The following is a 56286-nucleotide window of genomic DNA, read 5'->3' as shown; positions in this document are numbered from 1 at the left end:
GCGACAAGGACAGGCTGGCCCAGAAGATCTCGCCCGACTTCTTTCGGCGGCGCACCTCCATCAGGCGCCCTCCCTGCTCCAGGAAGGCGTCGTGGAAACCCGTGTCTTCGTCGTCGTACAGGAACAGGATGTTGCGCCCCACGGCTTCCACCGAGGTGTAGCCGAACAGGCGCTCGGCGCCCTTGTTCCAGCTGGTGATGTAGCCAGTCAAGTCCATCGTCAGCACGGATTCGTGCAACTGATCGAGGATTTGCGTCTGCTGCGCCAGCAAGGCTTCGACTTGCGCGTAAGCATGGGTCGAGCGTTGCGCCAGCGAATGCACTTGCAAGACGCCGGCCGTCAACGATGCCAGGCTGGCCAGGTGGCGGCGGTCGGCGTCGTTATACAGCGGGCGTCCCGCCACGCTGTAATGGCCGAAGCAGTGGCCGTCGAAACTGATTTCCTGCAGCAAGGCGGGCGTATCGTCGGGAAACAGCGCGACCGGCGCAGCGGCGTCCATGTTGGCCGCAGGCAGGAAGCGGCCATGCGGGCTGGCCATCACGGCGCTGGCGATACGGCCCAGCTCGGCCACCAGCGCAGGGCCGCGCAAACGCACGACGGCGTCGCACAGGGCGGCGCTGTCACCGAGGAAATCCGACACCGGAAACAGGGTCATGCTAGAGGTTCCGGCTGACCTGGATGGCCCATTGGTAGGCCTGCAGCAGGCTGCGCCAATAGGTTTCTCCATCGATGCCGGCGCGGCGCAGGCCCTCGGGCGGCGGCGCGGCGCTTTCGACCAGCGCCAGCAAGGTGCCCAGTTCGCCATTGCGTTCGAGCAAGGCGGTGCTCACTTCCGGCGCCAGATTCAGGGTGGCGATGATTTCCTGCATCGGCATGCCCAGCAGGACGTCGAGCAGCGAAAACACGCCCGCCATGAAGGCCAGGTCCTGCGCGTCGCGGTCGCCGCCGCGCAGCTGGCACAGCGCTTCCATCTGCGCCGCGCGCACGGCCGCCAGCGGCAGCAGCGCGTGGATCTTGCCATCGTCCTGTTGCCGCGCATACAGCAGCAGTTGCAGCCAGCGCTGCAGCTGGCGCCGGCCCAGCAGGGTGATGGCCTGGCTGAAGCTGGTAATCGGCGCCGTGAAGCCGAAGGCGGCTGAGTTGACCAGTTTCAATAAATGATAGCTGAGCGACGGATCTTGCTTGAGCGGCACTTCCAGCTCGTGCGCGTCGGCATCGCGGGCCAGTAAACCCAGCAGCGCCAGCAGGCGGCGCCGCGACGTGGCGTCTTCCGGCTCGCTTTGCTGGCGCGCATGGTGCAGGGCGTAGTCGCCGGCAAACCAGCTCACGCCGAGTTCTTGCAAGGCAGCAAACTGCTCCGCGTCGGCGATGTTGTACGCCAGGTGCGGCCCCGCCAAGGGCAGCAACTGGTGCAGGGCCGGGCGCGCACCGGACGCGTCAAAGCTCAGCGCGCGCGCGTCGACTTGCGCCGCCGCCACGGGACCGGCATCGGCGCCATCGAGGATGAGGCGGTAGCCGGCGTCGCGCCATTGCTGGCATTTTTTCTGGATCTGCTTGTCGCCGGCAAGATGGGCCGGCAAACGGAAGATGGTGCGTTGCGGCGCCAGTTGCGCCAGCACGGCCTCGTCCACGCCATGCGGATCGGCCAGGGGAATGATGCAGTCGAGCGGCGCCAGGAAGGCATACGCATCGGCGGCGGCCAGCGCCGCCAGCAGCGGCGCCGTCGAGGCCTGCGGTACATGCAAGGTGACAGCGACCCACTCGTTATGAGCATTGGCAACTGCTTGTAATCCCACCAACGGAAACAGGTTTGATTCAGACGCTGACATCGGTATCTCAGTGTGGGTAGGGCGCCATAGTAAATAAACTGACCAGCATTGGCAACCCTGGCCCGACAGGGATGCCATTTCGACAGCGAGAATCATTCTATCCGAATCTCACCCATGAAACAGTTTAATTTTGGCAATAAATATTCAAAAAGAACATTCCCCCGCGAGACCCGCCTGCCATGCGGGTTTGACAAAAACACGGCACGGCGCGCGCATTCTCAGGCGCTGCCGCCATGCGCGTGCTCGACCGCATATTTGATCAATTCGGCCTGCCCTTCGATGCCCAGCTTGCGCTTGATGTTCAGCCGGTGCGTCTCCACCGTGCGCACGCTCAGGTCCAGGTCGCGGGCGATCTGCTTGTTCGACTGGCCCGCCGCGATGTGCTGCAGCACTTGCTGCTCGCGCGTGGTGAGGAAGGAATCGTGAACTTGCGGGCGCGACAGTTGCCGCGCCAGGGCCGCGCTGTAATAAATGCCGCCGGACATCACCGTCTCGATGGCGAAGACGATATCTTTCCCAGGAGCATCTTTGAGCACATAGCCGCGCGCCCCGGCGGCGATGGCTTGCGACACATATTCGAGCTTGTCGTGCATGGACAGGATCAACACGGCAATCTGCGGAAACGCCTGCTTGAACAGCGCCGTCGCTTCGATGCCGTTGATGCCGCGCATATTGATATCCATCAACACGAGGTCCACCTGGTGCGCGCGCGCCTGGCTCAACGCCTCGTCGGCGCCGCCCGCCTCGGCCACCACGTCGAAATGCGCCACCGCCTCCAGGCGCGCGCGCAAGCCGTCGCGTACGAGGGGGTGGTCGTCCACCAGCAGGATGTTGATCTTCTCGGTCATGTGTATCTATCAGTGTGAGGGTGGAAGGGCGAGCCGCGCCAGCACCAGGGTACCGGCCGCAGACGAGGTGATGTGCAGGCTGCCGCCGATGGCTTCCATGCGTTCCGTCATGTTGCGCAGACCGATGCCGCGCTGCGGATGCAGGGCGATGCCATCGAAATCGAAGCCGCCGCCATTATCCTGGATGCGCAATTCCACGGCCTTGCCCGCCTCGTGCAAGCTCACTTCCACGCCGCGGGCGTGGGCATGGCGCTCGCAATTGGTCAGCGCTTCCTGGGCGATGCGGAACAATACGGTATTGACCATGTCGGGCAAGCCCTCGCCCGCCGCCGCCGGGCTGGCCGTGAAACTGGCTTGCGCGCTGCTGCTGTCGTTAAATTCATGCACGAGGTGGTCGAGCGCGGCGGCCAGGCCCAGGTCGTCGAGGATGGCCGGGCGCAGGTTGTGCGAAATGCGCCGCACTTCGCCCAGCACCTTGTTGAGTTGCTCGGCGGCCCGCTCGAAGGTGGCGGGCGCCTTTTCTTTTTGCTCGGTATTGCCGGCCAGGCGCGCGATGCCCGCCTCGATCTGCAGCTTGATGGACACCAGCCACTGGCTGATGCCGTCATGCAAGTCGCGCGACAGCCGCGCCCGCTCTTCTTCCTGCGATTCCACCACGCGCTGCGCCAGCACTTTCAGCTTGGCGTCGGCCACCCGCAATTCGCGCAGGTTCAGCACGAGGCCGCAGGCGGCCACCAGCAGGGAGCCGAGGATGGCGATGGCGGCGATCAGCTCCATGGTCGAGCGGATATTGCGCGACTGCTGGGCGTCAACCTTGGCCAGCGCCTGGTCCACGTCATCCATATAAATGCCGGTACCCATCATCCAGCCCCATTCCGGCATCAGGATCACATAGCCGAGCTTGGGGGCGGACTTGTTCGTCGATGGCTTGATCCAGTTGTAGCGCTCAAAGCCGCCGCCGCTCTTCGCCCGCTGCATCAGGCGCTGGATGGTCAGATTGCCCTCGGCGTCGCGCAATTGCCACAGATTCTGCCCCACCAGTTCGGGCTGGCGCGGATGCATCAGCGACTTGCCCTGCAAATCATAGATGAAGAAATAGCCGTCGTCGCCATAGCTGAGGGCGGACAGGATGCGCTTGGCCTCCTCTTGCGTGGCCTCATCCTTGCGCCCCGACTGGTACAGGGAAGCGATGGAATGGCTGGCCAGGGTCACGTAATGCTTGAGTTCAGCTTCCTTGCTGGCCAAATACGCCTGCTGGATGGTGGCGCGCTGCTGCTCTGCCAGGGTGATGGCCTGGTGCCGCACGGCAAATGCGATGGCGCACAGGGCGAGGATCAGCGGCGTGATGGCCAGGAAGATGACTTTCTGTCTGAGTTTCATGGCCTGGCGCTCCGGCGGCGTCGATGCTGGTGGGAATGCGTGATTTTACGTCGCGGCACGGCGATCGGCCTGCGTAGTAATACTGAGCGTTACTGCGTAGTCGTGCGCTTGCGGCAATTATACGATTCCTGAATACTCGCCATAAGCTGCAAATACACCAAAAGTAACATCAAACTGGCGACGACCAGGCTCGGCAGCACACATCATCGCACGGCACAGCGCCCGTCAAATCTCTGGAGGAAGCATGAACCGCATTTTCAAACAACTGGGCTGGGCAGCGCTTGCGCTGGCAGGCGCCGGGTCCCTGGGCGTCGTCGCCCTGCAACGTGGCGAACCGATCAGCGCGATCTGGATCGTCATCGCCGCCGTCTGCGTGTATCTGATCGCCTACCGTTTCTACAGCCTGTTCATCGCCGACAAGGTACTGGGCCTGGACGCGCGCCGCATGACGCCGGCCTTCAAGCACAACGATGGCCTCGATCACGTGCCGACGAATAAATATGTGCTGTTCGGCCACCATTTTGCGGCGATCGCCGGCGCCGGTCCCCTGGTCGGCCCCGTGCTGGCCGCGCAGATGGGCTATCTGCCCGGCATGCTATGGATCCTGGCGGGCGTGGTGTTTGCGGGCGCCGTGCAGGATTTCATCGTGCTGTTCATTTCCATGCGCCGCGATGGCCGCTCGCTGGGCGACCTGATCAAGGCTGAACTGGGCGAAATTCCCGGCATGATTGCGCTCCTGGGCTGCTTCATGATCATGGTCATCATCCTGGCCGTACTGGCATTGATCGTCGTCAAGGCGCTGACCGGTTCCCCATGGGGCAGCTTCACCGTGATGGCAACGATCCCCATCGCGCTGTTCATGGGCGTGTATTCGCGCTTCATCCGCGTGGGCCGCATCGGCGAAATTTCCATCATCGGTTTTGTCTTGCTGATGCTGGCCATCATCGGCGGCCAGTACGTGCAGGAACACGCCGTGCTGGGCCCGATGTTCACGTTCACGGGCACGGAACTGACGTGGATGCTGATCGGCTACGGCTTCATCGCTTCCGTGCTGCCCGTGTGGCTGCTGCTGGCGCCGCGCGACTACCTGTCTACTTTTCTCAAAATCGGCACCATCCTGGGCCTGGCCATCGGCATCATCGTCGTTGCGCCGTACCTGAAAATGCCGGCCATGACCAAGTTCATCGACGGCTCCGGCCCCGTCTGGTCGGGCAATCTGTTCCCCTTCCTGTTCATCACCATCGCCTGCGGCGCCGTCTCCGGCTTCCACGCGCTGATTTCCTCGGGCACCACGCCGAAGATGATTGAAAACGAAAGCCACGCCCGCTTCATCGGCTATGGCGCCATGCTGATGGAATCGTTCGTTGCCATCATGGCCCTGGTGGCCGCCTCGACCATCGAGCCGGGCATCTATTTCGCCATGAACAGCCCGGCCGCCCTGATCGGCACGACAGCCGAGTCCGCCGCACAGGCCATCTCGCAATGGGGCTTCTATGTCACGCCGGAAATGCTGACGCAGACGGCCAAGGACGTTGGCGAGCACAGCATCATTTCGCGCGCCGGCGGCGCACCGACCCTGGCCGTCGGCATGGCGCAGATTCTGTCCGGCGCCATCGGCGGCAAGGCCATGATGGCCTTCTGGTACCACTTCGCCATCCTGTTCGAAGCGCTGTTCATCCTGACGGCCGTCGATGCGGGCACGCGTGCCGGCCGCTTCATGCTGCAAGACTTGCTGGGCAGCTTCGTGCCAGCTTTGAAACAGACGGAAAACCTCATCGCCAACCTGCTGGCCACGGGCCTGTGCGTGGCGGCCTGGGGCTACTTCCTGTACCAGGGCGTGGTCGATCCGCTGGGCGGCATCAACACCCTGTGGCCGCTGTTCGGCATCGCCAACCAGATGCTGGCGGCCATCGCGCTGATCCTCGGCACCTGCGTGCTGTTCAAGATGAAGCGTGGCCAGTATGCGTGGGTCACCATCACGCCGACGATCTGGCTGCTGCTGTGCACCCTGACGGCGGGCTGGCAAAAGATTTTCGACGCCAACCCGCGCGTCGGCTTCCTCGCGCACGCCAAGAAATACTCGGCGGCACTCGATGAAGGCACCCTGCTGGCGCCGGCCAAGTCGGTGGCGCAGATGCAACAGATCATCTTCAACGATTACCTGGACGCCGGCCTGGCCGCCTTCTTCGTCATCGTCGTCGTCAGCGTGCTGTTCTTCGGCATCCGCACCATCATGAAGGCGCGCGCCGACAGCCGTCCGAGCACCAAGGAAACGCCGTTCCAGGCCATGCCCACGGTGCAATGATGATAGACGAAATCATCAAGGCTGGACGGTATCTGGGGCAAAGCATGCGGCTCATGTGCGGCTTGCCCGAGTACGACACCTACGTGGCCCACCGGGAAGTCACCCATCCCGGCGAGCCGATGATGACGTATGAAGAGTTCTTCCGCGAACGGCAGGAAGCCCGCTATGGTGGCGCGGGCAAACGTGGCGGCTGCTGTTAGCGGACACCTGACCCAGCCTACTGCGCGTCGGTATAGGCGGCTTGCGATGCTCACCGTACTAAAGTACGGTTGCGCTTCTCGGCCACCTCTCCCTTCCGCTCGCTACGGCTGAGTCAGGTGTTGTTGCTCAGCAATAATTTGAGGGCGGTCTTGTGAGACCGCCCCATTCATTTCCTCTCGTATAAGTTCCCCTCCCCTCTCTTCCCTTAGACCCACATCAACATCTGGGTGTGTCTTCGCGTCTATATTTTTCCAATAGGAATTAAATAACAGTCAACGGGCGACCGGGGAAGCAGCGACTCATGTTCAATTTCCAACGCTCCAGCATCAGCCAGAAGCTGACCATGATTTCGGTACTGTCATCGGGCTGCGCGCTGCTGCTGGTGTTCGTGGCGTTTGCGCTGACGTCCGTGCTCAGCCACAAGAACGATGAAGGCAAGCAATTGCTGTCGCTGGCGGGCGTGATCGGTGCGGCCGGCGCGGTGCCTTTGCTGGCGGGAAAATCGGCGCAGGGGCAGGCGGAACAGGTGTTGGCGGCCTTGTCCGCGCGCGACGAGGTGGCCCAGGCGGCCCTGTTCGACAAGGGCGGGCGCCTGTTCGCTCTATACCGCGCGCCGCAGCATGCGGACGGCCTGCCGGCGCCGGAAGACATGGACCCGGCCTTGCTGGCCGACATGGCCGTGCAGCCCGTCACGCAAGGCTCGGGCACGACCCTGGCGCCCGGCATGCGTTTGTACCGCCCCGTCTACCGGCCAGGCGAGCCGCAACAGATCATCGGCGCCGTGCTGATCGAGGCGGACCTGAACCACATGTGGCGCGACATCGGCCGCCACGTAGGCGCCATCGGCGGCGCCACCGTGCTGTCCTTCCTGATCGCCGTGTTCCTCGCGCGGCGCTTCAAGAGCGTGATTGCCGAACCCATCACCAAACTGATCGATACAGCGCAAAAAGTGTCGAGCAGCCAGACCTACAGCCACCGCATCGCGCACCAGCGCAGCGACGAGCTGGGCGTGCTGATCGACAGTTTCAACGACATGCTGGCGCAGATCGACAGCCGCGACAGCACCCTGGCCAATTACCGCGACCAGCTCGAACGCCAGGTGGGCGTGCGCACGGCGCAGCTGGAAAAGGCCAAGGATGCGGCCGAGGCGGCCAGTCACGCGAAAAGCGCCTTCCTCGCCACCATGAGCCATGAAATCCGCACCCCGATGAATGGCGTGCTGGGCATGACGGAACTGCTGCTGGCCAGCCCTTTGAGCCCGCAGCAGCGCCACTACACGAGCATGGTGCAGCGCTCGGGACAGAATTTGCTGGTGATCATCAACGACATCCTCGACTTTTCCAAGATCGAGGCGGGCAAGCTGAGCGTGGAATACATCCGCTTCAATTTCCGCGAATTGCTCGACGACATAGAACACGTGTTCGCGCCGCAGGCGGAAGCGAAAAACATCAGCCTGGAATTCGATATCGCCTACGACATCCCCATCGCCATCTGCGGCGACCCGAACCGTTTGCGCCAGATCATCGTCAATCTGCTGGGCAATGCCATCAAGTTCACGGAAACGGGCAAGGTCACGGTGAAAGTGACCGTGTGCAGCGAAGACGCACCCAGCGTGGGCTTGCGTTTCGAGGTGCACGACACGGGCATCGGCGTGTCGAACGAGGCGCAGACGCGCATCTTCGAATCGTTCTCGCAGGCGGACGGCTCGACCACGCGCAAGCACGGCGGCACGGGCCTGGGGCTGACGATCTCGAAACAGCTGGTGGAGCTGATGGGCGGCACTATCGGCGTTGATAATGCTTTAACGCAAGGCTCGATCTTCTGGTTCGAAGTAAATTTCGATAAGCGGCGGGTCGACAGCGACGACCCGTCCTTCAACCTGAAAACCACGCGAGGGTTACGCGCCTTGATCGTCGACCACACACCCGCCACGCGCGCCGTGCTGGAGCGGCAACTGGCCAGCTGGCACATCGTCAGCGACAGCGCCGGCACGGCCAGCGACTGCCTGGGCAAGCTGCGCGCGGCGGCCCAGGCCGGCACGCCGTATGCCGTGGCCCTGCTGGACATGGAATTGCCGCGCACCAGCGGCCTGGCCCTGGCCGCCAACATCAAGAGCGATCCGCTGCTGGCCGACCTCAAATTACTGCTGCTGAGCACGGAACAGGCGGCGGCCGATCCCGTACAGCGGCGCGAGGCGGGCGTGGCCTTTCAGCTGATCAAGCCGGCCCGCGAATGCGACCTGTTCGACTGCATCGTCACGCCGCCACGCGCCAGCGACAGCCTGCGCATCCATCCGCCGCACACGGCGCGCCAGGTGGGCCGGCGCCAGCGCCGCCGCGTACTGCTGGCCGAGGACAATGCCGTCAACGTGGAAGTGGCGCTGGCCATGCTCGACAGCCTGGGCCTGGACGTCGTCTGCGCGCGCAACGGCGAAGAAGCCTTGCAGGCGGCGCAGGCCGAGGATTTCGATTTGATCTTGATGGATTGCCAGATGCCGGTGATGGATGGCTTTGCCGCCACGGCGGAAATCCGCCGCCACGAACAGCAGTGCGGCCACGCGCGCGTGCTGCCCATCGTCGCCATCACGGCCAATGCGCTGCAGGGCGACCGCGAAGCATGCCTGGCGGCCGGCATGGACGATTACCTGAGCAAACCGTTCACGCAGCAAGACCTGGGCCACACGATCGCCCGCTGGATCACCCTGCCGCGCGCGGCCACCGTGCACCACAGCGAAGCGCCGCAGTCACACACGCCGCAGGAGGCGCCGCCCGAAGTGCCGCCGCCTGCGCCTGCCTCCCCGACATCGGCCCAGCCGCTGAACCGGCAGGCGCTGGAAAACATCCGCGCCCTGTCCGGCACGGATGGCGATGCGCTGCTCGAACGGGTCATCCTCGCCTTTACCGGCGAGACGCCGCGCCAATTGAGCGCCATGCGCGAGGCGATTGCCGGCGCGGATGCGGAAGCGCTGCGCAAGGTGGCGCACAGCCTCAAGTCGGGCAGCGCCAACGTGGGCGCCGATGGCCTGGCGCAGCTGTGCAAGGAGATGGAAAAACTGGGCCGCGCCGGCAGCACCGAGGGCGCGGCTCCCCTGCTGCAAGAAATGCAGCAGGCCTTCCTGGCCGTACGCGAATCGCTGAACGCCATCCTCGTGAAGGAACACTGACATGACAGCGCCCCTCTCCCCTCCCCGCGGCCTGGTGCTGGTGGCCGACGACGATCCCGTGATGCGCTTGCTGATGCGGCAAATGCTCACGCAGGTGGGCCTGGACGTGATCGAGGCCGAAGACGGCGTGCAGGCCCTGGCCAGCTACAAGCACAGCGGGCCGGATCTGGTCATGCTCGACGTCGACATGCCGGCCATGGACGGCTTTGCCGTGTGCCGCGAAATCCGCCACCAGGAAGTGGGCGGCACGGTGCCCATCATCATGGTCACGGGCGGCGACGAACTGGAAGCCGTCACGCGCGCCTACGAGGTGGGCGCCACCGACTTCATTTCCAAACCCATCAACTGGCCCATCCTCGGCCACCGCGTGCTGTACGTGCTGCGCGCCAGCGACGCCATCGCCCGCCTGCGCATCGCCGACGCGCACAACCGCGCCGTGCTGGCCGCCATCCCCGACACCTTCTTCCGCCTGAACCGCGAAGGCTTTTATCTCGACTACGAACAGGGGCACGACGCCAGCGCCGGCTTTTCCCTCAGCGACTGCGTGGGCAGCCATATCCGCGACGTGCTGCCGCCCGAAATCGCCGCGCGCCTGCTGGACCAGGCGCACGCCGTGCTGGCCACGCAGCATATCGGCTCGGTCGACTACACGCTCACGCACGAAGACAGCACGCGCCATTTCGAGGCGCGCCTGGTGGCAACGGGGGCCGATGAAGTGCTGGGCCTGGTACGCGACATCAGCGAGCGCAAGCGCACGGAAGAGCAGATCCGCCGCCTCGCCTATTGCGACAGCCTGACGGGCATCCCCAACCGCCAAGCGTTCCTGGAAACGCTGGAGCGCGAACTGGTGCGCTCGAAGGAACACGACAAGAAATTCGCCGTGCTGTTCATGGACCTCGACGCTTTCAAGCGCATCAACGACACCCTGGGCCACGACGTGGGCGACCATTTGCTCAAGGTGGTGTCCGAACGCCTGCGCGAAACCATCCGCCCCAGCGACCTGGTGCTGCGCGCAGAGTATGAACTCGACGGCATCTCCGGCGGCAGCAACCTGGCGCGCCTGGGCGGCGACGAATTCACGATCCTGATTCCCGACCTGGAGCGGGTGGAGGACGCGCTCAACGTGGCGCATCGCGTGAAAGAAGCCATGCGCCGGCCCTTCATGATCGAAGGACACGAGATTTTCGTCACGGCCAGCATCGGCATCTCGCTGTATCCGGAAGATGGCGAGGATTGCAACTCGCTGCTCAAATATGCGGACACGGCCATGTACCACGCGAAGAACTGCGGCAAGAACAACGCCAAGCTGTACAGCTCATCGCTGACGATGGAAATCATGAGCCACGTCAAGATGGAAGTGGGCCTGCGCAAAGCCTTGCAGAACAACGAGCTGTATCTGCTGTACCAGCCGCAGATCGACGTGCCCAGCACGCAGATCGTCGGCGTGGAAGCGCTGGTCCGCTGGCGCCATCCCGAGCGGGGCATCATCTCGCCCACGGAATTCATCCCGCTGGCCGAAGAGACGGGACTCATCGTGCCGATCGGCGAATGGGTGCTGCGCACGGCGTGCAACCAGGCAAAGGCCTGGCAAAGCGATGGCGGGCGCGCCATCCGCATGGCCGTCAACCTGTCGGCCAAGCAATTCAAGGATGAAAACCTGATGCAGATCGTGCTCTCGGCCCTGGCCGACACGGGCCTCGACGCGCGCCTGCTGGAACTGGAATTGACGGAAGGCACCTTGATGGACGATGCGCGCGCCACCATGGTGACCCTGGAGCAATTGCGCGGCATCGGCGTGTACCTGTCGATCGACGACTTCGGCACGGGATATTCTTCAATGAATTACCTGAAACGCTTCGACGTGCGGGCCTTGAAGATCGACAAGAGTTTTATCGCCGGATTGCCGCAGGATACGGAAAACGCGGCCATCACGCGCGCCATCATCGCCATGGCGCATGGCTTGAAGATGGTGGTGGTGGCCGAGGGCGTGGAAACGGACGAGCAACTGCTGATGCTGGAAGAATACGGCTGCGACATGGCGCAGGGATACTTCCTGGGCCACCCGTCGCCACACGACACGATCACGGCCATGCTGGCCAGGCAGAGGGGCCAGCTGGCCAGCGTGGAAACTAGAGCACTTCGAAGGCAAGGATTTGCGTGACTTGCAGGGCGTTGAAATTATCGTCGGAAATCATCACCAGGCTGCGGCGGCCGTTTTCCAGACGCGGCCCCCAGCTGATGCCTTCGATATTGTCGACTCTTTCAAGGCCGGTCTTTTCCAGGTCCAGCAGCAATCGCTTGCGCGCCGGCACATAGCTGGCGCCCGCCAGCGCCGGAATGGCCTGGATATCGGTGGCGCCCTGCGTTTCCATCTCGTAGATGCGCACGTGATTCGTGTACAGGCCGTCGGCGTGTTCCACGCCGGCCCGCTCCACCACCAGCAGCTGGTGATCGTTGACGGCGAGGATTTCCGACACGCCATTGTCCGCTTCCTTCCCCGGCGCGGGCCGCGATGCCACGGGCTCAATCGGATACGCGTACTGGCCCAGCACGCTGCCCGCGCGGTCCAGGCGCGTGATGCGCACCACGGAGCCGTGGTCCGGCGTGGCCAGCGGAGCATCCTGGTACAGGGCCGCTTCCATGCCCAGCCACAGGCTCTTGCCATCCGAAGAAAACGACAGCGCTTCAAAGCTCATGTTGTTGCGCGAGCCGATTTCATCCTTCGCAACCTTGAACATGGCGGGCGTGGGCAAGGTGGCCAGGTAGTGGCCGCCACTATCGGCATGGCGCACGAACGGGTCCAAGCCCACCTTGCGGTTGCCTTCACTGCCGTACCACAGACTGCCGTCCTGGGGATCGACGCGGATGGTTTCGATGTCGGGCACCTGGTCGCCCTGCTCCAGCTTTGCATGCGCCAGGTTCGGATAGCGGCTGCCGTCGGGCTGCGTGAAGAAATGCACGCTGGCCAGAGTCACGCCCGTAAACGCCTTGCTGTCGTAGGCCAAGGTGGCGCGGTAAAAGCGAGCCGGATTGATTGCCGAGCGATCATCGCTTTCCATCACCCAGCTCTTGTTGGCCGCATCGTAATCGATGCCGGACAAGCCGCCCACCGTGGTGCCCTCGAACGGGTATTTCAAGGCGATGCGCTGCTCGCCGATCAGGCGCAAGCCCGTGACCGGTGCGTCGTGGGGGAAGCTGGCGCAGGCGGAAAAGAGGATGGAGATGGCCAGCGCGGGGATCAGACGCGCACGGGGGGCGCGGAGGGACGACTGCTTCACGATATTCCTTAATAAAACCCAAAGGACAGAATCCGGGGTCGGACCCTGAGGGTCCGACCCCAGCCCTTGCCTGGGGTCAAGATGATTTACCAAGCTAAACCTACACCACCCCATCCGCCTTGAGCCGCGCAATGGCGGCCGCGTCAAACCCCAGCGACGCCAGCACCTCGTCGTTGTGCTGGCCCAGGGTCGGCCCCAGCCACTGGGTCTTGCCCGGCGTGGCGGACAGTTTCGGGCTGATCGCCGGCAATTTCACGGGCGTGCCGTCGGCGAAATGGTGTTGTTCGAACATGTCGCGGGCGAGAAACTGCGGGTCGCTCAGCATGTCACGCACCGAGTAGATTTTACCGGCCGGTACGTCGGCTGCCTTCAGCACGGCCAGCGCGCTGTCTATCGTGTGCGTGGCGCACCAGGCGCCGATGGCGTCGTCGATTTCCTGCGTGCGCGCCACCCGGCCGTCGTTGCGCGCCAGTTGCGGATCGCCCGCCATGTCGATGCGGCCCATGGCCAGCATCAAGCGCTTGAAGATGGCGTCGCCATTGCCAGCAATCACGATATTTTCGCCGTCGCCCGTCGTGTAGGTATTCGAGGGCACGATGCCGGGCAGCGAGCCGCCCGTGCGCTCGCGCACCACGCCCGCCTGGTCGTATTCGGGCACCAGCGATTCCATCAGGTTGAACACGGATTCGTACAGGGCCACGTCGACCATCTGTCCTTCGCCGCCATCCCGGCCACCCGTCACGTCGCGGTGACGCAAGGCCATCATGGCGCCGATCACGCCGTGCAGGGCCGCCACGGAGTCGCCGATGGACACGCCCACGCGCACGGGCGGGCGGTCGGCAAAGCCGGACACGTAGCGCAAGCCGCCCATCGATTCGCCGATGGCGCCGAAACCGGGCAAGTCCTTCATCGGCCCCGTCTGGCCAAAGCCGGACAGGCGCACCATGATGAGCGACGGTTTCTCTTTCTTGAGCTGCTCGTAGCCGAGATCCCACTTTTCCAGCACGCCGGGGCGGTAATTCTCGATGATGATGTCCGCTTCCAGGGCCAGCTGGCGCGCGATGGCGCGGCCCTCGGGCGACTTCAGGTTCAAGGTGATGCTTTTCTTGTTGCGTGCCTGCACCGACCACCACAGGGAGGTGCCATCCTTCAGCACCCGCCAGGTACGGATGGGGTCGCCGCCATCGGGCGACTCGATCTTGATCACGTCGGCGCCGAATTCGGCCAGCATGCGGGCGCAGAAGGGCCCCGCGATCAGGGTGCCCAGTTCCAGCACTTTAATGCCTTGCAATGGACCAGTGGTCGCGGAGGATGTTGTCATGTTGTGTTCAGGTTGCCCTGCGGTCGAGCATCGCGCGGGCAATCGTGCCCGCGTCGACGTATTCCAGTTCGCCGCCCACGGGCACGCCGCGGGCCAGGCGGCTCACGCGCAAGCCCCGCGCCTTCAGCATTTCACTGATGTAGTGGGCGGTCGCTTCGCCTTCATTCGTGAAATTGGTGGCCAGCACCACTTCGCCGACCACGCCATCGTTGGCGCGGTTCAACAATTTTTCGAGGTGGATATCTTTCGGGCCAATGCCGTCCAGCGGAGACAGCCGCCCCATGAGGACGAAATACAGGCCCTTGTAGGTGAGCGTCTGCTCGATCATCAGCTGGTCGGCGGGCGTTTCCACCACGCACAGCAAGCGCTTGTCGCGCTCTTCGTCGAGACAGGTCTCGCACACTTCGTGTTCGGTAAAGGTGTTGCACAGGCCGCAGTGATGCACGGCATCGACGGCCTGGAACAGGGCGCGCGACAGCATGGCCGCGCCTTCCCTATCGTGCTGCAACAAATGAAAAGCCATCCGCTGCGCCGACTTGGGGCCGACGCCGGGCAGGCGCCGCAGCGCCTCGGTCAGGAATTCAAGCGACTTGGACATGGATCAACCCTGCCCCGTGCCATGGATCGAGCGCATGCGGCAGTGCATCAGAATGGCATTTTGAAGCCGGCTGGCAAGTTCATGCCACCAGTCAAGCCTGCCATTTTTTCAGCGGACGTCGCTTCCGCCTTGCGCACGGCATCGTTGAAGGCGGCAGCCACCAGGTCTTCCAGCATGTCCTTGTCGTCGGCCAGCAGCGATGGGTCGATGGAAACGCGCTTGACGTCGTTCTTGCACGTCATGACGATTTTGACGAGGCCGGCGCCGGACTGGCCTTCCACTTCCACCAGCGCCAGTTGTTCCTGGGCCTTTTTCATGTTGTCTTGCATTGCTTGCGCCTGCTTCATCAGGCCAGCCAGTTGATTTTTCATCATGAGAATGCTCCGTTCAATTCAGTTTGTGAGTGTGTTAATCATCAATGCAGGGTCGGCGCGGCGGAGCCGGCCGGTGCAGGGGTAATCGTTCCCGGCACAACAAAAGCGTCGAATGCACGCTTCATGTCGAGCACGAAGGGATCGCTGGCGATGGTTTCTTCCGCTTGCAGCTGGCACGCCTCGCGGTGGGCCTGCGCTTCCGCGCTGGCCGTATACCAGACAGCGCCCAGTTCCGTATCGACATTGACCTTGCGGCCAAAGCGCTCGCTCAGCACGGCAGCCAGTTTTTCCACGTTGGCCGGACTGCGCCACGTGTCGATCGGCACGCGCAGGCGGAACGTGGTGCTGTGACCGTCGTGCAGGCATTCGATCAGCTCGGCCTGCACGGCCAATTGCTGGGCTATGCCGCGCAGGGGCAGCACGGCGGCGACGGCCGGCCAGTTGCCATCCCAGTCCAGGCCAGGCACGGGCGTGATCACATACGGTCCGCTGGGAGCGGCTTGCTTGGCGGCACGCTGCGGCATGATGACGGCCGGCTGCTCGCTGCTTGGCGCGGCGGGCGCCGACACGGCCGCGGAGGCGCTGTCGTCGGAAAATTCGGTGACCCACGGCGGCAAGTCGTCGTCGGCGGGCGCCTGCTGCTGTGGCGGCGCCTGGCGTACCGGTGCCGCCGCCGGTACGGATACCGGTGCTTCCATCACGGCCACGGGTGGCGCGTCGTCCCACGGCGCCGGCGCTTTCGCGGCGGCGGGCGGTGGCGGTGGAGCTGCCTGGACCGGCGCGGCCGGGGCAGCGGCGGCAGGCGCCACTACAGGTACCGGTGCGGCTGGCTTGGGCGCCGACGATGGCGCCGACGGCGCGCTGCCCGGACGGCCTTTCGAGGCGGCGCGGGCCGCTTCCAGCGCCGCATTGATGGCGGCGCGGGCGGAACTGATCGGGGCGCCCGATGCTGCCGGGGCAGCCGCAGCAGGAGCAGGAGCAGCCGATGGCGGCGTAGCGGGCGGCGGCGCCATTGGTGCCGGCGCCGGTGCAGCGGCTGGCGCCGGCGCAGCCGCGCGTGGCGGCGGCGCTTCGCTGCGCGCCATGCTGGCGGCCGCGGCGGCGACCACGGCGGGCGGTGTCACGGCGGCGTGGCTGGCCACGCTGTTCGTGGCGGCGCGGGCGGCGGGAGCCGAAGCCCCAGCCGCGGCGCGCGCGGCGGCCACGGCGGCCGGACGGTTGCCCGTGGCAGCGGCCGGTGCAGCCGGCACGCCATCGGCGCCGCCTATGCCGGGCCGAAAGGCCAGCATGCGCAGCAGGGTCATGGTAAAGCCCGCGTATTCATCGGGCGCCAGGCCCAGCTCATTGCGGCCATGCACGGCGATCTGGTAAAACAGCTGCACTTCTTCCGCGTCAAACGCGGAAGCCAGGCGCACGATGTCCGCGTATTCGGGCAAATCCTGCGGCAAGGCGGCGGGCACGGTTTGCGCCAGCGCAATGCGGTGCAACAAGGTGCCCAGATCTTGCAAGGCGCCGTTGTAGGACAGGCTGCGCGAAGCCATCTCGTCGGCCACGGCCAGGAGATCGGCGCCATCCTGCTGCGCCAGCGCGTCGAGCAGGCGCACCAGATATGACTGGTCGAGCGCACCCAGCATGCCTTGCACGGCGTCCAGCGTGACTTCGCCAGCCGCATACGCGATGGCCTGGTCCGTCAGGGACAGCGCATCGCGCATGGAACCGTGGGCGCCCTGGGCCAGCAGGCGCAAGGCTGGCTGTTCGAAGGCGATGCCTTCCTGTCCCAGGATATTGTCCAGGTGGCTGATGATGTGGCCGGGCGGCATCTGCTTGAGGTTGAACTGCAGGCAGCGCGACAGCACGGTCACGGGAATCTTTTGCGGGTCCGTCGTGGCCAGGATGAACTTCACGTGCTCGGGCGGCTCTTCCAGCGTCTTCAGCATGGAATTGAACGCGTGGTTCGTCAGCATGTGCACCTCATCGATCATATAGACCTTGAAGCGCGCATTGCTTGGCGCATACACGGCTTGCTCGAGCAGCTGCGCCATTTCATCGACGCCACGGTTCGATGCCGCATCCATCTCTATATAGTCGACAAAGCGTCCCGCATCGATCGCCGTGCACGCTTCGCACACGCCGCAAGGCTGGGCCGTGATGCCGCCCGTGCCATCGGGGCCGATGCAATTGAGCGACTTGGCCAGGATGCGCGACAGGGTCGTCTTGCCGACGCCGCGCGTGCCCGTGAACAGGTAGGCGTGATGCAATCGGCCGCTGTGCAAGGCATGCGTGAGCGCGCGCACGACGTGCTCCTGGCCGACGAGCGTCTCGAAATTCTTGGGGCGGTATTTACGGGCGAGGACTTGATAGGACATGCTGAGATTTTACCATGCGATTTTGCGGGTGATCCTGCGCGGCGGGCGCAAGCCTCATGGCCGGGCCATTCAAAATGGCAAACGCGGCAAAGCAGCAATTGTATAACATGGCCAGCTGGAAATATGGAAAACACGGCAAGCCCGGCAATGCAGCAGCTCGGCAAGAAAAAGGGACCGTAAAAGCAAAAAAGCTGCCCATGGCAGCTTGATTGTTGATCCTGATAAAACATTCCCGAAGGAGGCGAGCCTGATCTGCGGCACTCATGGTTAATAGCCGTGGCTGCTTCGTTCCCGACCTGACCAGGTTAGCCATGCCACGATGCGCAGGGGCCCGCCAAGGACAATTATAACCGACCTGCGCAAGATTGGGAAATTGCCGTGTCAATGCTGTGTGCGTCGGCGTAGGTCGGCGTGGGTCTGCGTAGGTCGGCTTAGGCCGCAGGCCGTAAGCCGACACTGCTGAGTACGCGGCCGACACTGCCGAGCCGCAACGTCGGGTTACGCGCAAGCGCTAACCCGACCTACTTAGCACCTACAAACCCAGCTCTTGCCAGATGCCATCCACCCTCGCCTTCACTTCCGGCGTCATGGTGATCACCGTGCCCCACTCGCGCGTCGTTTCGCCCGGCCATTTATTCGTCGCGTCGATCCCCATCTTGCTGCCCAGGCCGCTGACCGGCGAGGCGAAGTCCAGGTAATCGATGGGCGTGTTGTCGACCAGCGTGGTGTCGCGGATGGGGTCGACCCGCGTCGTGATGGCCCAAATGACTTCTTTCCAGTCGCGGATATTCACGTCTTCATCGACCACCACGATGAACTTGGTATACATGAACTGGCGCAAGAAACTCCACACGCCGAACATCACGCGCTTGGCGTGGCCCGCGTACTGTTTCTTGATCTGCACCACGGCCATGCGGTAGCTGCAGCCTTCGGGCGGCAGATAGAAGTCCGTGATTTCGCTGAACTGCTTTTGCAGCAGCGGCACGAACACTTCGTTCAGGGCCAGGCCCAGCACGGCCGGCTCGTCCGGCGGCTTGCCTGTATACGTGGAGTGGTAGATCGGGTCGCGGCGCATGGTGATGCGGTCGATGGTAAACACGGGGAAACTGTCCTGCTCATTATAGTAGCCCGTGTGGTCGCCATACGGCCCTTCCAGCGCGTGCTCGTAGCCGCTCGGATGGTTTTCATCCGGGTAGATATGGCCTTCGAGCACGATTTCGGCGGAAGCGGGCACGCGCAGCTCGCTGCCGATGGCTTTCACCAGCTCCGTGCGGCTGCCGCGCAGCAAGCCGGCGAACTGGTATTCGGACAGGCTGTCCGGCACCGGCGTGACGGCCCCTAATATAGTAGCGGGATCGGCGCCCAGCGCGACGGCGATCGGATACGGCTTGCCCTTGCTCTGGATCGCGTGCTCGCGGAAGTCCAGCGCGCCGCCCCGGTGCGCCAGCCAGCGCATGATGACCTTGTTACGCCCCAGCACCTGCTGGCGGTAGATGCCCAGGTTTTGCCGCTTCTTATTCGGGCCCTTGGTGATCACCAGGCCCCAGGTGATCAGGGGCGCGACATCGCCAGGCCAGCAATGCTGGATGGGCAGGCGCGCCAGGTCGACGTCATTGCCTTCCCAGACGATTTCCTGGCATTTGGCGCCGCGCAACTCTTTCGGCGACATGTCCCACACGGATTTCACCAGGGAACCGAGACCCAGCAGATCCTTGAAATCCTTCGGCGGTTCCGGTTCCTTCAGCCGCGCCAGCACATGGCCGATCTTGCGCAACTCGCTCACATCTTCCGCGCCCATGCCCAGCGCCACGCGGCGCGTGGTGCCGAACAGATTGCCCAGCACCGGCATGTCGTATCCCGTCGGATTGTTGAACAGCAAGGCCGGTCCGCCTGCGCGCAAGGTGCGGTCGCAGACTTCCGTCATCTCCAAAATCGGTGAAATGGGGGTCGAAATGGGCTTAAGTTCACCCATTTGTTGCAGTTGAGAAATAAAATCTCGCAAATCTGAATATTTCATGTGTTTTTAATTTTTTTTGACGTCGGACGCCATTGCTGAAGGATCTATGCCAAGTAATTGATTTTATTGGCTTTTGGCACAATGCAAGACAAAAAGTAAGACATAAAAGTAATAAAGAAACGATTCGTTAGTATTGACTTGATATAAAACGGCTTCTACAATTCGCCCAACTTGAAAGAGCACGCCGGCCCAGAGCTTGATTTTAGCGTTTCTCTTTCATTCACGGAGTCGGGGCTCCACATGACATTTTAAGGAGTGTTTTCAAAAGGCGTCTGCCTTACCCCCGGTAAAAGTTGTATTGCGACTGATCCAATACCAAAAACGGGACCGATCAGCTCAAGCAAGCAATGACGGCGTTTCTCGCACGCATCCATACGCGGCGGAAACGATGATATTTCTGATGCACGGCATTGGCAGTACCCACAACACCGCGAGACCGCGGAGGGACTGCCTGTTGACGCGACATTTCGGGGAACTCTATGACTCATCGTAGCACTGAAGCAGCTTTGCCTGCTTCAACCGTGGCTGGCCAGCCAGCGTTGGCGCGTTTGCGCGCCCGCGCACAAGCCATTTCGGCACGTGGCGTATTGACCACGGCACAACACACACTGACAGTCTTCGGCATTTCCGCCCTGGCACTGATCGCCCTGCTGATGTTCCGCCCTGACCTGGGCAAGCAACTGACGCACAGCCTGTTCCCGCTGCCGATGGCAGAGGCGCAAGCCGTTGAAGCACCTGCCCTGTCGGCACTGATGGAAGCGCCTGCTTCCGTGCAAACGGCCGCCAACGACGCACCGCTGAGCAAGGAAGAAAAAGCCTTGCTGGGCACGCAAAAGCAGCAGCAATGGGTCACCAACTGGCTTTCCAAGCGCTACCGCGTAGCCAACGATGCGACCAATATGCTCGTCTCGACGGCCTACCTGACAGCCCGTGAAATCAAGCTGGACCCGCTGCTGATCCTGGCCGTGATGGCCATCGAATCGGGCTTGAACCCGTTCGCGGAAAGCCCGGTCGGCGCGCAAGGCTTGATGCAGGTCATGTCGAAAGTGCACCATGAGCGCTTCCAGGAAATGGGCGGCGTGCAGGCAGCCCTGAATCCCGTCGCCAACATCCGTGTCGGCTCCCTGATCCTGAAAGACTACGTCACGCGTGGCGGTTCCGTCGAAGCGGGCCTCAAAACCTACGTCGGCGCCGCCAACTTCGCCACCGACTCGGGCTACGGCTCGCGCGTGCTGGCTGAATACCGCCGCCTGAAACAAGTGTCCGCCGGCCAGCGCGTGCCGACCACGACGCCGGTGATGGCATCGAACACGCCAGCGCCAGCCAAGGCCCCGGCAGCGGAAAGCGGCATCACCATCAAAGTATTGCCCCACAACGAGATCGCCGGCCTGTGACCCTTTAAAAGCCCTCACAGGGGCATCCAAAAAGCGGCACCCAGTAAAAAAGCCACCGCACGCAAGTGCCGGTGGCTTTTTTATTGCCCTGCAGCATCAGCCGCAGGAACTGCTCTCTATATTACTTGCGCTTGTTGGCGCCCACTTCTTCCTCGCGGAATTTCACTGCCAGCTTGTCGAGCACGCCGTTCACATACTTGTGGCCATCGATACCGCCAAACGACTTGGCCAGCTCGACCGCTTCGTTGATGACGACGCGGTACGGGATTTCCATGTTGTTCTTCAGCTCGAATGCGCCGATCAGCAGGATGCCGTGTTCGATCGGCGACAGTTCAGCGATATTGCGGTCGATCAAGGGTGCCATGCTTTCGCGCAGCGCCAGCGAATCCTTGATGGCGCCGTACAGCAGCACCGTGAAATGATCGCCATCGGCCTTGTCGAAACCATGCGCGGCGCGAATATTATTCACGACGGTGGTCGCGTCTTCATTGTTCAGCAGCCACTGGTACAAGCCCTGCAGCGCAAACTCGCGCGCGCGGTGACGCGGCGTGCGGTTTTTGCTGGGATTGGCGAGCAAATTTTTCTCAGTCATGATTGTTACCTGTTCTTAAATACGTGTTCACTACAAATTCCGGCGAGACACTGCGGCGCGCTTTTAGGTAGCGCAGCCGCAATTCAAGCGCGCGTGAGAAGGATGTCAGGGCAAGGCGCGGGGCCGAAGGCAGTACGATAGTACGGCGAGGCCTTGCAACGCAGCCATGGCATTCTTATCACACGCGCTTAGTCTTCGTCGGTGTCTTGCAACTCTTCCAGCGCTTGCGCCAGATTGGCCATTTCCACTGCCACGCGCGCCGCTTCGGCTCCCTTGACCAGCATGCGCACTTCCGCCTGCTCGTCGTTTTCGGTCGTCAACACTGCGTTGGCGATGGGGATGCCGTAATCGAGACCGACGCGCGTGATGCCCGCGCCCGATTCGTTCGATACCAGCTCGAAGTGGTAGGTTTCACCGCGAATCACGGCGCCCAGTGCGATCAGGGCATCGAATTGCTCGGTTTCCGCCATTTTTTGCAGAATCAGTGGGATTTCCAGGGCGCCCGGCACGGTCACGTGCAGGATATCTTCATCGGCCACGCCCAGCTTGCTCAACTCTTCCAGGCATGCCGACAGCAAGCCACCACCGACGATTTCATTGAATCGTGCCTGGACGATACCGACGCGCAAACCTTCGCCGGCAAAATTGGTTTCGTATGCTCCTACGGTCATCATATGCCTCTTTATAAGTGATCAGCGGCGGCGCCATGCGCCAGGCCGCCAAATAGTGTTAATTAATTACTGCTGGCCTGGATGGCACTGAAAACCCGTGACTTCCAGGTCGAAACCGACCATCGACGGCATCTTGCGGGGGCTGGCCAGCAATTGCATCTTGCTCACGCCCAGGTCGCGCAGGATTTGCGCGCCGATGCCGTAACTGCGCAAGTCCATGCTGGCGGCGCGGCCTTTCGGCTTGGCTTGCGGCGTATCGAGCGCGGCGAACTGGGCAAACAGCTCGCTGGACGTCTCGCCGCAGTTCAGCAAGACCATCACGCCCCGCTCGGATTGCTTGATGGCGGCCATCGAGGCGGCCACCGTCCACGAGTGGGTGGTCGCTTCGCTTTCCAGCACGTCCAGCAGGGAAACGGGCTGGTGCACGCGCACCAGCGCTTCCAGGCCAGGCGCCAGGTCGCCATGCACGAGGGCCAGATGGGCCGACGCGCTGGGCTTGTCGCGGAAGGCGATCAAGCGGAATTCGCCGTGCGCCGTGTGCAAGGTGCGCTCGGCAACGCGCTCGACCAGCGATTCCGTCTGGCTGCGGTAATGGATCAAGTCGGCAATCGTGCCGATTTTCAAGCCATGTTGTTCGGCAAAGACCAGCAAGTCCGGCAGGCGCGCCATGGTGCCGTCGTCCTTCATGATTTCGCAAATCACGGAGGCGGGCGTCAGGCCGGCCATGGCCGTCAAGTCGCAACCGGCTTCCGTATGGCCTGCGCGCATCAGCACGCCGCCTTTTTGCGCTTTCAGCGGGAAGATGTGGCCAGGCTGGACGATATCGCTGGGCTGCGTGCCCTTGGCAACAGCTACCTGGATGGTCTTGGCGCGGTCGGCGGCGGAAATGCCCGTCGTCACGCCTTCGGCCGCTTCGATCGACACGGTGAAATTGGTGCCGTAGGCGGTGCCGTTGCGCGACGTCATCATCGACAGGTTCAGCTCGTCGCAACGCTCTTCCGTCAGGGTCAGGCAAACCAGGCCGCGCGCATGCGTGATCATGAAATTGATGGCTTCAGGCGTCACGAAATCGGCGGCAAGCACCAGATCGCCCTCATTTTCCCGGTCTTCTTCATCGACCAGTATCACCATGCGGCCGGCGCGCAATTCGGCGACGATCTCTTCGGTGCTGGATATAGACATCATGGATCCTCTTAGTGAGACTAAAAACTGAAACATCGCGTGCGAATATTCCGCGAATTTCCGGGAATTTTCTTATAACCCGCTATTTTAAAGGATTTAGCGCTTGCAGACCTGAAATAAGACAGGTTTGCGGCATGGGCGCCGCAGCTGGCCCCACAAAGCGCCGATTCCCCGAGCCTGCGCACGGCGGCGGCAAGGCGCGCGCCGCCAGCCTTGCAAAGAGCATAAGATCAGCCAGTCACCGCCACGGCGCTTGACACTCCATTCGCAGCGACACCCTACACAGGAGCGGCAACATGAAAACCAACGGATCGGCCATCTGGTCAGGCGGCATCAAGGACGGCAAGGGCGCCATCAGCACGCGCAGCGGCGCCTTGCAGGAATATCCCTACGGCTTTGCCAGCCGCTTCGAAGGCAAGCCCGGCACGAATCCCGAGGAATTGATCGGCGCCGCGCACGCGGGCTGCTTCACCATGGCCCTGTCGCTGATCCTTGGCGAAGCGGGCCTGACGGCGGAAAAGATGGAGACGACGGCCGAAGTCACCCTCGACAAGGTCGACGACGGTTTTGCCATCACGGCCGTCCATTTGATCCTGAAAGCAAAGATCCCCGGCGCCAGCCAGGCTCAATTCGAGGAATTGACGGGCAAGGCCAAGGCCGGCTGCCCCGTGTCGAAGCTGCTTAAAGCCAACATTACCCTGGACGCTACCCTGCAGCCCTAGATTTTCGTCACGGGCTTGACGGGTTCCACGGGGGCTACCGGCGCCACCAGCGGCAGGCGCGAATCGCTGGCCGGCAATGGCCGGTTCATCAAACCGGGATTCAGGGCTGCATTGTTCAGGTTATAGGCGGCGATGGCCGCCGCCACGGACGGGTCTTGCGATGAAGGCGGCGGCACGGCACGGCCCGCGTTTTGCGCGGCCAGCTCTTGCGCCTGCGCATTTTGCTGGGCCAGCCGGGCTTGCGCCGTCGCCAGGCCGGCATCGGCCTGGCCCTGCGCCGCGCGCGCCAGCGACTGCGCCCGGTCGGATGCCGCCTGGGCCGCCATCTGCGCGTCGCTGGCGGCCAGCTGCGCCCGCGCCGCATCGTCCGCCGCTGCTTGCGCCTGCTGCTGCAATCCCTGCTGCTGCACTTGCCCCTGCCGCAGCTCGTCCACCCGCGCCGCTTCCTGCTGCTGCGCCTGCTGATCGGTATTGATGCGTTCGCCGTCCAGGCGTTCGGCGTCAAGGCGCTGGGCATCGACGCGCTGGTTGTCGGTGCGCTGCGTCTGCAGCAATTGCGCTGCATCGGCGGCTGCTTGCGCCTGCGGCTGGGGCCGCAGTTCCTGCAAGTCCAGGTTCAGCTCCTCCGCTTCCAGTTGCTGCTGCAGTTCCAGCTGCCGCTGCGCAATAGCGGCCGTCTGCGACGGCGCTTCGTCGACGGCCTGCATCAGCTCGGCCTGCGGAGCCTGCGCGGGGCTGGACGGCAGTGCTTCGCCCGTCAAATCCGCTTCGACCACGGCAGACAGCGGCGCGCCCCGCTGCTGGGCCAGCACGGCGCCCACCTGCGCCAGCACGTCCGTTCCCTGTTGCAAGGCATCCAGGGTGGCATTGCTGTCGGCCGCATACGCGGCCTGCAAAATGACCGCATCGACATCTTCATTGCGCAAGTCGATGCCGATGCGGGCCAGCTGCGCTTGCGTGAGCAAGCTGCCGTCCTGCGCCAGCGCGGCGGCCGCATCCGTCGTGCCGTCGCCCGACAGCAAATCGTAGCGCTGCGCCAGGCTGCCCGGCGCATCGCCGGCCGTCGCCAGCTGGCTGGCATCGATGCCGCTCGTTTGCAGCTGGGCGAACGATTCCGTCAACTGCCGCGCCAGCGCCAGCAAGTCGTCATTGACATTCACTGGAGTATTTGCCGCCCTGGCCTCTTCCGTGGCGCCCTGCAAAGCCAGCAATTGCCGGCGCGACAAGGCCACGCCGGACAGGAACTGGCCCAGCGGGGAGATGTCGACCTGGGTCGATGACAGGATGGCAAGAACAGCCGCCGCGCTGGAAGGCGGCACGGGCAGTGCAGGCGGCAGCGGCGCCGTTGCGCCCACGCGGGACGTGGCCGGGATGGTGTTGGGCACGGTTGCGCGCGAAATCGGGTCCATGGCTAGCCTCCACTGCGGAAAGCTTCATAGTATGCGCGTCTGCAAGAAAAGCAACACACGCTTGGCAAGGCGAGAATGTGTTGCGGTGTTCTTGTATCAGGCGGCAGCCTTGTCCAGCGACAACATGCGTTCGACGTAGCGGGCGATCAGGTCGATTTCCAGGTTGACCTTGCCATCGACCGTCAAGTGTTTCAGGGTCGTCATGGCGATCGTGTGCGGAATCAGGTTGATCGAGAAGCGGCAGCCGTTGACGGCGCCCGCGCCCAGGTCTTCCACGCGGTTGACGGTCAGGGACACGCCATTGACGACGACGGAACCCTTGAAGGCCAGGTATTTCGCCAGCTCGTGCGGCGCCTCGATCACCAGTTCCCACGATTCGCCCACGGCTTCGAACTTGCGCACGATGCCCAGGCCGTCGACGTGGCCGGACACCAAGTGGCCGCCCAGGCGCTCGGCCAGGGTCAGGGCTTTTTCCAGGTTCACTTCCGTGGTGGTATCGAGGCCCACGGTGCAATTGAGGCTTTCGCGCGAGACATCGACTGCAAAACCCGTGTCCGACTTTTCCACCACCGTCATGCAGGCGCCATTGATGGCGATCGAATCGCCCAGGGCCACGTCAGCCAGCGGCAAGCCGCCCGCGTGGATGTTCAGGCGCACGCCTGCATCGAGGCCGCCTTCGAGTGCTTGCACGGTTTCAATCTTGCCGATGGCGGCAACAATTCCTGTAAACATGAACTAACCCTATAAAAGTGTAAAAGTATTAAAAACGCCTATCAAAACCTACTGCGCGTCGTAATTTGCGGCCGACGATGCTCACTGTACCATCGTACAGCTGCGCTTCTCGGCCACAACTTCCTTCCGCTCGCTACGGTTTTGTTAGGCGTTTTAATTGCGCTGGGCGAATCTTGCAAGGATACGCAAATCTTCGCCCACTTGCTGAACCTGGTGAAATTGCAAAGTGCGCTGCTGCTTGATATCCGTCAATGCGGGCAAGGCAAACATGCCTTGCGCATCGCCCAGCAAGGTGGGCGCCAGGTAGACCAGCAGCTCGTCGACGCAGCCTTCGCGGATCAGGGAGCCATTCAGTTTGGAGCCGGCCTCGACGTGGACTTCATTGCATTGCCGGCGTCCCAGTTCCAGCATCAGCGCGGCCAGGTCGACCTTGCCGGCCGCGTTCGGCAACAGGATGACTTCGGCACCCAGCGCCTGCAGTTGCGCCTGTTTCTCCGGGTTGGCGACGGCCGCCACGATCCACGTGCCGCCCCCTTGCAGGATGCGCGCGTCGGGGCTGATGTCGAGCCGGCTGTCGACGACGATGCGGCGCGGCTGGCGCGGCGTCTCGACGGCGCGCACGTTCAATTGCGGGTCGTCCGCCTTGACGGTGCCGATGCCCGTCAGGATAGCGCAGGCGCGCGCGCGCCAGGCGTGGCCGTCGGCGCGCGCTTGCGGCCCGGTGATCCACTGGCTTTGCCCGTTGTGCAAGGCTGTCATGCCGTCCAGGCTGGCCGCCGTTTTCATGCGCACCCACGGCTTGCCGCGCTGCATGCGCGAAAAGAAGCCGATATTCAATTCATATGCCTCGTCGGCCAGCACGCCCGTGGTGACGGCGATGCCGGCCGCCTCCAGCTTGGCCAGTCCCTGCCCCGCCACCAGCGGGTTCGGGTCCGTCATGGCGGCCACGACGCGCCCCAGTCCCGCGCGCACGAGCGCATCGGAGCATGGCGGCGTGCGGCCGTGGTGGTTGCACGGTTCCAGGGTGACATAGGCGGTGGCGCCGCGCACATCGTTGCCGCGCGCCGCCGCATTGGCCAGCGCTTGTACTTCGGCATGATCCTGCCCGGCCGCCTGCGTCACGCCGGCGCCGATCACCTGGCCATCCCTGACGATCACGCAGCCGATGCGGGGATTGGGCGAAGTCGTGTACAAACCGCGCGCCGCCCATTCCAGCGCCAGGCGCATGCCATCGATATCGTTGAGTATTTCCACGGGCTTCTTTGCTAGTGAGTGATAGGTGAGTCGGGTTACGAACTGTCGGCCACGCCGCTGCAATTGGCCGCCTGCTGCTGCGGGTCGCACACGCGCACCCTGCCCAGCATATTGATTTTAATATGCCGTACCTGCTTTCCCAAAGCCAGGGACAAGGTACCCCAGCGCGCCGCCAGGCTATTGGTCGCGCTGCAACTGCGTCCTGCGCCATTGTAGGCGATATAAAACGGCGCCGTGGCCGACGAAAACGCGAACTGGGCCGTGATGCCCGCCGGCAGCGGCCCCTGGCGGAACAGCAATTCGTCATCGCCATCGAACGCCAGGTTGGTATTGCGGTCGATGAACATCAGCCAGCCCGTACGCCAATCCACGCCACCGGCTCCGGCCGGCATCAACAGCACGCGCTGTCCCCGCGCCATCGCCTGTGCCCGCGTCAATTCGATGGCCGAAAACAAGTCCGTGGCCGCCGCGCGTACCTGCTGGCGCGCCAGCACCTGCTGCAGGCTGGGCATGGCAGCGGCAGCCAGCAACGCGGCAATCGCCAGCACGGCCAGCAATTCGGGCAGGGTATGCCCGACGGTGTCCCCGACGGTGTGCCCAATCCGCGGTGAGCGCTTGTGCATGGCCATGGCCTAGGGCCAGCAGTGGCTGGACGGGCCACTGCTGCCGCGCTGGCCCGTGCTGCTCAAGGACAACACGCCGCAATCGGCATCCTGGAAGTGCGCATCGACCTTGGACGTGCCCGGCATCGCGCGCAACAGCACGCATTGCCCGATCGCCAGGCCGGGACAAGCCAGCGCCTCGATTTCATACGCGCTGCCGGCCGCGCCCCCGTCGCCAGACCACCATGGAAACTGCTGCACTTGCGACGACGGCGACGCGGAGGAAAATGCCAGATAGCGGTTGTTTTGCGAATAATAGCGTTCCTGCTGCTGCATCAGCCGCAGCAGGGCCGCCTGTCCCTGCACCCGCTTGGCGCGCACGACATGACCGTGATAGGCGGGCACGGCCAGCGCCAGCAACAGGCTCAGGATCGCCAGCGCGGACAGCAGTTCGATCAGGCTGAAGCCCCGTGTGGCAGCAGGAGCACCACCGTTTGCAGCGGGACCGTTCCGGCTTGCCACCACGCCCATATGACCTCCCGTCTTTCCTGAAATCGCCGCCGATGCGATGCGCCAGCCTCCCTGGGCCTATTTTTTCTTGGCCGCCTCGTGCAATTCGCGCCAGTTCGCCACTTCGCGCCAACTGAGGCGCCGGGCCGGCAGCGGTGCGCTGACGACCTTGAGTGCCGTTCCGCTGGCTGCGCCAGGCAAGCCAGGCTGCAGCACCGCCAGTTCCTTGCGCCCCTCGGCCCGCCCTGCCGCCGTCGCGGCACCCACCGTGCTGTTCAATTCCAGCGCCAGCGGCGGCGCGCGCGCCAGGCCGTCGAACAAGCGCCCCGTCTGCGCACCCGCCTGTACGACCCCGGCGCCATCGGCGGCAAAGCCGCTCAGCACATCAAGCACGTACAGGCGCGTGGCCGGCTTGGCGCAAGGGTCGCGCCCCGGCAGCACAGTGTTGAACAGCACCTTGCCGGCGGCCAGTACGGGACTGTTGATGCTGCGTTCGCCCGTTTGCCCGGTATTGAGAAAATCGAGGTACCAGCCGCGCATGGCGTCGCTGCCTGTATAGCGCAGCTCGGCGCCATCGACGCGCACGCCGCCCACCGCTTCGCCCAGGCTGCGCTGTTCCAGGTCGGTCCGGCTGCGCGTGGGAGACGACTCCCGCAAATCGTCGTGCACGGCATAAAACGATTGCGACAAAAAGGCGGAAGGTGAGGTATCGGCCGCTTCGACCAGTTTGCCCGTGCCAAACAGCAGCAGATAGCCGCCACCGGGCGCGTAGGCCACGTTCAACTGCTGCGTCACGGGCTGGCGCCTGGCCTGCGCATCGCGCGCGACAAAGACGAGCTTGCGTCCCGCCCCCTCTTTCCACGGCGGCCCGCCAGCCATGTCGAGGCGCCAGATATTGCCCTGCAGATCGCCCGCATATAGATAAGCCAGCGCGCCGTCGCCGCCCGGCACCACGACGGGCGGACCCAGCGCGTGGGGCATGGCGTCGGCGCCCGCGTTCGCGCCCGCATCAGTGTCATGGCCGCCATCGCCACCACCACCGCTGGCCACCGGCACCTTGAGGCGGAAGTAATTACTTCCCAACACCCAGGGCGTGCCGGGCGCCTTGTCCAGCGCCAGCAGGAAAATGGCGGCGGCCGATGCGGGCGCCGTCGTGTCCTTGCCATCATCCACATGGTTGTTGTAGCCGCTGGCGACGATGGCGAAATCGCGGTAGGCTGGCGCGCCCTCCTTGCCGCCCATGTTGATGCGCGCAAAGCTGGGCGGCCCGCGCACGTTGCCCATGAGCCTGTCGTCACGGTCCGTAAACTCCCACAGCGCTCCGTCTTGCGCGAAGCGGGCCGGATCCGTGATGTCGAGCGCAAACACGCCTTGCGCCCCGCCGCCCATGCCCGATACCAGTACCGTCTTCCAATGCCCCAGCGCCAGCACTTCCGCCGTGGCCGCCGCGCCATCGAGCAGCGGGCCGGGGCTGTAGTGAGTACTCGCAGCGGCTGGCGCAAGGTGCAGCAGCACTTGCGGCAGATAGGCAAACAATTCGCTGCCCGTGCGCGCATCGAAGGCATGCAGCAAGCCATCGTTGGCGCCCAGGTACAGCATTTTGCGCCGCTGCAACAGCGCCTTGCGGTGCAAGCCATAGCCTGCCCCCGGCATGCCCAGCCCCGGCGCGCCCACGTACAGCAAATTGCCATGCGGCGCGGCGCCCAGGCTGCCTGTGCGGCGGCGCAGGAAGCCGCCCGGCTGGCCCACCTCATGCGTGCGCTGGCCCAGCAGATACGCCAGGCGCGCTTCCCCTCGTCCATCGCCACCGCCGAATGCGCCGCGCTGCTCCGTATCGAGCCGCTTCCAGGCCAGCGGCACCAGGGTGCCCTTGGCGTCGAGCGTGTAGACGGGACGCAAAACCGCTGGCGTTCCATCTGGCGCGACCTGCTCCTGCCCACCCGTGCGCCACCATGGCTTGCCGGGAAGCAGTGCGCCATCGGCCCCCAGGGCAAATGCGGTGCGCGACAAGGTCATGCTGCCATCGGCCAGGCGTATCTGCGTCTGGAACCAGTATGCCTCTTCCGTGCCGCTGGCCAGCGCCATCAGGGCCGGCCCGGCGAGCGTCGCCGGCAAGCTACCCTTGTCGGCAGCAGCAAAGGCTGCGCGCAGTCCCCCGATCAGGGCGGCCGGGTCGCTGCCGGGCAGGTAATGGGCGGGCCAGCGGCCATCCAGGCTCCACTCGCTCAGCGCGCTGCCAGTCGCGCTCTTGAAGGGGTTGGCATCGCCATTGGCATCGAGAAAGCCGCCATACTTGGCCGCCAATAACAAGGGCGTAGCGGCGGGAATGGCGGCCGATTCGCCGGCCGGGTCGCCCTGGCGCAAGTCGCCCGCATAGTGCTCGACCTTCGCCATGCCGTCGCTCTTGCCGCCGGGACGCAGGGCCTGCACATGCGACCAGTAGGCCAGTCCTGCCGCATGGTAGCTGGCGCCGCCCGCCCCCTCGGCCAGCATTTCCAGTGCCGCCAGTTCGGGCCGTGGCGCGGGATTGCCTTGCGCCCCACCGCTTTCCAGGCTGCCCACCGCATGCGTCCAGGCCATGACATCGAACGGGGGCGGCGCAAAACTGTCCGGCGCGCGGGCGCGATCGCCGTTTGATGCGGGAGTCGCCGGAACGTTGCCGGGCACGTAGCGGTCACCCGCCATGCCCGCATCGCCGAGACTGACGACGATGTGACGCTGGCAACTGGCCGTTTGCGGGTCGCTCCATTGCGTCACGACCGGCAAGCCGTCGTCGATGGCAGGCGGTGTCGTAGCGGGTGACACGATGGCGCTCGCTTGCCGCCCCTGCAGATAGCGCAGCGATTCGTACAGCAATTCAGCCAGCGGCGCCGCGCTGACGTACGCGCCGGGATGCCCGGCGTTGCCGCGGCCCAGGCCATTGATGTAAGTGGTCACCCCGCCGCCAGGGCTCGCGCCTTGGGCCGCAGCTTGAACCGCATACACGCCAGTGGCGGGATGCCACTCGGCGCCAGCATTGTCTTGCGGCATAAAGTCGGGCGCCATCCAGCGCTGCTGTCCCACGTGGGCCAGCGGCGCGCGCAGCACGCCGCCATACACGGCGCCGGCGCTTGCAGGCAGGCCATTCAAATGGCCAAACACGCCCACGCGCACCCTGCCGCCATGGCGCTGCACGGCGCCCACCGGCTTGTAGTTCTTGCCATACGCCAGGCACAAGTCGTCGCGCAGCGGCCCCTCATCAGCGTCGCACACGCGCACGCGCGCGAGGAACACGCCGTGCGTGGCGGCGGCCCCAGGCGCGTCGCAATTGCCGCCCGGAGGCAAACTGGCGTCGCCGAACAACAGGCGATTACGGCAAGAAACGATGGCCAGTTGCGACAACGCAAACGGCGTCGCCGCCGCCACGCCAGTCTGCAAGACCTTGCGCGGGAAAAAAACGGGGTGGGCAAAAAAGTCGATGGGGCTGCCAGCATCGGGCAAATAGGCGCGCTGCAGCACCGTCTTGCGCACCTCGTCGATGACGCGGTCGCCGCCCGTCAGGGCATAGCGCACGATGTCGAGCATGCTGGCACTGGCCCAGTTGAGAAAGTTGCCGCTGAAACTGTCTCCGCCGCAGCCGTGCAGCGCATCGGCCGGTTTCAGCACGGAGAAGTAAGCGGTCGCTACGCGCAAGTCCGGCAGCATGACGCCGTCCTTGCTGCGATACGGATAGCTGTAGCACATGCGGGCGTGGAAGTAACCGAGGTACTCGCGCTGCGGCGCATAGTTGCCTCCATGCGCGGCAGCGGCGGCAGCGTGGGTGAGGGACAGGTTGAGCAGCAGATTCGGCGGCACCCTGGTGCCGTGCAAGCCCGCGTCGGCCCGCGCCAGCGCCACCGGGGGAGCGGCGGCAAGGACACTACGGCAAATCAGGCCAGCCACCAGCAGCCAGGCCCAGCCGGAGCAACGCAGCGCGGACGAGAAAGCGGACGGCAAAGCCCTCATGGCCCCGCTCCAGCCGCCGGCTTGCGGTAATAGCTTTGCAGCACGACTTGCGTGCTTTCCTGCGCGCCAAAACCGATGGCCGTGATGCGGTACACATAGCTTTCCGTGGCCAGACCACTGGCCACTGCAGTGGCCTGCGCGCCGGGCGGGTGAAACGGCAGCAGTTCGATAAGGTAGCGGGGCCGGCGCGACGGCAGGAAACCCTGCCCCGTCTGCATGGCGGCGCCCGTAAACTGGCCATACGGCACGGTGCGGCTGCCCCCTGCGGCACCATCGAGGTCCGTGCTCAGCCAGAGTGCCGGCGCACCCGGGGCTGCCGGCAGGCACAGGCCCAGTGTTCCCCCTTCGCCGCAGCCGTCCGCAAACCCTGCCGCACTGCCTGGTGCGAAGAGGCTGCTGCGCCCCGGTGCGCCAGGCAAGCCTTCGATATCGTTCTGCGCATCCACCAATGCCTCCTCCGCCGCCTGAAACGCGATCTGCCTGTCGCGCTCGCCCCGTGCCGCCTTTTCGCCCTGCAAGGCCATCTGCGCCGCCGATATGCCCAGCAACAAGATGATCACCAGCAGACACAGCACATACACGAGGGTAGCGCCGCTGCGGTGCCCACGAAGTGCGCGACAAGGTACGCAACAGCGGACGCCCGCGCCAGCCATCGCGCCGCCCGCCTAGGCCGGCCCGTTGCGCAGCATGATGCTCGTCTGCACCAGTTGCCGCAGCCGGGAGCGCGTTGCGGCGGGCAAGGACGCGCGCGCGATGCGCACGCCCGTGTCCCCGGCGCCGTGCGCCTCGGCATACACCTTGCCGAACAGATCGAACTGCGCCGGCCCCAGTTCCGCCATCTTGTCCGCCTGGCCCGCCTCGCCATGCAATAGCAGCGCCACGCGCACGCTGGCCACGCGCTTCCAGTGCGTGCGCCGGTGAAAATCGCGCTGACGCGCGGCCGCGTCCGCGCCAACCAGCACCAGCGCCGCATCGTAGGCGTCGAGCGCGCTGGCGTTGACATAGCGGTTCGCCACGCCGTCGGCCGGCGTATCCGTGTCGAGGCCGTACAGCACCTGGAAAGCATCGACGCCGCGGATGATGGCATCCGCGCCCCAGCCGTTCGCGCCACGGTATTTGCAGCGCAGCTCGCCCTCGCCATCGGCGCCCTGCGCTACATAGAAAATGCTCCAGCCCCGCTGCGCCTGCGTTTGCGCGGCGCCCACGCCAAAACCCGCGCAATTGAGCACGGAACCGTCGCCGCCCTCTTCCTTGCCGGCGCCGTAATAGCGCAAGGCCAGCACATCGCTGCCATGCAGGACGCCGGGCAGCGCGCCGCTGATGCCTTCGCTGTTCTTGCCCAGGCTGCGCGCGTCGAGCCCGGCCACATTGGCGCTGTCGTCATCGGCATGGGCGACGGGCGCGGCGCTGCTATCCCAGTTCACGTACGCCGTCTGGCGCACGGCGCGGGCGATGGTATCGAGCGCATAGCGGCCGTTGTCATCCAGCCGCGCGCTGGAGGACTGGTCGCCATAGCTGCCGCTGACGGCCAGCAACACGCTACTGGCCGCCAGCATCAGCAACGCGCCGAGCGACAGGGCCACCAGCAATTCGACCAGGCTCATGCCCCGATGCCGGCGCCACGCGGCAGGCACGCGGTTCATGCGCCGCCCCCGCCCAGCTGGATTGCCAGCCTGGGCAGCGACTCGCCTGCCGCATTCTCGGCGGACGAGCCATCGGGCAGGCGGGCGCGCCAGCCCAGCTTGATGACGATGGGCGCCCCTTTGCCGCCGCTGCAAGCCCAGTGCAAACCCTGGGCAGCGGCGTCCCACGCGGCGAGGTCGCGGCAAATGTGCAGACGTGCGCCGGGCAAGGCCGCATGCAGCCGTTGCTTCCATTCGGCGATATCGAATTGCGCCAGTTCAGCCGCACCGCAGGCGGCGGCACCGAAGCAGTCCGGCGCACCGCCGCCAGCGTCGGCGCCGTCCGCCGCCGCGTACGCCACGTTCAGGTAGGGATTGCCCGCATCGGGTCCATTCATGAGCACGCTGTTTGCGCGCATGCGCTCGGCCATGCCGGCGGCCAGTTGCACGCCCGCCGACAACAACGCCGACTCATGGCGCGCGCGCAGGGAGTTCAGTTGCAGGATGCTGGCACCGAGCAGGCCCAGCGCCAACAGCAGCAGCGACACGAGCACCTCGACGAGGCTGCTGCCACCCGCAGGAAACATAGTGCGACCGCCATTGCGCATGCGCTACTCCCTTCCGCAGAAAGAGTCGCAAGAACAGGCGGCCCAGCTACAAGATAGGCGCGCGCAAAAAACCGGATCTGCGCTAGCGCAAACAGGACAGCGATAAGGTGAGAAGAACAGCGTTGAATTGATCAGGCCGCTTGCCAGGCGAACGCTGGCGTAATGAAAACGGGGCGCATGAGTAGCCCCGTTGGCGGCGAAGTGAACGTCAGGGCTTGCGTGCCTGTCCCACTTCGGCAATCGCATCCTGGAACTCGGCCAGGTCTTCGAAGTTCTTGTAAACGGAGGCGAAGCGGATGTAGGCGATCTTGTCCAGGCGCTTCAATTCTTGCATGACGAGTTCGCCGATATAGCCGGAATCGACTTCGCGCAAGCCGCTGGTCAACAGTTTTTCCTGGATGGACGCGATGGCCGTATCCACGGAGGCGGCCGCGACGGGACGCTTGCGCAAGGCCAGCATCAAACTGCCGCGCAACTTATCCGCAGCGAACTCCGTCCGGCTGCCATTCTTTTTGACGACGGCCGGCATGATAAGTTCAATGCGCTCATACGTGGTAAAACGCTTGTCGCATTTGCCGCAGCGGCGGCGGCGCCGAATGGCATCCCCTTCCTCCGATACGCGCGTATCGAGAACCTGGGTGTCGCCGTGCTGGCAAAATGGACATTTCATGGGCTGGCTACAACTTTATAGTAATAATTACGGGAAATCGCCGCCCTTGTACAAAGGGCGCCCGAATCACTCCGGGCGCCCTTGGGCACGACTGGAATGTGTCATACAGAATCTTACTCCGTATGACACATTCTGGACAAATAATTAGCGACTATTCCGGTAAGGAGCGTCTGCAGCAGATTGCTCATCGGTCGCGCGGACAAGGCGCGAGGAGGACGCATGGCTAGCCATGCTACGACGAGCAACGCAGTACCCGCTTCCGAGGGGCTGTCTGCTGTAGATGTATTCCTTCACCGGAACAGGCTCTTAAGCTGCGTACACCGGGTGCGCGTCGGCCAGCACTTTCACGGCCGCTTTCACGCGCTCGATGGTGGCGGCGTCATGCGGATTGTCCAGCACGTCGGCGATCAGGTTGCCCACTTCTTCCGCTTGCGCTTCCTTGAAACCGCGCGTCGTCATCGCTGGGCTGCCCAGGCGGATGCCCGAGGTGACGAATGGCTTTTGCGGGTCGTTCGGTATGCCGTTCTTGTTGCAGGTGATGTGCGCGGAACCGAGGATGGCTTCGGCTTCCTTGCCCGTCAGGTTCTTGGCGCGCAGGTCGACCAGCATGACGTGCGATTCGGTGCCGCCGGACACGATGCGCAGGCCGCGCTTGATCAGGGTTTTCGCCAGCACGTCGGCGTTCTTGATCACTTGCTTCTGGTATTCGACGAATTCAGGGCTCAGCGCTTCCTTGAAGGCGACGGCCTTGCCGGCGATCACGTGCATCAGCGGGCCGCCCTGGATGCCAGGGAAGATGGCCGAGTTGATGGCTTTTTCGTGTTCGGCCTTCATCAGGATGATGCCGCCACGGGGGCCGCGCAGGGATTTGTGCGTGGTCGAGGTGACGAAGTCAGCGAACGGCACCGGGTTCGGGTACAGGCCGGCGGCGATCAGGCCGGCATAGTGGGCCATGTCGACCATGAAATACGCGCCAACTTCCTTGGCGATCTTGCTGAAGCGTTCGAAGTCGATCTTTTTCGAGAACGCCGACGCGCCAGCGATGATCAGTTTCGGCTTGCGTTCGCGGGCCAGGCGCTCCATTGCCTCGTAGTCGATGTCTTCTTCCGCCGTCAAGCCGTAGGAGACGACGTCAAACCATTTGCCGGACATGTTCAGCGGCATGCCGTGGGTCAGGTGGCCGCCTTCGGCCAGCGACATACCCATGATCAGGTCGCCTGGTTTCAGCATGGCGAAGAACACGCCCTGGTTCGCCTGCGAGCCGGAATTCGGCTGCACGTTCGCGCATTCGGCGCCGAACAGCTGTTTCACGCGGTCGATGGCCAGTTGCTCGGCCACGTCGACGTATTCGCAGCCACCGTAGTAGCGCTTGCCTGGGTAGCCTTCGGCATATTTATTCGTCAGCTGCGAGCCTTGCGCTTCCATTACGGCTGGCGACGTGTAGTTCTCCGACGCGATCAGTTCGATGTGGTCGTGCTGGCGCGTATTCTCTTTTTGGATGACGGCGAACAATTCAGGATCGACGTTGGCGAGGTTGTGATCTTTTGCAAACATGTAAAAACTCCAAGTATGAGGGTGCTTGTACTGGCAGGTTGGATCGAATGAGGGGAGCCGGCGTTAAGTGAATAACAACATTGGACAGGCAGCCTCTTCGTGCTTTTCCATAGTGGCTACCCAGGCGAACGGCTGATGAAAAATCTCACGTTTCCCGGTGGATGCCCACCTTTCGCCGGTTTGCCGATCGCCATTCATGGAGATCGCCCGACTTTTCGCCAGTCACGTGAGACGTAATGGAAGCCAAATTGTAAGTTAAGTGCCCAAATTGAGCAAGGAATGCAACCGTGCGGCTATAATCGCCGCGCGCCACTCCAGCCAGGGTGCGGCCACAAGCTGCCCCGGGGCATGACTGCGGCTTTTAAGCTGAACTTAAACCTGGCCATGGCATGTAAGCGTATGTTACGAAGCTTGCCATTGCACACGCCGGATTTACAATGCTGCGGTGCAACTTATATGCAGCTTTTGCATGGCTTTCCAGCAAGCGCCCACAGTCACAAGAAGAAAAATCGCGTAAAATGTTGCTCAATCTCACTACTGGCGCAATAAACATGCCTTCAGTCTTTACCTGGAACGTACGTGTCTACTATGAAGACACCGACGCCGGCGGCATCGTCTATTACGCAAATTACCTGAAATTCTTCGAACGCGCGCGTACCGAATGGCTGCGCGCCATCGACGTGGGCCAGCAGGAATTGCTGGAGCAGCACGATGCAATGTTCGTTGTCAAAAGCGTCAACGCCGACTATCATGCGCCAGCCAGGCTCGATGACACGGTAAGATTAACCTTAAGCATAGAAAAAATGGGGCGCGCCTCCATCGTTTTCCTGCAACAAGCCTGGTGCGGCGACCGCCTGCTCAATACGGCCCGCGTCAAGATCGGCTGCGTCGATTCGGCACTGCGCCCGCGCGCCGTGCCTGATGCAGTCGCGGCCCGCATGCGCGCCGCCTGAGCCCTACCCGCCACTCCCGGACAATTCACCCAACAGACTGCCAGCCAATGAACGTTACACAAGATCTTTCTTTCCTCGCGCTCATCTCCAATGCCCATTTGATCGTGCAACTGATCATGGCCCTGCTGCTGCTGATTTCCCTGACCAGCTGGACCTACATTTTCCGCAAGATGTTTGCCGTGCGCCAGGCGCGCAAGCAAACCATCGAATTCGAACGCAGCTTCTGGGCCGGCGGCAACCTGCATGCGCTGCACCAGAACGCCAGCGGCAACCGCGACCAGAGCGGCGCGCTGGCCCGCATCTTCGATGCCGGCATGGGCGAATTCATCAAGGGCAAGGCTTCCTACGGTTCGCGCGAAGCGCTGGACGTGGGCGCCGTGCTCGACGGCGCCCGCCGCGCCATGCGCGCCGCGTTTCAGCGTGAAATGGACGTGCTCGAATCGCACCTGGCCTTCCTCGCTTCCGTCGGCTCCGTCTCGCCGTACATCGGCCTGCTCGGCACCGTCTGGGGCATCATGAACGCCTTCCGCGGCCTGGCCAACGTACAGCAAGCCACGCTGGCCGCCGTCGCGCCCGGCATCGCCGAAGCGCTGATCGCCACCGCCATCGGCCTGTTCGCGGCCATTCCCGCTGTCGTCGCCTACAACCGTTTTTCGCATGACATCGACCGTCTGGCGATCCGCTTCGAAAGCTTCGTCGAGGAATTCTCCAACATCCTGCAGCGCCAGTCGCGCTAAGAGGGAGCAGCGTCCATGGGTTCCTCATTCAATAGCGGCGGCATGCGCGGCGGCCGTGGCCGCAAGTTCAAGTCCGAGATCAACGTCGTGCCGTATATCGACGTGATGCTGGTACTGCTGATCATTTTCATGGTGATGCCGTCGTCGAACAATCCCAGCGTGGTGAACTTGCCCAACGCGGAAAAGTCGGCCAAACCGCCCGATGACTATATTCAGATCGTGCTGAAACCGAATGGTTCACTGTCGATCGGCGTCATCGGCAAGGAACAGCTGTCGCCGGAGACGGAACCGAACCGCGACGCCCTGCTGCGCAAGCTGCGCGGTTTGCATGAAAGTAATCCCGACTATCCCGTGATGATCGCGGGCGACAAGGAAAGCAAGTACGACGATGTGATCCAGCTCATTTCGGAAGCGAAAAAGATGGGCATTACCCGCGTCGGCCTGGCCACCAAGTAAGCGCAGCACCCTGTTTCCAGACTTGACCGTTTTTAGATAGACTAGACTTTGCAGAACAAACAAATCGACCATGTACTCGGCAAGCCCTACAGCGTGCCGCGCGAACGCAGCCGCTGGCCCTCGCTGGGCCTGGCGCTAGCGATGCACCTTGGGCTGCTGTTTTTCCTGTGGGTGGGCGTACACTGGCAAAATACGGAACCTGTCGCCGTCGAAGCGGAAGTGTGGGATATGAAAGTGCAGACGGCCGCGCCGCCGCCTGACGTGGCGACGGAACCGGAGCCGACACCGGCGCCGCCGCCGGAACCGCAAGTGGAACAGCCGGCCCCGCCGCCACCGCCGCCCGTGGCAGCGCCCGAGCCGAAGGTCGACCTGCGCGAGGCGGAGATCGCCCTCGAGCGCAAGAAGGCCAAGCTGAAGGAAGAAAAAGACAAAGCGGCAGCGGAAGAACGCCGCAAGCAGGAATTGAAGGAGCGCGAGGAAGAAAAGCGCGAACTGGAAAAACAGAAGCAGAAAGAAAAAGACAAGGCTGAAAAGCTGGAAAAAGAAAAGGCCGACAAGCTGGAGAAAGCCAAGGAAGCCAAAGAGAAAGAAAAAGCGGCGGAAGAAAAAGCCGAGAAAGAACTGTCCGAGAAAAAAGCGGCGGCAGAAAAGGCCGCCAAGGCGAAAAAAGCGGCGGAAGAGAAAAAAGCCGCCGACAAGGCGCGCGCCGCGGAAATGAGCCGCATCACGGGTGCGGCGGGCGCCGGCACGACGGGTACGGCCGCGAAAGCGACCGCGCCACGCAAGGACAGCGGCTATGTCGCTGCCCTGACGAGCAAGATCAAGAGCAATATCGCATACAGCGGTAGCACGGACGTGCCGGGCAACCCGCGCGCCGTGTTCAAGATCGAGCAACTGCCAACTGGGGAAATTATTTCGGTCCGAAAGATTAAAAGTAGCGGCCTGCCGGCGTATGACAGCTCGGTGGAAAACGCCATTAATAAATCGTCGCCACTGCCGAAGAAAAAAGACGGCACCGTGGAACGCGAGATTGAACTCATATTCGAGATGAAGGATTTGCCTAAATGATGACCATGAAAAAAATGAGCTATGTCGTGCTCTGCGCCAGCCTGGTGCTGGGAGCGTCAAGCGCCCAGGCGCAGCTGCGCGTGGAGATTACGGGGATCGGCAGCAACCAGATCCCGGTGGCTGTCGCCAGCTTCGTCAATGAATCGGCGGCGCCGCAATCGCTGTCGGGCATTATCAAGGCCGACCTGGCGCGCAGCGGCGTGTTCAAGCTGATCGACGCCGATGCGCCCGTATCGGAAACGGCGCCCGTCAGCTATGAGCAGTGGAAATCGCGCGGCGCCGACGCGCTGGCGGCCGGCACCGTGCAAAGCATGGCCGATGGCCGCCTGGACGTGCGCTACAAGCTGTTCGACACCATCAAGGGTGCCCAGATCTCCAGCATGAACAATGCGGCCGCGCCGCAGTTCAACCGCTTGCTGGCGCACAAGATCGCCGATGACATCTATGAAAAACTGACAGGCGTCAAGGGCGCGTTCGCCACGCGCATCGCCTACGTCACGCAATCGGGCCGCGAATACCGCCTAGAAGTGGCCGACGCCGATGGCGAAGGCATCCAGGTCGCCCTGCGCTCGAACGAACCGATCATTTCGCCGTCGTGGTCGCCGGATGGCACCAAGGTCGCGTATGTGTCGTTTGAAAAGAAAAAGCCGATTGTCTACGTGCAAAATCTGGTGACGCGCCAGCGCACCATCGTGTCGAATGAAAAAGGCAGCAATTCGGCGCCGAGCTGGAGCCCGGACGGCTCGCGCCTGGCCGTTGCCCTGTCGCGCGATGGCCATACCCAGGTCTACACCGTCAATGCCGACGGCAGCGGCTTGCGCCGCGTCAGCAGCAGCAGCGGCATCGATACGGAACCTCAATTCTCGGCCGATGGCCAAAGCATTTACTTCACCAGCGATCGCAGCGGCGGACCACAAATCTACCGCATGTCGGTCAGCGGCGGCGAAGCCAAGCGCGTGACGTTTGGCGGCTCCTACAACATCAGCCCGCGGATTTCATCCGACGGGAAGACACTCGCTTATATTTCCCGTCGCGACGGCAATTTCCAGCTCTACGCGCTCGACCTGGCTAGTGGCCAGGAACTGCGCCTGTCGGACACCGCCAACGACGAATCACCGAGCTTTTCGCCCAACGGGAAATATATCATGTACGCGACCGAATCCGGACGACGCAAGTCGCTGGCAGTGGTATCGGTGGATGGCCGCGTCAAACAGCGTTTGACTACGCAAGCTGGCAATATCAAGGAGCCCACCTGGGGTCCTTTTATGAAGTAAATGCTGTACAGTTTCACCTTTAACCATGACCCGGAGAATAAAAATGAGTAACTTTAAAAGTTTGGCTTTCATCGCCGCTACCGCAGCCCTGCTGTCCGCCTGCAGCACCCCAGTCAAAGTCGCAGAAACCCCAGTGGTTGAGCGCGCTCCTGAAAAAGTCGTTGCTCCAGTTGACACCCGTCAAGTTCAGCCAGTGACGACCGCATCGGTCGATCCACTGGACGATCCAAAAGGCGTGCTGGCTAACCGCAGCATCTACTTCGACTTCGACAAATACGTCGTGCGCGAAGCGGACACCCCAGTCGTGCAAAACCACGCTGGCTACCTGGTGAAAACGCCTAGCCGCAAGATCCTGATCCAAGGTAACACCGATGAACGCGGTGGCGCTGAGTACAATCTGGCCCTGGGTCAGAAACGTGCTGAAGCCGTGCGCAAGTCGATGGCTGCCCTGGGCGTGCCAGAAGGCCAAATGGAAGCCGTGTCGCTGGGCAAAGAAAAGCCTAAAGCACAAGGCAGCAACGAAGCAGCATGGGCAGAAAACCGCCGCGCTGACATCGTTTATTGATGTTCAGGGGTGAGCGCCGCAGCATTGACGCTTACCTAACTGGCCAGTCATAGGCATAATAATGGGGCGCAGCGCGGTGATTCACCGCCCGGCGCCCCGTTTGCATGTTTTGCGTAACCTTTGAAAGCCCGACCCATGATGACATTCTCGAAAGCCGGCGTCGCCGCCGCCTTGATGGCCGCGTTTGCCTACCTGCCCCTGCACGCCAACGCCGCCCTGTTCGACGACGACGAAGCACGCAAGGCCATCCTCGAGCTGCGCGCCAAGGTCGACGCCATGGCGCGCGACCTGAACAGCCGCATCGACACCAAGGCGGACAAGACCAGCACCTTGAGCCTGATCAACCAGCACGACCAGACCATGCAAGAGATCGCTCGCCTGCGCGGCCAGATCGAAGTGCTGGGCAACGACCTGGCGAATGTGCAAAAGCGCCAGAAGGATTTCTACACCGACATCGACGCGCGCCTGCGCAAGCTCGAGCCGCGCCAGGTCACCATCGACGGCCAGGAAGCGGCCGTGGGCGTATCCGAGCAAAGCGCATACGAATCCGCGTTCGGCCTGTTCAAGTCGGGCGACTACAAGGGCGCCGTCACGGCGCTGGACGGCTTCGTCAAGCGCTATCCGGAATCGGCCTACGCGGCCAACGCGCAATACTGGCTGGGCAACGCCTATTACGCCCAGCGCGACTGCAAGAGTGCCATCACGGCCCAGCAGGCAGTGCTGAAGAACTACCCGGACAGCCCGAAGGCGGCCGATGCCATGCTCAACATCGCCAGCTGCTACACGGAGCTAAAAGACAAGCCGAACGCGACCAAGACGCTGAACGCGCTGATCTCGCGCTACCCGGACTCCAGCGCGGCCCAGGCGGCCAAGGAACGGGGCGGCAAAAAGTAAAAGCGGGGAAAAAGTTGCCCGTTAGGTTTGACAGAATCCCGGGCACCCCCTATAATCTTTCTTCTTCGGGTCGTTAGCTCAGCTGGTAGAGCAGCGGACTTTTAATCCGTTGGTCGCAGGTTCGAATCCCGCACGGCCTACCACGAATACGCAGTACTGATCTGCTTGCGAGTTGTTATAGCAAGCATTTTTTTACGGCACAGTGTTACCGAAGTTGTTGTAAAAAGTTTTTGGGTCGTTAGCTCAGCTGGTAGAGCAGCGGACTTTTAATCCGTTGGTCGCAGGTTCGAATCCCGCACGGCCTACCAAATTCTACAGAGAAGCCAACCGTTCGCGGTTGGCTTTTTTGTTTTCTAGGTTTGCCTGGATCGCAGCCACTCCTTCAACGCATCATTCATGCGCGTTTGCCATCCATCGCCGGTGGCCTTGAAGGCTTCGAGAATGTCGGCATCGAAACGTATGGTCGTGCTGACCTTGCCGCCGGTGCCAGCGGGTCTGCCGCGGCGGCGTGCCGCTTCCTGCCGCGCGTCGGGAAGGGAAACGGGCTTGTTGCCCACTTGCCAGACACCCTGCTCGAAAAAACCATCCGTCAATTCAGGCGCATCGTCGGGATCAACCCAGGCTTTGCTTGTATTTGTCGATTTCGCGTTCATTTGCCTTCCACATGCTGATGATCCTGCGCGCCCGGCCACGCGGCGCCCAGACCAGTACAATCAGGGGCTCGTCGAGCCAGCCTGCAGTGATGAAGCGGGGTTCGCCGTAGTCCTGGCGCTGGTCCGGCAGCGTAATGGTGAGCTCGTCAAACACTACACGCGCACGCGCAAAGTCGAGACCACGCTCCCTGAGCGTCTTTTCACGCTTGACAGCATCAAAAGTGATTCTCATTATTTATTGTAGTAACAAATAATAGAAACAGCCAGCCCTGTTTGGTGAGCAAGGGCGCCATCGGGACGGCTACATCGCCACCCTTAACGCGACGCCAACGCCGGCCTGCCGGCAAGATGCGCCAACACACCACCCATCACCCGCCCCAGCGGCACCTCCACCCAGCGATAAAACGCGGCGCCGGCCGCCAGGCTGGCGCCCCAGGCTGTCAGCATGCCCAACGCTTGCCATTCCGGCTCGAGCGGCACATACGTGACAAACAAGGCATTCACCAGCAGGCTGACGGGGAAGTGGACGAGAAACACGGCATACGAGATCCGCCCCAGCGCATTGATGATGTTCCATGCGCCGCCTTGGGACGGCGTGCGGGCGCGGCCGAACAGGAACAGGGCGCAGGCGACGATCAGGGCCAGCGCGATGCGGCTGCGGTAATCGATGGCCAGGGCCAGCAGGACGGGCACGGCGGCCATGGCCATGAGCACGGTCATGGCACCGGGTTTGCGGGCCGGATCGCTGGCCCACCAGGCCAGCATGCCAAGGCCATAGCTGCCGAAGAAATACGGCGCCCAATTGTCCCAGTCCGCGTCGAGATTGAAATACAGCAGGGAAAAGGTGATGCCCGCGGTGACGGCCAGCGGCATCAGCCAGTGCCCGCGCCGCTGGCCCGCCAGGCGGCCGCCCAGCCACAGCAGCGATACCGTCAGCAGGTACAGCTGGAAATCGATGGCCACATACCAGGCGCCGGCGGACAGCGACTCATAGCCCAGCACGCCATGCAGCAGCAAGGCATGGGCGCTCAGCTGACCCAGGGTGACGGCGGCCGACATGGAGTCGTGCATCATCCAGATGCCGGCGACCGGCGTAATCACGGCAGCGAGCAAGGTGGCAGCCAGGAAAGGCGGCGCCAGCTTGGCATAGCGGCGCCAGATCGCCTGTAGCGGCGTGGCGATGCCGGGACGGCCGGCAGGCGAAAGGGATTTGGCGACGAGAAAGCCGCCGATGACGAGGAACACTTGCACGGCGATGCGCGCACTGCCGCCCAGCCAGTCCAGCAATGCGGGCCACAGGGGTTGCACGTAATCGGACATGGGGCCGTAAAACGCCAGGTGATGCAACACGATCAACTGCGCCGCGCCTGCCTTCAAACCATTGATCAAGCCAAACTGCGGACGATGTGCCAGGTCCGCCTGTGATACCACTGCTGCTGCCGTCATTCCCATCCCTTGCCGTGCCAGGTAGCGTCGCCAGCCCATCGCGCAACAAGCGCGCGGCCGGGGACTTACCGAAAGGCCGATATCATAGCCGAGCCTGGAAGATGGCGGGGCACGGCAGGCCGCTAAGCGCCCTGCCCGCCCGCGTCCGGCGCCTCGGGCGCCAATGGCTGCTGCGCCAGGATGGCGTCCAGCAAGCCGGGGAAGCGGCTTTCGATATCGGCGCGGCGCAAGGTGTTCATGTGCGTCGTGCCCGCGTTTTCCGTATAGACGAGGCCCGCTTCGCGCAAGACCTTGAAATGGTGGGAAACGGTCGACTTCGGCCGTCCGCCGTCGAGGTCGCCGCAAGCGGCCGCGTCGACTCTGGCCAGGTGGCGCACGATGTCGAGGCGAATCGAGTCGCTCAAGGCGTAGAGCACGCGTTCGAGCACGAATTCGCTGGCGGGAGGATGTTTGTGTGGGCGCATGAGCAGAATCATACAGCATGCGCTATACTAATTCCATTCTTCGAATATTTACGAACTACCGAATCAGCATCCACCAATACTTCCATCAACAAACACAAAGGCCACCATGTCCGCCCTCTTCCAGCCCTACATCCTCAAAAACGTCACCCTGCGCAACCGCATCGCCGTGCCGCCCATGTGCCAGTACATGGCCGTCGATGGCGTGGCCAACGACTGGCATCTGTCGCATTACGCAGGCATGGCGCGCGGCGGCGCGGGACTGGTGATCGTCGAAGCGACGGCCGTGGCGCCCGAAGGCCGCATCACGCCCGGCTGCACGGGCATCTGGAACGATGATCTGGCGCAAGCCTTCGTGCCCGTCGTGAAAGCCATCAAGGCGGCCGGCTCCGTGCCCGGCATCCAGATCGCCCATGCGGGCCGCAAGGCCAGCGCAAACCGTCCATGGGAAGGCGACGACCACATCACGCAAGGCGACGCGCGCGGCTGGCAAACCATCGCCCCGTCCGCCATCGCCTTCGGCGGCGGCCTGCCGAAAGTGCCGCGCGCCATGGACCTCGACGATATTGCCCGCGTGAAACAGAACTTCGTCGATGCGGCCATCCGCGCCCGCGAAGTGGGCTTCGAATGGCTGGAACTGCACTTCGCCCACGGCTACCTGGCGCAAAGCTTCTTTTCCACCCACTCGAACCAGCGCGACGACATCTATGGCGGCAGCCTGGAAAACCGCAGCCGCTTCCTGCTGGAAACACTGAAAGCCGTGCGTGAAGTGTGGCCCGAGCACCTGCCGCTGACGATCCGCTTCGGCGTGCTGGAATTCGATGGCCGCGATGAGCAAACCCTGCTCGAATCGATAGCCCTCGTGCGCCAATTCAAGGATGCGGGCATGGACATGCTCAGCGTCAGTATGGGCTTCACGATTCCCGACGTGGCGATTCCGTGGGGCCCGGCCTTCATGGGTCCGATTGCCGAGCGCGTGCGCCGCGAAGCTGGCGTACCCGTCTCGTCCGCCTGGGGCTTCGGCACGCCGGCCATTGCCGAGCGCGTCGTCAAGGAAGAGCAGCTGGACGTGGTGATGGTGGGCAAGGCGCACCTGGCCAATCCGCACTGGGCATATTTTGCCGCCAAGGAGCTCGGCGTCGAGCGCGCCTCGTGGACCCTGCCGGCGCCCTACGCGCACTGGCTGGAACGCTACTGATCGTCCTTGACCGTTGCCGGATGCCCCTCCAGGGGCAATTCCGGCAGGAATAACAGCCCCAATAGCAGCAGTGGCATGCAGCAGACGTCTGGACGCCGTGCACAATTCGTCGGACAGCGCCGGCGCTCGCTCGGGGATGGGAAGGTCTTCGTTGCAGGCATGGGATCCGATATAGGCAGGCTATCTAGCAATATGAGACCGCGCATGAGGGCTACGCGAGGCTTTTTTCCGCCCATATCCACCCCGGCCCTTCCCAAAACCGCCGTTGGCCGTCATAATAGCCGCCCTTGGGTCGTTAGCTCAGCTGGTAGAGCAGCGGACTTTTAATCCGTTGGTCGCAGGTTCGAATCCCGCACGGCCTACCAAGATTCAGTCGTCATCATGCAGCATGCTGATACGGCACAGTATTACCGCAGTTCAGTAGTCAAAGTTTTTGGGTCGTTAGCTCAGCTGGTAGAGCAGCGGACTTTTAATCCGTTGGTCGCAGGTTCGAATCCCGCACGGCCTACCAAATACTTCAGAGAAGCCAACCGTTCGCGGTTGGCTTTTTTGTTTTCAGCGCCAGCTATGCCCCTTCCCCATACCTGCCCGGCGTCACGCCCATCACCCGCTTGAACATGGCGATGAAGGCGCTGACGGTGTCGTAGCCCAGGTCCAGCGCAATCGTCGTGACGGGCTGGCCGGTGGCCAGCAGCTCCAGGGCGCGCAGGATGCGGGCGCGCTGGCGCCAGGCGGACGGCGCAAAGCCGGTCTCGATCGTGAAACGGCGCGCCAGGGTGCGCGGCGATACGCCGGCCCAGGCGGCCAGCGCTTCCACGCCCCGCTCGTCGGCCAGGTCATCGAGCACGGCGCGCGCCACGCGCAGCAGGCGCGGGTCCGTGGGTAGCGACAAACCGAACGGCTCGTGCGGCGCGGCGGCGATCTCGTCGAGGATCACGCCCGCCACCCGGGCCTGCCGCGCATCGAGCGCGCCATCGTCCCAGGCGCTGGCGCGGCCCACCGCCTCGCGCAGCAAGCCCGAGACGCGCATCACGCACGGCGCGGCGGGCAAGTTGCCGCAACTGGCCTCGTCCACATACACGCTCCAGCCCGCAAACGGACCATGGGAACGCAGCGCATGCACGTGATGGGGCGGCATCCACACGCAGTGGCTGGCCGGCACCACCCATTGCCCGTTGTCGGCAACAACGGAAAGCAAGCCCCGCATGGCGCCAAACAGCTGGCCGCTGGCATGGCGGTGCGCCGCCGTCACCCGCTCCTGCGGCTGGACAATGCGCATGGCGCGCAGCGGCGACGCTGGAAAAATTGGCGGATTTGACGTGTCGAATGACATAAACAACGCAGACAAGACAATCCCATCATCATACAGTGGAATCTTTCTATCGTTCAGGAGTTCACCATGCGTGCAGAAGACGTATTACCCGATCAACAAAACCAGGGCCAGTTCAATGGCGTTACCGTGCGCAAGGGAACGGTGGGCGCCTTCCTCGCCAATGCCCGGCTGTGGCTGGACGACGCCAGCAGCATCGACGAAAAGGCCATTGCCGAGCGCGACATTGTGGATGCCCTGCCGGCCCTGCACGCACTGGGGCTGTTCGATATCCTGCAAGTGCGCGATGCGGCGCTGCGCGAACTGGTGGCCGCCCCCGCCGCGTGAGCGGGCTGACTCGTGCCCGGCGCGCATTTCCTCTATCATGCTGCTTTGCCCGCCTTCGCACCCGCCATGCCGTTTACCATTGCCGCCCCCGTCCACAGCGAACTGATCATCAAGAAAAGCCGTTTCATCGGCTGCGTGCAGCCGATGACGGACCGCGCCAGCGCGCAGCAGGTGGTCAACGATTTGAAGGCGCAGCATCCGGGCGCCTGCCATGTGTGCTGGGCCCTGCTGGCGGGCGGGCAGTCGGCGGCCGTCGATGATGGCGAACCGAGCGGCACGGCCGGGCGGCCCATGCTCGACGTGCTGCGCCATCAGGACCTGGAAGGCGTGCTGGCGACGGTCGTGCGCTACTATGGCGGGATCAAGCTGGGCGCGGGCGGTCTCGTGCGGGCCTACACGGACAGCGTGGCGCAAGCGCTGCTGCAGGCGGAAAAGACGGCCATCGTACGCCAGCGTTCCCTGCGTTGCACGGTGCCGTATGCGATGGAAGGCATGCTGCGCCGCGAACTCGACGGCGCCGGCGCCACCTTGCTGAACGTGGAACACGGCGCAGACGTACTGTTCGATTTCAGCCTGGCGGAAGCGGCAGCCACCGCCCTGCTGGCCCATCTGGATGAGGCAGGCAATGGACGGATAGCCTGGCTGAAAGCAGAAGCCGAAGAGGAAGAATAAAACTTACAAATTGCCAGGCCGCTTGATCTGCAACAAGATGAAATGCGTCCACGCCAGCGCCGGCAGCACCATCAACAGCAGCATCAGTCCGGCCGGCATGTCCGGCACGAAACGCACGAAGCAACCGAGAAAACCGGCGATGGCCAGCCAGAAGCGCCAGTTGAATACATACGCCTTGCGCGCCACCGTTGCCAGGGCGATGCGCCAGAATTCCAGCAACGCCCACAGGCCGCCCGTCAGCAGCAGCGCGGCCAGCGCATTGGCGCCGGGGGCGTCGGCCCAGGTGCGCACCAGGTTGTACAGCAACACGGGATAGCCGGCCGTGATGGCCAGGGTGGCCGGGCCGGCGGCGATGACAGCTTCCAACAGCTGCCCTTTGGAACGATGATCCACTAACTCTTGCTCCTCAAGCCACGACGCCGGAATGGGCGGCGATCACTTGCAGCGCGCCGGCCGCATCCTGCGCCCAGACGCGCGTAAAACGGAAGTCGCCATGCGTTTCCACGTCGTGATAGCTGCCTGTCAAGTGCATGCGCACGGAGACGACGGCCACGTTGCCATTGACACGCACATGGCGCTCGGACGCGCGCAAGTCCGTGATGGTCAGCAGCCGCTGCTCGTGCGCTGCCAGTTCCGCGTGCTTGCTCAGCAAGTGGCCCAGGTGATTGGTAAACAACAAGTCATCGGCCAGCAACACATTCAGTACAGCCACGTCGGAGGCCATCATGGCCAGGCGCAAGCGTTCTTCCGCATCGAGTACCTGTACTTCCGTTAAAGCATTCATCTTTTTCCTTGAAATAATTGGCACGACATTAATAAATAGGCAAAACATGCTTGCATGAAATCTTCTTTTTCACAATCCGCCGGAAGACTTATGCCTGTGGAGCATATTTATATAGCGTAATATTCGCAGCGGTATTGCGCAAAACGCCACCATAGTACTGTACAGTGCTTGCCCTTCCGCCCCGGGCTGGGGCAGCTGTCAGTTGTAGTACTGTTTTATGTGCTCCGTGCAGTCTCGAATAAAACCAAGATAAGGCCCCTTCATGGCAATTAACATCATCCTGAACCTGCTCGTTGCGTTGCTCGTCTTCGCTTTCATGTTCCACCAGCAACGCAAACACGCGACATTTACCGTGCGCGTCTTTACAGGCCTGGGCCTGGGCGTGCTGCTCGGTGCGGCCGTGCAGTGGCTGTACGGCGCCGGCTCGCCCATCATCGCCGGCACCAATGAATACATCGACATCGTCGGCAGCGGCTACGTCAAACTGCTGCAGATGATCATCATGCCGCTGATCATGGTCTCGATTATTTCCGCCATTCTAAAGCTCAAGGATGCGAGTTCTCTGGGCAAGATCAGTGCGCTGACGATCGGCACCCTGCTCATCACCACGACCATCGCCGCCGCGCTGGGCATCCTGATGGCCAAGCTGTTCGGCCTGACGGCTGTCGGCCTGACGTCGAGCGCCGCCGAAGTGGCGCGCGGCGTGCAGCTGCAAGGCTCGCTGGAAACGGCGAAGGCCCTGTCGCTGCCGAAACTGCTGGTCAGCTTCGTGCCGACCAACCCCTTCCTCGACATGACGGGCGCGCGCAAGACGTCGACCATCGCCGTGGTCGTGTTCTCCATCTTCATCGGCATCTCGGCCACGGGCATCGCCGTGAAGAAGCCGGAAATCTTCGCGTCCTTCGAAAACTTCATGAAAGTGGCGCACGCCATCGTCATGCGCATGGTCACCCTGGTGCTGCGTCTGACGCCGTACGGCGTATTCGCGCTGATGTTTGAAGTGGTGGCTTCGTCGAGCTACACGGACATCTTGAAACTGATCAACTTCGTCGTCGCCTCGTACAGCGCGCTGATATTGATGTTCCTCGTGCACCTGGCCATCATCGCCGGCGTGGGCCTGAATCCGCTGCGCTTCGTGAAAAAAGTCTTCCCCGTGCTGGCCTTCGCGTTTACCTCGCGCACCAGCGCCGGTTCGATCCCGATGAGCGTGCAGACGCAGACGCAGCGCCTGGGCACGCCGGAAGGCATCGCCAACTTCGCCGCCTCGTTCGGTTCGACCATCGGCCAGAACGGCTGCGCCGGCATCTATCCCGCCATGCTGGCCGTCATGATCGCTCCCACCGTCGGCGTCGACCCGTTCACGATCAGCTTCCTGCTGCCCTTGCTGGCCATCATCACCATCGGTTCCGTCGGCGTGGCCGGCGTGGGCGGCGGCGCCACGTTTGCCGCCCTGATCGTGCTGTCGGCGATGGACTTGCCCGTCGCGCTGGCCGGCTTGCTGATCTCCGTCGAACCGCTGATCGACATGGGCCGCACGGCCCTGAACGTGAGCGGCTCGATCACGGCCGGCACCGTCACCAGCCGGGTCATGGGACAAACCGACCTGGCCGTCTACAACAGCGACGACGCGCCCGACCTGGACGAAGCGGAACATACCGCCTAGAACGCATAACCAAACCTACTGCGCGTCGCGGGTCGCGGTTTCCGATGCTCACTGTGCATTCGCACAGTTCCGCTTCTCAACCACAACTCGCTTCCGCTCGCTACGGTTTTGTTAGACGTTCTTAAGCGCGTCCAGCCACACCACCGGCGCGCCGCGCCTTGCCGCTTTCGTCTATATTTATTCACCATAAATACAGAGGAAGGCGCAAGGCGATGGAACAGAAATGGCCGCAGCAAATCTGGATCGTGCGTCACGGCCAAAGTGCCGGTAACGTGGCGCGCGATGCCGCCGAAGCGGAAAAGCAGTTATTGATCGCCATCGCCGAGCGCGATGTCGATGTCCCCCTCTCCGAGCTGGGCGCGCGCCAGGCGCAAGCCTTGGGCGACTGGTTCGCCACCCTCCCCCCTGAACAACAACCGACCGTCGTGCTGTACTCGCCGTATGTGCGGGCCCAGCAGACGGCGCAAGCCGTGCTGGCGCGCATCGACGCGGACAGCCTCGCCTCCGTGGTAGCCGACGAGCGCCTGCGCGAAAAGGAATTCGGCATCCTCGACCGCCTGACCGTGCACGGCATCGCCAGCAAGTACCCGGAACTGTACGAACAGCGCCAGCACGTGGGCAAATTTTACTTCCGTCCGCCAGGCGGCGAAAGCTGGTGCGACGTCATCCTGCGCCTGCGCAGCGTGCTCGACACCATCACCCGCGAATACCGGGGAGAACGGGTGCTGATCGTCGGCCACCAGGTCATCGTCAACTGCTTCCGCTACCTGCTCGAGCGCTGCGATGAGCAAGCCATCCTGGCCATCGACAAGGCCGCCGACGTGCCCAACTGCGGCGTCACCTCCTACGCCTTCAACTCCGCTCTGGGCAAGCACGGCAAGCTGCAGCTGGACCTGTGCAACTTCGTCGCGCCGCTGGAAGCGGCCGGCACACCCGTTACGGCCCAGCCCGACATGCCGGCTGCGCCCAAATCCTGATCCTTCGGAGGCATGCATGGACACCACCCATATCACCCCATCCCTGCTGCGCTCCTGGCCCCTGCCCATGCCCCACTCCGACGGTGACAAGGAAGTGCGCGGCCACCTGCTGATCGTCGCCGGCTCGGCGGAAATGCCGGGTGCCATCCTGCTGGCGGCCACGGCAGCGCTACGGGCGGGCGCCGGCAAGCTGACCCTGGCGACGGGCGCATCGGTGGCGGCGCAGGTGGCCATCGCCATGCCCGAGGCGCGGGTCATCGGCCTGGACGAAACGGCGCTGGGCGGCTTCCGCCACGAGGCGCAACACCAGCTGGCGCCGCTGGCCGGCAAGGTGGATGCCGTCCTCGTGGGGCCAGGCATGTGCGACACGGCGGCCAGCTGCGAGCTGATGCGCCACCTGCTGCCCCTGTTTGCCGGCAGCCGCCTCATTCTCGACGCCTGCGCCATGCAGGTTGTGCGCAAGCCCGCGCACTTCCGTTTTGAGCAAGCCGTGCTGCTGACGCCGCACGCGGGCGAACTGGCCCAGTTGCTGGGCCTGTCGAAAGACGCCGTGCTGGCCGACCCGCATGCCTGTGCCGTGGACGCGGCGCGGCGCTGGAACGCCATCGTCGCCCTGAAAGGCGCACTGACCGTCATCGCCATGCCCGATGGCACCAGCTGGACGCATGCAGGCGGCAATATCGGCCTGGCCATTTCCGGTTCCGGCGACACCCTGGCCGGCATCATCACGGGCCTGGCCGCGCGCGGGGCGCCGTTGGAGCAGGCGTGCGCCTGGGGCATCGCCCTGCATGCGCTGGCAGGCGAACAGCTGGCCCTGCGCTTCGGCAGCTTCGGCTACCTGGCGCGCGAAATCCCGGCCGAGATTCCTGCCCTGCTGCGCCATCTGGCCGCATGAACGGCGCGGCGTGGAAACAACAGCATAAGCATATCCAGAAAGAATCGTTAGCGCCGGCGGGCGCCTCCCTTAAGCTCATTGCAACTGTTTCCACACCGACACTACTCGAGCCCAAAGGACACCGCCTTGCATCCGCGCCATTCATCCACCCCTGCCTCCCTTCCCGCCACGCCTCTGCGCGCCATCGTGCTGGCCTGCGCCATGCTGGGCACCGCGCCCGCCTGGGCCCAGGACGCGCAAGCCAACGCCAGCACAGGCACCACCGCTGAAACGGCCGGCGCCAGCATCGACCAGGTCACCGTCGTCGGCTCGCGCGCGCGCAACCGCACGGTGTTCGACAGCAGCGTGCCCATCGACCGTTTCGGCGCACGCGAAGTGAGCAATGCGCTGGCGACGGGCGACGTGGGCGCGGCCCTGCAAAACCTGTCGCCGTCGATCAACTTCCCCCGCATCGAGTCGAGCGGCGCGTCCGATTCCGTGCGCGGCATCCAGTTGCGCGGGCTGGCGCCCGACCAGGTGTTGGTGCTGATCAACGGCAAGCGCCGCCACACGAGCGCCGTGCTCGACACGGAAAGCAGCTTTGCCGGCACCGTGCCGGTCGACATCAACGCCATTCCGCCGAACGCCATCGACCATATCGAAATCCTGCGCGATGGCGCCGGCGCCCAGTACGGCAGCGATGCCGTGGCGGGCGTGATCAACATCGTGCTGAAGAAGGCCCGCACGGGCGGTGCCGCTTCCGTCAGCTATGGCGCCAACCACACGCATTTCGACCCGACCGACCAGACCCTGACGGATGGCCAGACCGTCATCGTCAACGCCGACTATGGCGTGCCGCTGGGCGAGGCGGGCTTCTTCCGCTTCGGCGCGGAGACGCGGCGCCGCTCGCCCACGGAACGGGCCGGCCCCAGCGACGCGGGCTGGACTTCCTACAACTTCACGCCAGCCGACCAGGCGCTCGACGGCAAGGTGGTGTTCAAGTCGGGCGACTCGCGCCAGCGCAACCACTATTTGTTCTACAACACCCAGCTCACCCTGGACAGCGGCCTGGACCTGTACTCGTTTGCCACCCTCAACGAACGCACATCGGACGGCAGCGCCTACTTCCGCTATCCGGGCGACCCGTCGAATGTACTGGCCCTGTATCCGAACGGCTACCGCCCCGTCACCAATGGCGACAAGCGCGACCTCAGCATCGTGGCCGGCGTGCGCGGCAGCGCTGGCGAATGGAACTGGGACGCCAGCGCGCGCCACGGCAGCGACCGCTTTGACTACGGCGTGAGCCACTCCGTCAACGCTTCGCTGGGTGCGGCAAGCCCCACGCGTTTTGATCTGGCCGGCTTCGACTTCCGCCAGAATGCCCTGAATATCGATGCCACCCGCAGCATCGACATCGGCTTGCCCGCCCCTTTGAGCCTGGCGGTGGGCGCCGAATGGATGCGCGAAACCTACACCAGCTCGGCCGGCGATCCTGCCTCGTATGCGGCCGGCAGCTTCACGGACGCTCCGCCGGGCGCGCAGGCGGGACCAGGCTTGCGCCCCTCGGACGCCTACGACGGCAGCCGCCAGATCCGCTCCGTGTATGCGGACGTGGAAAGCGACCTCACGCCGCGCCTGCTGGTGGGCGCCGCCGCCCGCTATTCCCACTACAGCGACTTCGGCAGCGCCAGCACGGGCAAGCTGTCCACGCGCTATAAAGTGACGGATAACTTCCTCGTGCGCGGCTCGCTGTCGAACAGCTTCCGCGCGCCAGCCCTCGTGCAGACGGGTTTCCGCTTCGCCACACTGAACTTCAACGCCGATGGCACGGCACTGCAAACGGCGGCCCTGCTGCCGGCCAGCGACCCGCTGGCGCGCAGCTTCGGCGCGCAACAGCTGAAACCTGAAAAATCGACCAACGTATCGCTGGGCCTGGCCTGGAAACCGGCTACCGCCACCAGCGTGACGGTGGACGCCTACGTGATCCGCATCCGCGACCGCATCACGCGCTCGAGCGACTTGCAGAGCGACGCCGTCACGGCCTACCTGGCCGCCAATGGCCGCAGCGACATCCAGTCCGTGGCCTATCTGGCCAACCTGCTCGACACCGCTACCCGCGGCCTGGACGTGGTGCTGAACCATGACCTGGCGTTCACCTCAGGCAAGCTGAACCTGAACGCGGCGCTGAACCTGAACAAGACCAGCCTCGACAAGGTTCGCCAGAGTTCCGCCGCGCTGGCCAATATCGATCCGAGTCTGACCCTGCTGACGGAAACGAGTTTGTTCCGCATCAAACATGCGTCACCCGCGAGCAAATTGATCCTCGGTGCCGACTGGCAGGCGGCCGGCTGGGGCGTGCAGGCGCGCGCCACGCGCTTTGGCGAGCTGAAAGATTTTTCCTACGACAGCGATGCGCCCTTGATCGACGGCATCCCCGCACAGCGCTTCGGCGCCGTCTGGTCGCTGGACCTGGAAGGCCAATTGAAACTGAGCAAGCAACTGACCTTGAGCGTGGGCGGCAACAACATCCTCGACCGCTATCCGCAGCGCGTGCGGGAAACGAATAACGCCACGTATGGCGGCGCCCTGCCCTACAATTTCATCAACCCCATCGGCGTCAATGGCGCGTACTTCTACGCCAAGCTGAACTACACCTTCTAACGCCACGGAAAGAATCCATGATCATCAAGAAAATCTCCCACCTCGTCGCCGGCGCCTGCCTGAGCGCCCTCCTGCTGTCCAGCGCCCAGGCCGCCGCGCCGCTGGTA

The 56286-nt window shown here is 63.5% G+C and carries 53 protein-coding genes, 4 tRNA genes, 1 other RNA gene and 1 riboswitch (2 of these 59 running past the window's edge); of the genes, 26 read left to right on the top strand and 32 right to left on the bottom strand.

Going from position 1 to position 56286, the window contains the following annotated elements:
* The 4 genes from IGS58_RS20870 to IGS58_RS20855 form a co-directional block, all read right to left on the bottom strand.
* On the bottom strand, positions 1–655 hold the 5' end (the start) of the coding sequence (locus tag IGS58_RS20870; protein WP_070255249.1) for a putative bifunctional diguanylate cyclase/phosphodiesterase. The gene continues 1391 nt to the left of window position 1, outside the view; 655 of the gene's 2046 nt are visible here — the first part of the coding sequence; its start codon is at positions 653–655; its stop codon lies off the left edge, out of view.
* A gap of 1 nt (position 656) precedes the next feature.
* Positions 657–1745: an EAL and HDOD domain-containing protein gene (locus IGS58_RS20865; protein WP_327076255.1), complete on the bottom strand. Its 1089-nt coding sequence runs from the start codon at positions 1743–1745 to the stop codon at positions 657–659.
* A gap of 302 nt (positions 1746–2047) precedes the next feature.
* The gene (locus tag IGS58_RS20860) at positions 2048–2677 is read right to left on the bottom strand and encodes a response regulator transcription factor (protein ID WP_070255252.1); all 630 of its coding nucleotides are present in this window, start codon (positions 2675–2677) and stop codon (positions 2048–2050) included.
* Positions 2678–2686: 9 nt separating this feature from the next.
* Complete coding sequence (locus tag IGS58_RS20855) at positions 2687–4057, bottom strand: cache domain-containing protein (protein WP_070255255.1); 1371 nt, start codon at positions 4055–4057, stop codon at positions 2687–2689.
* Between the two features lie 244 nt (positions 4058–4301).
* Between IGS58_RS20855 and IGS58_RS20850 the strand changes: the two genes are divergently transcribed.
* The 4 genes from IGS58_RS20850 (at position 4302) to IGS58_RS20835 (ending at position 11887) form a co-directional block, all read left to right on the top strand.
* Positions 4302–6362, top strand: a complete 2061-nt coding sequence (locus IGS58_RS20850; RefSeq protein WP_230522567.1) for a carbon starvation CstA family protein — start codon at positions 4302–4304, stop codon at positions 6360–6362.
* The gene (locus IGS58_RS20845) at positions 6362–6562 is read left to right on the top strand and encodes a YbdD/YjiX family protein (protein WP_010396213.1); all 201 of its coding nucleotides are present in this window, start codon (positions 6362–6364) and stop codon (positions 6560–6562) included. Before IGS58_RS20850 ends, IGS58_RS20845 begins: the two co-directional genes overlap by 1 nt.
* A 302-nt stretch (positions 6563–6864) precedes the next feature.
* Positions 6865–9726, top strand: coding sequence for a hybrid sensor histidine kinase/response regulator (locus IGS58_RS20840; RefSeq protein ID WP_230522566.1), 2862 nt, complete (start codon positions 6865–6867; stop codon positions 9724–9726).
* Position 9727: 1 nt separating this feature from the next.
* Positions 9728–11887 (top strand): putative bifunctional diguanylate cyclase/phosphodiesterase, encoded by a 2160-nt coding sequence (locus IGS58_RS20835; protein WP_034786602.1) that lies wholly within the window; start codon positions 9728–9730, stop codon positions 11885–11887.
* Here the strand turns inward: IGS58_RS20835 and IGS58_RS20830 are convergent.
* The 5 genes from IGS58_RS20830 to dnaX form a co-directional block, all read right to left on the bottom strand.
* Positions 11856–13004: an esterase-like activity of phytase family protein gene (locus IGS58_RS20830; RefSeq protein WP_230522565.1), complete on the bottom strand. Its 1149-nt coding sequence runs from the start codon at positions 13002–13004 to the stop codon at positions 11856–11858. The two genes, IGS58_RS20835 and IGS58_RS20830, sit on opposite strands and share 32 nt — an antisense overlap.
* Positions 13005–13104: 100 nt before the next feature.
* Positions 13105–14325: a CaiB/BaiF CoA transferase family protein gene (locus tag IGS58_RS20825; RefSeq protein WP_070255267.1), complete on the bottom strand. Its 1221-nt coding sequence runs from the start codon at positions 14323–14325 to the stop codon at positions 13105–13107.
* 7 nt (positions 14326–14332) lie between these two features.
* Positions 14333–14923, bottom strand: coding sequence for a recombination mediator RecR (gene recR, locus IGS58_RS20820; RefSeq protein ID WP_034786598.1), 591 nt, complete (start codon positions 14921–14923; stop codon positions 14333–14335).
* A 47-nt stretch (positions 14924–14970) separates the two neighbouring features.
* The gene (locus IGS58_RS20815; protein WP_034759121.1) at positions 14971–15297 is read right to left on the bottom strand and encodes a YbaB/EbfC family nucleoid-associated protein; all 327 of its coding nucleotides are present in this window, start codon (positions 15295–15297) and stop codon (positions 14971–14973) included.
* A 41-nt stretch (positions 15298–15338) separates the two neighbouring features.
* Positions 15339–17663 carry a DNA polymerase III subunit gamma/tau gene (gene dnaX / locus IGS58_RS20810; RefSeq protein WP_230522564.1) on the bottom strand — a complete coding sequence of 775 codons (2325 nt, stop codon included), beginning with the start codon at positions 17661–17663 and terminating at the stop codon, positions 15339–15341.
* Positions 17664–17719: 56 nt separating this feature from the next.
* Between dnaX and IGS58_RS20805 the strand changes: the two genes are divergently transcribed.
* On the top strand, positions 17720–17872 hold the full coding sequence (locus tag IGS58_RS20805) for a hypothetical protein (RefSeq protein WP_167468641.1): 153 nt from the start codon (positions 17720–17722) through the stop codon (positions 17870–17872).
* Between the two features lie 28 nt (positions 17873–17900).
* Here the strand turns inward: IGS58_RS20805 and ffs are convergent.
* Both ffs and ubiD read right to left on the bottom strand, forming a co-directional pair.
* An RNA gene (gene ffs / locus IGS58_RS20800) (signal recognition particle sRNA small type) lies at positions 17901–17999 on the bottom strand.
* Positions 18000–18195: 196 nt separating this feature from the next.
* Positions 18196–19680, bottom strand: coding sequence for a 4-hydroxy-3-polyprenylbenzoate decarboxylase (gene ubiD / locus IGS58_RS20795; RefSeq protein ID WP_230522563.1), 1485 nt, complete (start codon positions 19678–19680; stop codon positions 18196–18198).
* Between the two features lie 479 nt (positions 19681–20159).
* Between ubiD and IGS58_RS20790 the strand changes: the two genes are divergently transcribed.
* Positions 20160–21074 (top strand): transglycosylase SLT domain-containing protein, encoded by a 915-nt coding sequence (locus IGS58_RS20790; RefSeq protein WP_429237243.1) that lies wholly within the window; start codon positions 20160–20162, stop codon positions 21072–21074.
* Between the two features lie 121 nt (positions 21075–21195).
* Here the strand turns inward: IGS58_RS20790 and nusB are convergent, their stop codons facing one another.
* The 3 genes from nusB to ribBA all read right to left on the bottom strand — a co-directional run bounded on the left by nusB (position 21196) and on the right by ribBA (position 23519).
* Positions 21196–21666 carry a transcription antitermination factor NusB gene (gene nusB / locus IGS58_RS20785; RefSeq protein ID WP_034786595.1) on the bottom strand — a complete coding sequence of 157 codons (471 nt, stop codon included), beginning with the start codon at positions 21664–21666 and terminating at the stop codon, positions 21196–21198.
* A 188-nt stretch (positions 21667–21854) separates the two neighbouring features.
* Entirely contained in the window at positions 21855–22337 is a 483-nt protein-coding gene (ribH, locus tag IGS58_RS20780) for a 6,7-dimethyl-8-ribityllumazine synthase (RefSeq protein WP_034759563.1), read from the bottom strand.
* Positions 22338–22403: 66 nt separating this feature from the next.
* Positions 22404–23519, bottom strand: coding sequence for a bifunctional 3,4-dihydroxy-2-butanone-4-phosphate synthase/GTP cyclohydrolase II (gene ribBA, locus IGS58_RS20775; RefSeq protein ID WP_230522774.1), 1116 nt, complete (start codon positions 23517–23519; stop codon positions 22404–22406).
* Between the two features lie 296 nt (positions 23520–23815).
* On the opposite strand from ribBA, the gene IGS58_RS20770 reads away from it, so the two are divergent.
* Positions 23816–24241, top strand: coding sequence for an OsmC family protein (locus tag IGS58_RS20770; RefSeq protein ID WP_034786592.1), 426 nt, complete (start codon positions 23816–23818; stop codon positions 24239–24241).
* Here the strand turns inward: IGS58_RS20770 and IGS58_RS20765 are convergent.
* From IGS58_RS20765 to glyA, 11 genes are all read right to left on the bottom strand, one after another.
* Complete coding sequence (locus tag IGS58_RS20765; RefSeq protein WP_230522561.1) at positions 24238–25650, bottom strand: hypothetical protein; 1413 nt, start codon at positions 25648–25650, stop codon at positions 24238–24240. The two genes, IGS58_RS20770 and IGS58_RS20765, sit on opposite strands and share 4 nt — an antisense overlap.
* A gap of 96 nt (positions 25651–25746) precedes the next feature.
* The gene (locus IGS58_RS20760; RefSeq protein ID WP_230522560.1) at positions 25747–26382 is read right to left on the bottom strand and encodes a riboflavin synthase; all 636 of its coding nucleotides are present in this window, start codon (positions 26380–26382) and stop codon (positions 25747–25749) included.
* Positions 26383–26535: 153 nt separating this feature from the next.
* Entirely contained in the window at positions 26536–27609 is a 1074-nt protein-coding gene (gene ribD, locus IGS58_RS20755; protein WP_268989954.1) for a bifunctional diaminohydroxyphosphoribosylaminopyrimidine deaminase/5-amino-6-(5-phosphoribosylamino)uracil reductase RibD, read from the bottom strand.
* A 62-nt stretch (positions 27610–27671) separates the two neighbouring features.
* Positions 27672–28259 carry a GspH/FimT family pseudopilin gene (locus tag IGS58_RS20750; protein ID WP_230522558.1) on the bottom strand — a complete coding sequence of 196 codons (588 nt, stop codon included), beginning with the start codon at positions 28257–28259 and terminating at the stop codon, positions 27672–27674.
* A 9-nt stretch (positions 28260–28268) separates the two neighbouring features.
* The gene (locus IGS58_RS20745; RefSeq protein WP_081345450.1) at positions 28269–28769 is read right to left on the bottom strand and encodes a type IV pilin protein; all 501 of its coding nucleotides are present in this window, start codon (positions 28767–28769) and stop codon (positions 28269–28271) included.
* Positions 28770–28826: 57 nt separating this feature from the next.
* Positions 28827–32732 (bottom strand): PilC/PilY family type IV pilus protein, encoded by a 3906-nt coding sequence (locus tag IGS58_RS20740; RefSeq protein ID WP_230522557.1) that lies wholly within the window; start codon positions 32730–32732, stop codon positions 28827–28829.
* Positions 32729–33385 (bottom strand): pilus assembly PilX family protein, encoded by a 657-nt coding sequence (locus tag IGS58_RS20735; protein ID WP_329958015.1) that lies wholly within the window; start codon positions 33383–33385, stop codon positions 32729–32731. The genes IGS58_RS20740 and IGS58_RS20735 overlap by 4 nt, the downstream gene beginning before the upstream one ends.
* A gap of 12 nt (positions 33386–33397) precedes the next feature.
* Complete coding sequence (locus IGS58_RS20730) at positions 33398–34375, bottom strand: PilW family protein (RefSeq protein WP_230522555.1); 978 nt, start codon at positions 34373–34375, stop codon at positions 33398–33400.
* On the bottom strand, positions 34372–34941 hold the full coding sequence (gene pilV / locus IGS58_RS20725; protein ID WP_230522554.1) for a type IV pilus modification protein PilV: 570 nt from the start codon (positions 34939–34941) through the stop codon (positions 34372–34374). Before pilV ends, IGS58_RS20730 begins: the two co-directional genes overlap by 4 nt.
* A gap of 229 nt (positions 34942–35170) precedes the next feature.
* Positions 35171–35632 carry a transcriptional regulator NrdR gene (gene nrdR / locus IGS58_RS20720; protein WP_034759169.1) on the bottom strand — a complete coding sequence of 154 codons (462 nt, stop codon included), beginning with the start codon at positions 35630–35632 and terminating at the stop codon, positions 35171–35173.
* A 306-nt stretch (positions 35633–35938) separates the two neighbouring features.
* A complete protein-coding gene (glyA, locus tag IGS58_RS20715) occupies positions 35939–37186 on the bottom strand; it encodes a serine hydroxymethyltransferase (RefSeq protein WP_034786580.1) in 1248 nt (415 codons plus the stop codon).
* 111 nt (positions 37187–37297) lie between these two features.
* Positions 37298–37422: riboswitch (ZMP/ZTP riboswitch) on the bottom strand.
* Between the two features lie 315 nt (positions 37423–37737).
* On the opposite strand from glyA, the gene ybgC reads away from it, so the two are divergent.
* From ybgC to IGS58_RS20670, 9 genes are all read left to right on the top strand, one after another.
* On the top strand, positions 37738–38139 hold the full coding sequence (gene ybgC, locus IGS58_RS20710; RefSeq protein WP_046682324.1) for a tol-pal system-associated acyl-CoA thioesterase: 402 nt from the start codon (positions 37738–37740) through the stop codon (positions 38137–38139).
* A gap of 47 nt (positions 38140–38186) precedes the next feature.
* Positions 38187–38876 carry a protein TolQ gene (gene tolQ / locus IGS58_RS20705; protein WP_034759183.1) on the top strand — a complete coding sequence of 230 codons (690 nt, stop codon included), beginning with the start codon at positions 38187–38189 and terminating at the stop codon, positions 38874–38876.
* A 15-nt stretch (positions 38877–38891) separates the two neighbouring features.
* Complete coding sequence (locus tag IGS58_RS20700; RefSeq protein WP_223278896.1) at positions 38892–39332, top strand: ExbD/TolR family protein; 441 nt, start codon at positions 38892–38894, stop codon at positions 39330–39332.
* Positions 39333–39380: 48 nt separating this feature from the next.
* Positions 39381–40400 (top strand): cell envelope integrity protein TolA, encoded by a 1020-nt coding sequence (gene tolA / locus IGS58_RS20695; protein ID WP_081345451.1) that lies wholly within the window; start codon positions 39381–39383, stop codon positions 40398–40400.
* Between the two features lie 5 nt (positions 40401–40405).
* A complete protein-coding gene (tolB, locus tag IGS58_RS20690) occupies positions 40406–41674 on the top strand; it encodes a Tol-Pal system beta propeller repeat protein TolB (protein ID WP_034786777.1) in 1269 nt (422 codons plus the stop codon).
* Positions 41675–41717: 43 nt separating this feature from the next.
* The gene (gene pal / locus IGS58_RS20685) at positions 41718–42239 is read left to right on the top strand and encodes a peptidoglycan-associated lipoprotein Pal (protein ID WP_034786578.1); all 522 of its coding nucleotides are present in this window, start codon (positions 41718–41720) and stop codon (positions 42237–42239) included.
* A gap of 135 nt (positions 42240–42374) precedes the next feature.
* Positions 42375–43133, top strand: a complete 759-nt coding sequence (ybgF, locus tag IGS58_RS20680; RefSeq protein ID WP_034786577.1) for a tol-pal system protein YbgF — start codon at positions 42375–42377, stop codon at positions 43131–43133.
* 67 nt (positions 43134–43200) lie between these two features.
* A tRNA-Lys gene (locus IGS58_RS20675) sits at positions 43201–43276 on the top strand.
* A gap of 89 nt (positions 43277–43365) precedes the next feature.
* Positions 43366–43441 (top strand) — tRNA-Lys (locus tag IGS58_RS20670).
* A gap of 45 nt (positions 43442–43486) precedes the next feature.
* Here IGS58_RS20670 and IGS58_RS20665 read toward each other — a convergent pair.
* The 4 genes from IGS58_RS20665 to IGS58_RS20650 all read right to left on the bottom strand — a co-directional run bounded on the left by IGS58_RS20665 (position 43487) and on the right by IGS58_RS20650 (position 45696).
* Entirely contained in the window at positions 43487–43786 is a 300-nt protein-coding gene (locus IGS58_RS20665; RefSeq protein ID WP_230522553.1) for a BrnA antitoxin family protein, read from the bottom strand.
* On the bottom strand, positions 43746–44018 hold the full coding sequence (locus IGS58_RS20660; protein ID WP_230522552.1) for a BrnT family toxin: 273 nt from the start codon (positions 44016–44018) through the stop codon (positions 43746–43748). Before IGS58_RS20660 ends, IGS58_RS20665 begins: the two co-directional genes overlap by 41 nt.
* An 83-nt stretch (positions 44019–44101) precedes the next feature.
* On the bottom strand, positions 44102–45232 hold the full coding sequence (locus IGS58_RS20655; RefSeq protein ID WP_230522551.1) for an acyltransferase family protein: 1131 nt from the start codon (positions 45230–45232) through the stop codon (positions 44102–44104).
* Between the two features lie 122 nt (positions 45233–45354).
* The gene (locus tag IGS58_RS20650) at positions 45355–45696 is read right to left on the bottom strand and encodes an ArsR/SmtB family transcription factor (RefSeq protein ID WP_052140607.1); all 342 of its coding nucleotides are present in this window, start codon (positions 45694–45696) and stop codon (positions 45355–45357) included.
* 106 nt (positions 45697–45802) lie between these two features.
* On the opposite strand from IGS58_RS20650, the gene IGS58_RS20645 reads away from it, so the two are divergent.
* From IGS58_RS20645 to IGS58_RS20635, 3 genes are all read left to right on the top strand, one after another.
* A complete protein-coding gene (locus IGS58_RS20645) occupies positions 45803–46891 on the top strand; it encodes an NADH:flavin oxidoreductase/NADH oxidase (protein ID WP_230522550.1) in 1089 nt (362 codons plus the stop codon).
* 289 nt (positions 46892–47180) lie between these two features.
* Positions 47181–47256 (top strand) — tRNA-Lys (locus IGS58_RS20640).
* Positions 47257–47326: 70 nt separating this feature from the next.
* Positions 47327–47402: transfer RNA gene (locus IGS58_RS20635), tRNA-Lys, on the top strand.
* A 54-nt stretch (positions 47403–47456) separates the two neighbouring features.
* Here IGS58_RS20635 and IGS58_RS20630 read toward each other — a convergent pair.
* Positions 47457–48170 (bottom strand): AraC family transcriptional regulator, encoded by a 714-nt coding sequence (locus IGS58_RS20630; protein ID WP_230522549.1) that lies wholly within the window; start codon positions 48168–48170, stop codon positions 47457–47459.
* A 120-nt stretch (positions 48171–48290) separates the two neighbouring features.
* Here IGS58_RS20630 and IGS58_RS20625 point away from each other — a divergent pair, with 120 nt between their 5' ends.
* Together IGS58_RS20625 and IGS58_RS20620 are read left to right on the top strand one after the other, a co-directional pair.
* Positions 48291–48548 (top strand): hypothetical protein, encoded by a 258-nt coding sequence (locus tag IGS58_RS20625; protein ID WP_230522548.1) that lies wholly within the window; start codon positions 48291–48293, stop codon positions 48546–48548.
* Between the two features lie 66 nt (positions 48549–48614).
* A complete protein-coding gene (locus IGS58_RS20620; RefSeq protein ID WP_230522547.1) occupies positions 48615–49220 on the top strand; it encodes an IMPACT family protein in 606 nt (201 codons plus the stop codon).
* Positions 49221–49223: 3 nt separating this feature from the next.
* On the opposite strand, the gene IGS58_RS20615 is transcribed toward IGS58_RS20620, so the two are convergent.
* Both IGS58_RS20615 and IGS58_RS20610 read right to left on the bottom strand, forming a co-directional pair.
* The gene (locus IGS58_RS20615; protein ID WP_230522546.1) at positions 49224–49613 is read right to left on the bottom strand and encodes a hypothetical protein; all 390 of its coding nucleotides are present in this window, start codon (positions 49611–49613) and stop codon (positions 49224–49226) included.
* Positions 49614–49626: 13 nt separating this feature from the next.
* Complete coding sequence (locus IGS58_RS20610; protein ID WP_230522545.1) at positions 49627–50004, bottom strand: nuclear transport factor 2 family protein; 378 nt, start codon at positions 50002–50004, stop codon at positions 49627–49629.
* 262 nt (positions 50005–50266) lie between these two features.
* On the opposite strand from IGS58_RS20610, the gene IGS58_RS20605 reads away from it, so the two are divergent.
* From IGS58_RS20605 to IGS58_RS20585, 5 genes are all read left to right on the top strand, one after another.
* On the top strand, positions 50267–51667 hold the full coding sequence (locus IGS58_RS20605; protein ID WP_070259747.1) for an L-cystine transporter: 1401 nt from the start codon (positions 50267–50269) through the stop codon (positions 51665–51667).
* Positions 51668–51879: 212 nt separating this feature from the next.
* The gene (locus IGS58_RS20600) at positions 51880–52644 is read left to right on the top strand and encodes a histidine phosphatase family protein (RefSeq protein WP_070259744.1); all 765 of its coding nucleotides are present in this window, start codon (positions 51880–51882) and stop codon (positions 52642–52644) included.
* 16 nt (positions 52645–52660) lie between these two features.
* Positions 52661–53539 carry an NAD(P)H-hydrate dehydratase gene (locus IGS58_RS20595; protein WP_230522544.1) on the top strand — a complete coding sequence of 293 codons (879 nt, stop codon included), beginning with the start codon at positions 52661–52663 and terminating at the stop codon, positions 53537–53539.
* A gap of 126 nt (positions 53540–53665) precedes the next feature.
* Positions 53666–56179, top strand: a complete 2514-nt coding sequence (locus IGS58_RS20590) for a TonB-dependent receptor plug domain-containing protein (RefSeq protein WP_230522543.1) — start codon at positions 53666–53668, stop codon at positions 56177–56179.
* Between the two features lie 17 nt (positions 56180–56196).
* Positions 56197–56286, top strand: partial view of an SAM hydrolase/SAM-dependent halogenase family protein gene (locus tag IGS58_RS20585; RefSeq protein ID WP_230522542.1) — the 5' portion only. Its footprint extends 834 nt past the window's final position; the window shows 90 of its 924 coding nt (coding positions 1–90); it begins with the start codon at positions 56197–56199; the stop codon falls past the right edge of the window.

The sequence above is a fragment of the Janthinobacterium sp. EB271-G4-7A genome (assembly GCF_020858075.1).
Taxonomy (GTDB): domain Bacteria; phylum Pseudomonadota; class Gammaproteobacteria; order Burkholderiales; family Burkholderiaceae_D; genus Janthinobacterium; species Janthinobacterium lividum.
The sequence above is the reverse complement of the archived record's forward strand: the minus strand, read 5'-3'. Positions and strand labels throughout refer to the sequence as shown.

Coding starts and splice junctions, on each gene's coding strand:
- IGS58_RS20610 (WP_230522545.1), bottom strand. CDS start 50,004: ATGAATGCTTTAACGGAAGTACAGGTACTCGATGCGGAAGAACGCTTG.
- ribBA (WP_230522774.1), bottom strand. CDS start 23,519: ATGTCTATATCCAGCACCGAAGAGATCGTCGCCGAATTGCGCGCCGGC.
- ybgC (WP_046682324.1), top strand. CDS start 37,738: ATGCCTTCAGTCTTTACCTGGAACGTACGTGTCTACTATGAAGACACC.
- IGS58_RS20835 (WP_034786602.1), top strand. CDS start 9,728: ATGACAGCGCCCCTCTCCCCTCCCCGCGGCCTGGTGCTGGTGGCCGAC.
- pilV (WP_230522554.1), bottom strand. CDS start 34,941: ATGTTTCCTGCGGGTGGCAGCAGCCTCGTCGAGGTGCTCGTGTCGCTG.
- IGS58_RS20850 (WP_230522567.1), top strand. CDS start 4,302: ATGAACCGCATTTTCAAACAACTGGGCTGGGCAGCGCTTGCGCTGGCA.
- IGS58_RS20845 (WP_010396213.1), top strand. CDS start 6,362: ATGATAGACGAAATCATCAAGGCTGGACGGTATCTGGGGCAAAGCATG.
- IGS58_RS20750 (WP_230522558.1), bottom strand. CDS start 28,259: ATGCACAAGCGCTCACCGCGGATTGGGCACACCGTCGGGGACACCGTC.
- IGS58_RS20760 (WP_230522560.1), bottom strand. CDS start 26,382: ATGTTTACAGGAATTGTTGCCGCCATCGGCAAGATTGAAACCGTGCAA.
- tolB (WP_034786777.1), top strand. CDS start 40,406: ATGAAAAAAATGAGCTATGTCGTGCTCTGCGCCAGCCTGGTGCTGGGA.
- IGS58_RS20645 (WP_230522550.1), top strand. CDS start 45,803: ATGTCCGCCCTCTTCCAGCCCTACATCCTCAAAAACGTCACCCTGCGC.
- IGS58_RS20595 (WP_230522544.1), top strand. CDS start 52,661: ATGGACACCACCCATATCACCCCATCCCTGCTGCGCTCCTGGCCCCTG.
- IGS58_RS20605 (WP_070259747.1), top strand. CDS start 50,267: ATGGCAATTAACATCATCCTGAACCTGCTCGTTGCGTTGCTCGTCTTC.
- ubiD (WP_230522563.1), bottom strand. CDS start 19,680: ATGAAATATTCAGATTTGCGAGATTTTATTTCTCAACTGCAACAAATG.
- IGS58_RS20630 (WP_230522549.1), bottom strand. CDS start 48,170: ATGCGCATTGTCCAGCCGCAGGAGCGGGTGACGGCGGCGCACCGCCAT.
- nusB (WP_034786595.1), bottom strand. CDS start 21,666: ATGACTGAGAAAAATTTGCTCGCCAATCCCAGCAAAAACCGCACGCCG.
- IGS58_RS20815 (WP_034759121.1), bottom strand. CDS start 15,297: ATGATGAAAAATCAACTGGCTGGCCTGATGAAGCAGGCGCAAGCAATG.
- IGS58_RS20625 (WP_230522548.1), top strand. CDS start 48,291: ATGCGTGCAGAAGACGTATTACCCGATCAACAAAACCAGGGCCAGTTC.
- IGS58_RS20860 (WP_070255252.1), bottom strand. CDS start 2,677: ATGACCGAGAAGATCAACATCCTGCTGGTGGACGACCACCCCCTCGTA.
- IGS58_RS20730 (WP_230522555.1), bottom strand. CDS start 34,375: ATGAACCGCGTGCCTGCCGCGTGGCGCCGGCATCGGGGCATGAGCCTG.
- IGS58_RS20805 (WP_167468641.1), top strand. CDS start 17,720: ATGGCCGGGCCATTCAAAATGGCAAACGCGGCAAAGCAGCAATTGTAT.
- recR (WP_034786598.1), bottom strand. CDS start 14,923: ATGTCCAAGTCGCTTGAATTCCTGACCGAGGCGCTGCGGCGCCTGCCC.
- IGS58_RS20825 (WP_070255267.1), bottom strand. CDS start 14,325: ATGACAACATCCTCCGCGACCACTGGTCCATTGCAAGGCATTAAAGTG.
- glyA (WP_034786580.1), bottom strand. CDS start 37,186: ATGTTTGCAAAAGATCACAACCTCGCCAACGTCGATCCTGAATTGTTC.
- IGS58_RS20660 (WP_230522552.1), bottom strand. CDS start 44,018: ATGAGAATCACTTTTGATGCTGTCAAGCGTGAAAAGACGCTCAGGGAG.
- IGS58_RS20765 (WP_230522561.1), bottom strand. CDS start 25,650: ATGGACCCGATTTCGCGCGCAACCGTGCCCAACACCATCCCGGCCACG.
- IGS58_RS20790 (WP_429237243.1), top strand. CDS start 20,160: ATGACTCATCGTAGCACTGAAGCAGCTTTGCCTGCTTCAACCGTGGCT.
- dnaX (WP_230522564.1), bottom strand. CDS start 17,663: ATGTCCTATCAAGTCCTCGCCCGTAAATACCGCCCCAAGAATTTCGAG.
- IGS58_RS20855 (WP_070255255.1), bottom strand. CDS start 4,057: ATGAAACTCAGACAGAAAGTCATCTTCCTGGCCATCACGCCGCTGATC.
- IGS58_RS20745 (WP_081345450.1), bottom strand. CDS start 28,769: ATGGGCGTGGTGGCAAGCCGGAACGGTCCCGCTGCAAACGGTGGTGCT.
- IGS58_RS20655 (WP_230522551.1), bottom strand. CDS start 45,232: ATGACGGCAGCAGCAGTGGTATCACAGGCGGACCTGGCACATCGTCCG.
- IGS58_RS20665 (WP_230522553.1), bottom strand. CDS start 43,786: ATGAACGCGAAATCGACAAATACAAGCAAAGCCTGGGTTGATCCCGAC.
- tolQ (WP_034759183.1), top strand. CDS start 38,187: ATGAACGTTACACAAGATCTTTCTTTCCTCGCGCTCATCTCCAATGCC.
- IGS58_RS20620 (WP_230522547.1), top strand. CDS start 48,615: ATGCCGTTTACCATTGCCGCCCCCGTCCACAGCGAACTGATCATCAAG.
- ribH (WP_034759563.1), bottom strand. CDS start 22,337: ATGACCGTAGGAGCATACGAAACCAATTTTGCCGGCGAAGGTTTGCGC.
- IGS58_RS20770 (WP_034786592.1), top strand. CDS start 23,816: ATGAAAACCAACGGATCGGCCATCTGGTCAGGCGGCATCAAGGACGGC.
- nrdR (WP_034759169.1), bottom strand. CDS start 35,632: ATGAAATGTCCATTTTGCCAGCACGGCGACACCCAGGTTCTCGATACG.
- pal (WP_034786578.1), top strand. CDS start 41,718: ATGAGTAACTTTAAAAGTTTGGCTTTCATCGCCGCTACCGCAGCCCTG.
- IGS58_RS20840 (WP_230522566.1), top strand. CDS start 6,865: ATGTTCAATTTCCAACGCTCCAGCATCAGCCAGAAGCTGACCATGATT.
- ybgF (WP_034786577.1), top strand. CDS start 42,375: ATGATGACATTCTCGAAAGCCGGCGTCGCCGCCGCCTTGATGGCCGCG.
- IGS58_RS20600 (WP_070259744.1), top strand. CDS start 51,880: ATGGAACAGAAATGGCCGCAGCAAATCTGGATCGTGCGTCACGGCCAA.
- IGS58_RS20650 (WP_052140607.1), bottom strand. CDS start 45,696: ATGCGCCCACACAAACATCCTCCCGCCAGCGAATTCGTGCTCGAACGC.
- IGS58_RS20700 (WP_223278896.1), top strand. CDS start 38,892: ATGGGTTCCTCATTCAATAGCGGCGGCATGCGCGGCGGCCGTGGCCGC.
- IGS58_RS20740 (WP_230522557.1), bottom strand. CDS start 32,732: ATGAGGGCTTTGCCGTCCGCTTTCTCGTCCGCGCTGCGTTGCTCCGGC.
- ribD (WP_268989954.1), bottom strand. CDS start 27,609: ATGCGCCTGGCGCTGGAATGGGCGGCGCGCGGTTTGTACACGACTTCG.
- IGS58_RS20735 (WP_329958015.1), bottom strand. CDS start 33,385: ATGGCTGGCGCGGGCGTCCGCTGTTGCGTACCTTGTCGCGCACTTCGT.